Origin of the sequence: Stenotrophomonas sp. PUT21 (genome assembly GCF_052232875.1) — a bacterium.
Classification (GTDB): Bacteria; Pseudomonadota; Gammaproteobacteria; order Xanthomonadales; family Xanthomonadaceae; genus Stenotrophomonas; species Stenotrophomonas maltophilia_N.
Genome location: NZ_CP197645.1, coordinates 2,550,004 through 2,604,748 on the forward strand (window position 1 = coordinate 2,550,004; position 54,745 = coordinate 2,604,748).

The 54,745-nt window shown below is 66.8% G+C and carries 57 protein-coding genes and 3 tRNA genes (2 of these 60 running past the window's edge); 26 read left to right on the plus strand and 34 right to left on the minus strand.

Annotation, left to right across the window (positions count from 1 at the left end):
- The 3 genes from ACTT2I_RS11710 to ACTT2I_RS11720 all read right to left on the minus strand — a co-directional run.
- Positions 1–1,129: the 5' portion of an N-acetylmuramoyl-L-alanine amidase gene (locus tag ACTT2I_RS11710; RefSeq protein ID WP_421099316.1), read on the minus strand. 461 nt of this gene lie to the left of the window's left edge; the window shows 1,129 of its 1,590 coding nt (coding positions 1–1,129); the start codon lies at positions 1,127–1,129; the stop codon falls past the left edge of the window.
- Between the two features lie 88 nt (positions 1,130–1,217).
- Entirely contained in the window at positions 1,218–1,700 is a 483-nt protein-coding gene (gene tsaE / locus ACTT2I_RS11715; RefSeq protein WP_421099315.1) for a tRNA (adenosine(37)-N6)-threonylcarbamoyltransferase complex ATPase subunit type 1 TsaE, read from the minus strand.
- A gap of 2 nt (positions 1,701–1,702) precedes the next feature.
- Positions 1,703–3,181 (minus strand): NAD(P)H-hydrate dehydratase, encoded by a 1,479-nt coding sequence (locus ACTT2I_RS11720; RefSeq protein ID WP_421099314.1) that lies wholly within the window; start codon positions 3,179–3,181, stop codon positions 1,703–1,705.
- A 72-nt stretch (positions 3,182–3,253) separates the two neighbouring features.
- Here ACTT2I_RS11720 and queG point away from each other — a divergent pair, with 72 nt between their 5' ends.
- Positions 3,254–4,342 carry a tRNA epoxyqueuosine(34) reductase QueG gene (gene queG, locus ACTT2I_RS11725; RefSeq protein ID WP_421099313.1) on the plus strand — a complete coding sequence of 363 codons (1,089 nt, stop codon included), beginning with the start codon at positions 3,254–3,256 and terminating at the stop codon, positions 4,340–4,342.
- Positions 4,343–4,403: 61 nt separating this feature from the next.
- Entirely contained in the window at positions 4,404–5,744 is a 1,341-nt protein-coding gene (xseA, locus tag ACTT2I_RS11730; RefSeq protein WP_421099312.1) for an exodeoxyribonuclease VII large subunit, read from the plus strand.
- A gap of 33 nt (positions 5,745–5,777) precedes the next feature.
- Here the strand turns inward: xseA and ACTT2I_RS11735 are convergent, their stop codons facing one another.
- Positions 5,778–6,680 carry a M48 family metallopeptidase gene (locus ACTT2I_RS11735; RefSeq protein WP_421099311.1) on the minus strand — a complete coding sequence of 301 codons (903 nt, stop codon included), beginning with the start codon at positions 6,678–6,680 and terminating at the stop codon, positions 5,778–5,780.
- A 109-nt stretch (positions 6,681–6,789) separates the two neighbouring features.
- On the minus strand, positions 6,790–8,688 hold the full coding sequence (locus ACTT2I_RS11740; protein ID WP_421099310.1) for an SUMF1/EgtB/PvdO family nonheme iron enzyme: 1,899 nt from the start codon (positions 8,686–8,688) through the stop codon (positions 6,790–6,792).
- 228 nt (positions 8,689–8,916) lie between these two features.
- On the opposite strand from ACTT2I_RS11740, the gene rnd reads away from it, so the two are divergent.
- Positions 8,917–9,996, plus strand: a complete 1,080-nt coding sequence (gene rnd / locus ACTT2I_RS11745; RefSeq protein WP_421099309.1) for a ribonuclease D — start codon at positions 8,917–8,919, stop codon at positions 9,994–9,996.
- 86 nt (positions 9,997–10,082) lie between these two features.
- Here the strand turns inward: rnd and ACTT2I_RS11750 are convergent, their stop codons facing one another.
- On the minus strand, positions 10,083–12,314 hold the full coding sequence (locus ACTT2I_RS11750) for a TonB-dependent receptor (protein WP_421099417.1): 2,232 nt from the start codon (positions 12,312–12,314) through the stop codon (positions 10,083–10,085).
- Between the two features lie 655 nt (positions 12,315–12,969).
- Between ACTT2I_RS11750 and ACTT2I_RS11755 the strand changes: the two genes are divergently transcribed.
- Positions 12,970–13,045 (plus strand) — tRNA-Ala (locus ACTT2I_RS11755).
- 61 nt (positions 13,046–13,106) lie between these two features.
- Here ACTT2I_RS11755 and ACTT2I_RS11760 read toward each other — a convergent pair.
- On the minus strand, positions 13,107–13,277 hold the full coding sequence (locus ACTT2I_RS11760; RefSeq protein ID WP_019182797.1) for a hypothetical protein: 171 nt from the start codon (positions 13,275–13,277) through the stop codon (positions 13,107–13,109).
- 124 nt (positions 13,278–13,401) lie between these two features.
- Entirely contained in the window at positions 13,402–14,424 is a 1,023-nt protein-coding gene (locus ACTT2I_RS11765; RefSeq protein ID WP_443096678.1) for an NADP-dependent oxidoreductase, read from the minus strand.
- A 224-nt stretch (positions 14,425–14,648) separates the two neighbouring features.
- Between ACTT2I_RS11765 and ACTT2I_RS11770 the strand changes: the two genes are divergently transcribed.
- Positions 14,649–15,038, plus strand: a complete 390-nt coding sequence (locus tag ACTT2I_RS11770) for a hypothetical protein (RefSeq protein WP_421099307.1) — start codon at positions 14,649–14,651, stop codon at positions 15,036–15,038.
- Here the strand turns inward: ACTT2I_RS11770 and ACTT2I_RS11775 are convergent.
- Positions 15,028–15,834 carry an AraC family transcriptional regulator gene (locus ACTT2I_RS11775; RefSeq protein WP_421099306.1) on the minus strand — a complete coding sequence of 269 codons (807 nt, stop codon included), beginning with the start codon at positions 15,832–15,834 and terminating at the stop codon, positions 15,028–15,030. The two genes, ACTT2I_RS11770 and ACTT2I_RS11775, sit on opposite strands and share 11 nt — an antisense overlap.
- 94 nt (positions 15,835–15,928) lie before the next feature.
- Between ACTT2I_RS11775 and ACTT2I_RS11780 the strand changes: the two genes are divergently transcribed.
- The 9 genes from ACTT2I_RS11780 (at position 15,929) to dxs (ending at position 24,941) form a co-directional block, all read left to right on the plus strand.
- Positions 15,929–17,110, plus strand: a complete 1,182-nt coding sequence (locus ACTT2I_RS11780; protein ID WP_421099305.1) for a YbfB/YjiJ family MFS transporter — start codon at positions 15,929–15,931, stop codon at positions 17,108–17,110.
- Positions 17,111–17,313: 203 nt separating this feature from the next.
- Positions 17,314–17,389: transfer RNA gene (locus ACTT2I_RS11785), tRNA-Phe, on the plus strand.
- 173 nt (positions 17,390–17,562) lie between these two features.
- A complete protein-coding gene (locus ACTT2I_RS11790) occupies positions 17,563–18,021 on the plus strand; it encodes a hypothetical protein (protein WP_421099304.1) in 459 nt (152 codons plus the stop codon).
- Between the two features lie 132 nt (positions 18,022–18,153).
- Positions 18,154–18,870 carry a hypothetical protein gene (locus tag ACTT2I_RS11795; RefSeq protein ID WP_421099303.1) on the plus strand — a complete coding sequence of 239 codons (717 nt, stop codon included), beginning with the start codon at positions 18,154–18,156 and terminating at the stop codon, positions 18,868–18,870.
- 123 nt (positions 18,871–18,993) lie between these two features.
- Positions 18,994–19,533, plus strand: coding sequence for a lipocalin family protein (locus ACTT2I_RS11800; RefSeq protein WP_088432558.1), 540 nt, complete (start codon positions 18,994–18,996; stop codon positions 19,531–19,533).
- Positions 19,534–19,710: 177 nt separating this feature from the next.
- On the plus strand, positions 19,711–20,196 hold the full coding sequence (locus tag ACTT2I_RS11805) for an LEA type 2 family protein (protein ID WP_421099302.1): 486 nt from the start codon (positions 19,711–19,713) through the stop codon (positions 20,194–20,196).
- Between the two features lie 47 nt (positions 20,197–20,243).
- Positions 20,244–22,037: an acyl-CoA dehydrogenase C-terminal domain-containing protein gene (locus tag ACTT2I_RS11810; RefSeq protein ID WP_421099301.1), complete on the plus strand. Its 1,794-nt coding sequence runs from the start codon at positions 20,244–20,246 to the stop codon at positions 22,035–22,037.
- A gap of 217 nt (positions 22,038–22,254) precedes the next feature.
- The gene (locus tag ACTT2I_RS11815) at positions 22,255–22,914 is read left to right on the plus strand and encodes an HNH endonuclease (protein ID WP_421099300.1); all 660 of its coding nucleotides are present in this window, start codon (positions 22,255–22,257) and stop codon (positions 22,912–22,914) included.
- 116 nt (positions 22,915–23,030) lie between these two features.
- Positions 23,031–24,941 (plus strand): 1-deoxy-D-xylulose-5-phosphate synthase, encoded by a 1,911-nt coding sequence (gene dxs, locus ACTT2I_RS11820; protein WP_088432554.1) that lies wholly within the window; start codon positions 23,031–23,033, stop codon positions 24,939–24,941.
- A gap of 125 nt (positions 24,942–25,066) precedes the next feature.
- Here the strand turns inward: dxs and ACTT2I_RS11825 are convergent, their stop codons facing one another.
- From ACTT2I_RS11825 to ACTT2I_RS11835, 3 genes are all read right to left on the minus strand, one after another.
- Positions 25,067–25,567: a DUF3011 domain-containing protein gene (locus tag ACTT2I_RS11825; protein WP_172407482.1), complete on the minus strand. Its 501-nt coding sequence runs from the start codon at positions 25,565–25,567 to the stop codon at positions 25,067–25,069.
- Between the two features lie 229 nt (positions 25,568–25,796).
- Positions 25,797–26,000, minus strand: coding sequence for a hypothetical protein (locus tag ACTT2I_RS11830; RefSeq protein ID WP_421099299.1), 204 nt, complete (start codon positions 25,998–26,000; stop codon positions 25,797–25,799).
- Positions 26,001–26,118: 118 nt separating this feature from the next.
- Positions 26,119–27,177 carry a linear amide C-N hydrolase gene (locus ACTT2I_RS11835; RefSeq protein WP_421099298.1) on the minus strand — a complete coding sequence of 353 codons (1,059 nt, stop codon included), beginning with the start codon at positions 27,175–27,177 and terminating at the stop codon, positions 26,119–26,121.
- Positions 27,178–27,442: 265 nt separating this feature from the next.
- Between ACTT2I_RS11835 and ACTT2I_RS11840 the strand changes: the two genes are divergently transcribed.
- Entirely contained in the window at positions 27,443–27,709 is a 267-nt protein-coding gene (locus tag ACTT2I_RS11840; RefSeq protein WP_421099297.1) for a peptidase, read from the plus strand.
- Positions 27,710–27,721: 12 nt separating this feature from the next.
- Here ACTT2I_RS11840 and ACTT2I_RS11845 read toward each other — a convergent pair whose 3' ends face one another.
- From ACTT2I_RS11845 to ACTT2I_RS11855, 3 genes are all read right to left on the minus strand, one after another.
- Positions 27,722–27,970, minus strand: a complete 249-nt coding sequence (locus ACTT2I_RS11845) for a hypothetical protein (protein WP_421099296.1) — start codon at positions 27,968–27,970, stop codon at positions 27,722–27,724.
- Positions 27,971–28,040: 70 nt separating this feature from the next.
- Complete coding sequence (locus ACTT2I_RS11850; protein ID WP_421099295.1) at positions 28,041–29,405, minus strand: sensor histidine kinase; 1,365 nt, start codon at positions 29,403–29,405, stop codon at positions 28,041–28,043.
- Positions 29,402–30,076 carry a response regulator transcription factor gene (locus ACTT2I_RS11855; protein WP_088432548.1) on the minus strand — a complete coding sequence of 225 codons (675 nt, stop codon included), beginning with the start codon at positions 30,074–30,076 and terminating at the stop codon, positions 29,402–29,404. The genes ACTT2I_RS11850 and ACTT2I_RS11855 overlap by 4 nt, the downstream gene beginning before the upstream one ends.
- A 115-nt stretch (positions 30,077–30,191) precedes the next feature.
- Here ACTT2I_RS11855 and ACTT2I_RS11860 point away from each other — a divergent pair, with 115 nt between their 5' ends.
- The 4 genes from ACTT2I_RS11860 to ACTT2I_RS11875 all read left to right on the plus strand — a co-directional run bounded on the left by ACTT2I_RS11860 (position 30,192) and on the right by ACTT2I_RS11875 (position 32,586).
- Positions 30,192–30,980, plus strand: coding sequence for a MipA/OmpV family protein (locus ACTT2I_RS11860; protein WP_421099294.1), 789 nt, complete (start codon positions 30,192–30,194; stop codon positions 30,978–30,980).
- A 2-nt stretch (positions 30,981–30,982) separates the two neighbouring features.
- Positions 30,983–31,195, plus strand: coding sequence for a hypothetical protein (locus tag ACTT2I_RS11865; RefSeq protein ID WP_421099293.1), 213 nt, complete (start codon positions 30,983–30,985; stop codon positions 31,193–31,195).
- A gap of 39 nt (positions 31,196–31,234) precedes the next feature.
- Positions 31,235–31,651: a hypothetical protein gene (locus ACTT2I_RS11870; RefSeq protein ID WP_421099292.1), complete on the plus strand. Its 417-nt coding sequence runs from the start codon at positions 31,235–31,237 to the stop codon at positions 31,649–31,651.
- Positions 31,652–31,815: 164 nt separating this feature from the next.
- Positions 31,816–32,586: a transporter gene (locus ACTT2I_RS11875; RefSeq protein ID WP_088432545.1), complete on the plus strand. Its 771-nt coding sequence runs from the start codon at positions 31,816–31,818 to the stop codon at positions 32,584–32,586.
- A 102-nt stretch (positions 32,587–32,688) separates the two neighbouring features.
- Here the strand turns inward: ACTT2I_RS11875 and ACTT2I_RS11880 are convergent, their stop codons facing one another.
- The 5 genes from ACTT2I_RS11880 to ACTT2I_RS11900 all read right to left on the minus strand — a co-directional run bounded on the left by ACTT2I_RS11880 (position 32,689) and on the right by ACTT2I_RS11900 (position 35,333).
- Positions 32,689–32,862, minus strand: a complete 174-nt coding sequence (locus ACTT2I_RS11880; RefSeq protein WP_019182774.1) for a DUF1328 family protein — start codon at positions 32,860–32,862, stop codon at positions 32,689–32,691.
- Between the two features lie 96 nt (positions 32,863–32,958).
- Complete coding sequence (locus tag ACTT2I_RS11885; RefSeq protein WP_088432544.1) at positions 32,959–33,414, minus strand: GNAT family N-acetyltransferase; 456 nt, start codon at positions 33,412–33,414, stop codon at positions 32,959–32,961.
- 90 nt (positions 33,415–33,504) lie between these two features.
- On the minus strand, positions 33,505–33,813 hold the full coding sequence (locus ACTT2I_RS11890; protein WP_088432543.1) for a hypothetical protein: 309 nt from the start codon (positions 33,811–33,813) through the stop codon (positions 33,505–33,507).
- Between the two features lie 25 nt (positions 33,814–33,838).
- A complete protein-coding gene (panB, locus tag ACTT2I_RS11895; protein WP_421099290.1) occupies positions 33,839–34,684 on the minus strand; it encodes a 3-methyl-2-oxobutanoate hydroxymethyltransferase in 846 nt (281 codons plus the stop codon).
- Positions 34,685–34,715: 31 nt separating this feature from the next.
- A complete protein-coding gene (locus tag ACTT2I_RS11900; RefSeq protein ID WP_421099289.1) occupies positions 34,716–35,333 on the minus strand; it encodes a LysE family translocator in 618 nt (205 codons plus the stop codon).
- Between the two features lie 119 nt (positions 35,334–35,452).
- Here ACTT2I_RS11900 and ACTT2I_RS11905 point away from each other — a divergent pair, with 119 nt between their 5' ends.
- Entirely contained in the window at positions 35,453–35,914 is a 462-nt protein-coding gene (locus ACTT2I_RS11905; RefSeq protein WP_026069711.1) for an Lrp/AsnC family transcriptional regulator, read from the plus strand.
- A gap of 82 nt (positions 35,915–35,996) precedes the next feature.
- Complete coding sequence (locus tag ACTT2I_RS11910) at positions 35,997–36,959, plus strand: hypothetical protein (protein ID WP_421099416.1); 963 nt, start codon at positions 35,997–35,999, stop codon at positions 36,957–36,959.
- Positions 36,960–37,045: 86 nt separating this feature from the next.
- Here ACTT2I_RS11910 and ACTT2I_RS11915 read toward each other — a convergent pair.
- The 9 genes from ACTT2I_RS11915 to thrS all read right to left on the minus strand — a co-directional run bounded on the left by ACTT2I_RS11915 (position 37,046) and on the right by thrS (position 44,949).
- Positions 37,046–37,122, minus strand: a tRNA-Pro gene (locus tag ACTT2I_RS11915).
- A 67-nt stretch (positions 37,123–37,189) separates the two neighbouring features.
- The gene (locus tag ACTT2I_RS11920; protein WP_019182707.1) at positions 37,190–37,546 is read right to left on the minus strand and encodes a MerR family transcriptional regulator; all 357 of its coding nucleotides are present in this window, start codon (positions 37,544–37,546) and stop codon (positions 37,190–37,192) included.
- Positions 37,527–37,826: an integration host factor subunit alpha gene (locus ACTT2I_RS11925; RefSeq protein WP_005410432.1), complete on the minus strand. Its 300-nt coding sequence runs from the start codon at positions 37,824–37,826 to the stop codon at positions 37,527–37,529. Before ACTT2I_RS11925 ends, ACTT2I_RS11920 begins: the two co-directional genes overlap by 20 nt.
- Positions 37,827–37,852: 26 nt before the next feature.
- On the minus strand, positions 37,853–40,234 hold the full coding sequence (gene pheT / locus ACTT2I_RS11930) for a phenylalanine--tRNA ligase subunit beta (protein ID WP_421099288.1): 2,382 nt from the start codon (positions 40,232–40,234) through the stop codon (positions 37,853–37,855).
- 90 nt (positions 40,235–40,324) lie between these two features.
- Positions 40,325–41,320 carry a phenylalanine--tRNA ligase subunit alpha gene (locus tag ACTT2I_RS11935; RefSeq protein WP_088432537.1) on the minus strand — a complete coding sequence of 332 codons (996 nt, stop codon included), beginning with the start codon at positions 41,318–41,320 and terminating at the stop codon, positions 40,325–40,327.
- 195 nt (positions 41,321–41,515) lie between these two features.
- Positions 41,516–41,875, minus strand: a complete 360-nt coding sequence (rplT, locus tag ACTT2I_RS11940; protein WP_017355264.1) for a 50S ribosomal protein L20 — start codon at positions 41,873–41,875, stop codon at positions 41,516–41,518.
- Positions 41,876–41,885: 10 nt separating this feature from the next.
- Positions 41,886–42,083: a 50S ribosomal protein L35 gene (gene rpmI / locus ACTT2I_RS11945; RefSeq protein WP_017355265.1), complete on the minus strand. Its 198-nt coding sequence runs from the start codon at positions 42,081–42,083 to the stop codon at positions 41,886–41,888.
- A 373-nt stretch (positions 42,084–42,456) separates the two neighbouring features.
- Positions 42,457–42,996, minus strand: coding sequence for a translation initiation factor IF-3 (gene infC / locus ACTT2I_RS11950; protein WP_172407481.1), 540 nt, complete (start codon positions 42,994–42,996; stop codon positions 42,457–42,459).
- A 48-nt stretch (positions 42,997–43,044) separates the two neighbouring features.
- Complete coding sequence (gene thrS / locus ACTT2I_RS11955) at positions 43,045–44,949, minus strand: threonine--tRNA ligase (protein WP_088432536.1); 1,905 nt, start codon at positions 44,947–44,949, stop codon at positions 43,045–43,047.
- A gap of 422 nt (positions 44,950–45,371) precedes the next feature.
- Here thrS and ACTT2I_RS11960 point away from each other — a divergent pair, with 422 nt between their 5' ends.
- The 4 genes from ACTT2I_RS11960 (at position 45,372) to ACTT2I_RS11975 (ending at position 48,692) form a co-directional block, all read left to right on the plus strand.
- Entirely contained in the window at positions 45,372–45,668 is a 297-nt protein-coding gene (locus tag ACTT2I_RS11960; RefSeq protein WP_088432535.1) for a hypothetical protein, read from the plus strand.
- Entirely contained in the window at positions 45,668–45,931 is a 264-nt protein-coding gene (locus ACTT2I_RS11965; protein ID WP_088432534.1) for a hypothetical protein, read from the plus strand. Before ACTT2I_RS11960 ends, ACTT2I_RS11965 begins: the two co-directional genes overlap by 1 nt.
- A gap of 10 nt (positions 45,932–45,941) precedes the next feature.
- Positions 45,942–47,507 (plus strand): PepSY-associated TM helix domain-containing protein, encoded by a 1,566-nt coding sequence (locus tag ACTT2I_RS11970; RefSeq protein ID WP_421099287.1) that lies wholly within the window; start codon positions 45,942–45,944, stop codon positions 47,505–47,507.
- 108 nt (positions 47,508–47,615) lie between these two features.
- Complete coding sequence (locus ACTT2I_RS11975; protein WP_421099286.1) at positions 47,616–48,692, plus strand: serine hydrolase domain-containing protein; 1,077 nt, start codon at positions 47,616–47,618, stop codon at positions 48,690–48,692.
- Here ACTT2I_RS11975 and ACTT2I_RS11980 read toward each other — a convergent pair.
- Positions 48,661–50,274: a winged helix-turn-helix domain-containing protein gene (locus ACTT2I_RS11980; RefSeq protein ID WP_421099285.1), complete on the minus strand. Its 1,614-nt coding sequence runs from the start codon at positions 50,272–50,274 to the stop codon at positions 48,661–48,663. The two genes, ACTT2I_RS11975 and ACTT2I_RS11980, sit on opposite strands and share 32 nt — an antisense overlap.
- A 52-nt stretch (positions 50,275–50,326) precedes the next feature.
- Positions 50,327–51,511, minus strand: a complete 1,185-nt coding sequence (locus tag ACTT2I_RS11985; protein ID WP_421099284.1) for a glycoside hydrolase family 18 protein — start codon at positions 51,509–51,511, stop codon at positions 50,327–50,329.
- Positions 51,512–51,849: 338 nt separating this feature from the next.
- Between ACTT2I_RS11985 and ACTT2I_RS11990 the strand changes: the two genes are divergently transcribed.
- The gene (locus ACTT2I_RS11990) at positions 51,850–52,233 is read left to right on the plus strand and encodes a VOC family protein (protein ID WP_421099415.1); all 384 of its coding nucleotides are present in this window, start codon (positions 51,850–51,852) and stop codon (positions 52,231–52,233) included.
- Positions 52,234–52,446: 213 nt separating this feature from the next.
- Here ACTT2I_RS11990 and ACTT2I_RS11995 read toward each other — a convergent pair whose 3' ends face one another.
- The 3 genes in view from ACTT2I_RS11995 to ACTT2I_RS12005 are tightly spaced (at most 2 nt apart) and all read right to left on the minus strand, a layout consistent with a single transcriptional unit that may run on beyond the window.
- Positions 52,447–52,875 carry an SMI1/KNR4 family protein gene (locus tag ACTT2I_RS11995; protein ID WP_421099283.1) on the minus strand — a complete coding sequence of 143 codons (429 nt, stop codon included), beginning with the start codon at positions 52,873–52,875 and terminating at the stop codon, positions 52,447–52,449.
- A 2-nt stretch (positions 52,876–52,877) separates the two neighbouring features.
- Complete coding sequence (locus ACTT2I_RS12000; protein ID WP_421099282.1) at positions 52,878–53,471, minus strand: HNH/ENDO VII family nuclease; 594 nt, start codon at positions 53,469–53,471, stop codon at positions 52,878–52,880.
- Positions 53,468–54,745: the final stretch of an ATP-binding protein gene (locus ACTT2I_RS12005; protein WP_421099281.1), read on the minus strand. It continues 2,013 nt past the right edge of the window; 1,278 of the gene's 3,291 nt are visible here — the last part of the coding sequence; the start codon falls outside the window, past its right edge; it ends in the stop codon at positions 53,468–53,470. The genes ACTT2I_RS12000 and ACTT2I_RS12005 overlap by 4 nt, the downstream gene beginning before the upstream one ends.

Below are 54,745 nucleotides of genomic sequence, written 5' to 3' on the forward strand. Positions count from 1 at the left end.
TGGTGGACAGCACATATACCGACGAGCCGGTCGCCGCGCGGTTCTCTGCGGCGTCGGCGTGGATCGAGATGAACATGTCGGCCTTGGCCGCGCGCGCCTTCTGGGCGCGCATCGGCAACGGGATGAACACGTCGCTGTCGCGTGTCAGGTAGGCCTTCAGGCCAGGCGTTGCATTGACCTGGCGGGCCAGTTCACGCGCGACGGCCAAGGTGATGTCTTTTTCGCGCTTGCCGGTCGGGCCGACCGCACCGGGATCCTGGCCGCCATGGCCGGGATCGATCGCGATCACCAGCGGACGCATGCCGGCACGCATCTTCACCCGCGAGGCGTCGCTGGGCATCGCCGGACGCGGATTGTCCTGCACCGCCGGGGTTGGCGCGGGCGTGGGAACCGGCGCGCTCGCCACGACGGCCGTGGTCGACTGACCGGCCAGGATCGCGGCCGGCGAGGCGCTGTTGCTGGCCGCGTTGGCGGTCCCTGCGGCAGCGACATTGACGGTGGCGGCGGTGGTCGACGTCGGGCCCGGCGTCGGCGCCGAGGTGGCCACCGTGCCGCTGGCCTGCTGGCGCACCGAGGCGGTCAGCAACGCGGTGGCGCGCGCGGCATCGCTACGCGCCTGGGCGGCCTGCGCGGCGGTCTGCGCCGGGGGCGGTGCCGACACTGCAGGCGGTGCGGACGCCACTGGCGTGGGCGAAGCCACCGCGGTAGGCGGCGTGCTGGCGACAGTGGCCGCGGCCGGCGCATCGCCCGGCCACTCGATCACCAGCCGCGATTCCTCACCCTGCTTGATCATCTGCGGGCGGAACGGCGCGACCGATTCGGCCAGGTCGAACACCACGCGGAACGTGCCCGGCACCGGCTGCCCGGTACGGACCGCGGTGACCACACCCTTGGGCGCAGGCAATTTGAGGTTGCGGATGGCGCTGGAGTCCGGGAAATCGACCACCAGGCGGTTCGGACCGGCCAGGGACAGGGTCTTGTAGCCCCCGCTGCCGGCCAGCGATATCTCTGCACGGGTGCCGGTTGCACCGGTCTCCACGGCCACCTGGCGGACTTCGCCCGCCCACGACAGCGCGCTCGCCAGACAGAGTCCGACGGCAGTGCAGATGGCGGTGAGAGATTTCCCCATTGGCATGGGTCTGGATTCAATCACCGCGCTGAATGAAATGCAACTCCTTTTCCCTTAATAATCCGTAACCTGCCGGTGTTTCCTAGTGTCAGCCGGCAGAAAGGGCCTGCAAGTCGCCCCCTTGAGGCAGCCGTTCGAGCCATTCACGACCCGCAGGACTGGCCGCCGTCAGCCGTGCACGACGCCCCTGCCCCTGGATGTCCAGCGCCACGTCCAGATCGGTCGGCGGCAGCGCGCCGGCACCGCGCTCGGGCCATTCGACCAGCCACAACGAGGCACTGCCCTCGTCCAGCCCCAGGAAATCCAGCTCCTGCGCATTGCCGATCCGGTATAGATCCAGATGCCAGGCCTCGTGACCATCGGCCAGCGGGTAGCGCTCCACGAGGGTGTAGGTCGGGCTGCGGATCGCGCCCTGCACCCCCAGCGCGCGCAGCAGTGCGCGGGCCAATGTCGATTTGCCGGCGCCCAGGTCGCCCTGCAGCTGCACCACCGCCTGCGGCGGCCGGGTCGCGGCCAGCCATTGCCCGAGCAGGTCGGTGTCCTGGGTCTGCGCGAGGAAAAACTCGATCATGTTCAAACGTCCGGATTGACCAGCCCGCGCAGCGGCGCCAGCAGATCGGTGGGAAGCAGGCCCCGCTGGCCGTCACTGGCGGCGGCATCGCCGGCCAGGCTGTGCAGCAATGCGCCGGTGCTGGCCGCATCGAACGCGCCCAGGCCCTGTGCGCGCAACGCCGCGATGATGCCGGTGAGCAGGTCGCCCATGCCACCCACGGCCATGCCGGGGTTTCCAGCGGCGATCACCCGCGGCACGGAATCGGGCGCGGCGACCACGGTGCCGGCGCCCTTGAGCACCACCACCGCGTGGAAGCGGTCAGCCAGCGCCTTCGCGGCCGTGAAGCGGTCCGCCTGCACCTGTGCGGTGCTGAGCCCGAGCAGGCGCGCGGCCTCACCCGGGTGCGGGGTCAGGATCGCGTCATGCAGCGGCTGCGGCGCCTTGGCCAGCAGATTCAGGGCGTCGGCATCGATCACCAGCGGTTTGCCGCTGGCCAGCACCTGCCGCCACAGTTCGTGCGCCCAGTCGTCCTGGCCCAGGCCCGGCCCGATCGCGATCACGCCCGCGCGTGGCAGCAGGGCCTGCAGCTCCTGCGCGTCCTGCACGGCATGCACCATCGCTTCGGGCAGGCGGGCCAGCAGTGGTGCGACATGCGGTACCTGGGTCGCCACACTGACCAGCCCGGCGCCCGCGCGCAAGGCCGATTCACTGGCCAGCATCACCGCGCCGCCGCTGCCGAGATTGCCGCCCACGCACAGTACGTGGCCGGATTCACCCTTGTGGGTGTTGGCGCGGCGCGCCGGCAGTTGGGGGCGCAGGCGCGGTTGCTGCCAGCACTCGGCGCTGTGCTGCACGCCTTGGGCAGCCGCCGCAGGCAGATCCAGCGGAGCCAGGCGGCGGCCGCCGACATGCTCCAGCGCCGCGCCGGTATACAGCCCTTGGTGGCGCACGATGAACTGCAGGGTGAGCGTGGCGCGGATCGCGACGCCGGGCACGTTACCGGTTTGCGCCTCCACGCCGCTGGGTACATCCAGCGACAACACCGGCATGCCAGCGGCGTTGATCGCGTTGATCAGATCGACCGCGGCGCCGGCCGGCGCGCGGTTCAGGCCGATGCCGAACAGCGCGTCCACCAGCAGGTCCACCGGCGGCAGAGCGCCATCGAAGCGCGCCACCGCTCCGCCGGCGGCGATGAACGCCTGCTCGGCCTGCCGCGACAACGGCGTGGCCGGAGCCTCGGTGTCCAGCCGCAGCACCGACACCTGCCGGCCAGTGTCACGGGCCAGGCGGGCCAGCACATAGCCATCGCCGCCGTTGTTGCCGGCCCCCACCACCACGCCGATACGCTGCGCCTGCGGCCAGCGCTCCAGCAGGCAGTGCCAGGCGGCGCGGCCGGCCTGCTCCATCAGCGAGGCACCATCGTCGCCCAGCAGGGCGCTGGCCTGCGCATCCAGGCGGCGCGCAGCGGCGATATCGAACAGTTCAGCAAGCTCGGGCATGCCGGGATTCTATACTTGTCGCCCAGGCGTGGCCTTGCCGCGCCCTCCCCAGGCTCCGTTTCCGCCCAGGCCATGTCCGCCGTACCGCTTCCCGCCCCCATCCACCTGGCCCGCGCCGCCGAACGCATCCGTGCGATCGCGCGCGTGCACGGCTTCCAGCGCTGCGGCGTGTCCGGGATCGATCTGCGTGAAGACGAGGCGCACCTGGCCGATTGGCTGGGCAAGGGCCTGTACGGCACGATGGAGTGGATGGCGCGGCACGGCACCCTGCGCGCGCGGCCGGATGAACTGCTGCCGGGCACGGTGCGGGTGATCTCGGTCGGGATGGATTACGGCCACAAGGATGACGCCGAAGCCTGGAACACCCTGCATGATGGCGACCGCGCCTACGTGGCGCGCTACGCCTTGGGCCGCGATTACCACAAGCTGATGCGCAACCGGCTGCAGAAGTTCGCCGACAGCATCGCTGCGGAAATCGGGCCGTTCGGTTACCGCGTGTTCGTCGATTCGGCCCCGGTGCTCGAGCGCGCCCTCGCGCGCAATGCCGGGCTGGGCTGGATCGGCAAGCACACCTGCCTGATCGATAAACAGGGCGGCTCGTGGTTCTTCATCGGTGAGATCTACATCGACCTGCCGCTGCCGGTGGATACACCCGCGAGCGCGCACTGCGGCACCTGCACGCGGTGCATCGATGTCTGCCCGACCCAGGCGATCATCGCCCCGCACCGCCTGGATGCACGCCGCTGCATTTCCTATCTCACCATCGAGCATGACGGTGCGATTCCCGAAGAGATGCGCACGGCGATGGGCAACCGCATCTACGGCTGCGACGACTGCCAGCTGGTCTGCCCCTGGAACAAGTTCGCCAAGCGCACCGACGAGCCGGATTTCCGCGCGCGCAACGACCTGGATACCGCTTCGCTTGCGCAGCTGTTTGCCTGGGAGGAAGACGAGTTCCTGCGCCGCACCGAAGGCAGCCCGATCCGCCGCAGCGGGCATGAACGCTGGCTGCGCAACATCGCCGTGGCGCTCGGCAATGCGCCCACCCATGCCGAGACCCTGGCCGCGCTGCATGCACGGCGCGAGCACCCTTCGGCGATCGTGCGCGAACATGTGGCCTGGGCCCTGCAGCAGCACGCCAACCGCGCCGCCGCGGGATGAAGCATCGCCGCCGACGTGCGACCATGGCGTCCCGTTCGTACCGTTTGGCCTGATGCCCCCCATGGACCGCAGCGCGCAGATACTCACGCCGAGCCAGCTCAACATCCTGGCCCGCGACCTGCTGGAAGGCGCGTTTCCGCTGATCTGGGTGGAGGCCGAACTGGGCAGCGTCACCCGCCCGGCGTCGGGCCATATGTATTTCACGCTGAAGGACGCGCGCTCGCAGATCCGCGCCGCCCTGTTCAAGCCCAAGAGCCAGTGGCTGAAATTCGTGCCGCGCGAGGGCATGCGCGTGCTCGCACGTGGCCGGTTGACCCTGTACGAAGCCCGCGGCGAGTACCAGATGGTGCTCGACCACATGGAAGAAGCCGGCGAAGGTGCCCTGCGCCGCGCCTTCGAGCAGCTCAAGGCGCGCCTGGAGGCCGAGGGCCTGTTCGCGCCCGAGCGCAAGCGGCCGATGCCGGCCCATGTGCGCCGCCTGGCGGTGATCACCTCGCCCACCGGCGCGGCCGTGCGCGACGTGCTGAGCGTGCTGGAACGGCGCTTCCCGATGCTGGAAGTGGATCTGCTGCCCAGCCTGGTGCAGGGCGAAAGCGCCGCCGCGCAGTTGACCTCGCTGCTGCGTTCGGCCGATGCCAGCGGCCGTTACGACGTCATCCTGCTGACCCGCGGTGGCGGCTCGATGGAGGATCTGTGGGCGTTCAATGACGAGCAGCTGACCCGTGCGATCGCGGCCAGCCAGACGCCGGTGGTGTCCGCAGTGGGCCACGAAACCGACTTCAGCCTGGCCGACTTCGCCGCCGATCTTCGCGCACCGACGCCCTCGGTCGCAGCCGAACTGCTGGTGCCCGACCAGCGCGACCTGCTGCTGCGCGTCCGTCGCCTGGATGCACGCCTGGCGCAGCTGCAGCGGCACAGCCTGGGGCAGGCCATGCAGCGCGCGGACCGCGCCCTGCTCCGCCTCAATGCACAGAGCCCGCAGTCGCGCCTACAGCTGTTGCAGCGCCGCCAGCAGGACGTGGCGCGCCGCCTGCACGCGGCCTGGACCACACAGCATCAAGGCCGTCTGGCCCACCTGCGCCACGCCGCGGCCGTGCTGCGCAGCGGCCACCCGCAGCGCCGGCTGGATGCCCTGCGTGAGCGTCTGCAACGTCTGCAGCCGCGTGCAGACAGCGCCATCGGCCGCCAGCTGCAGCGCGACGGCCTGCGCCTGCGCGCCCTCGCCCGTTCGATGGAAGCGGTCAGCCCGCTGGCCACGGTCGCGCGTGGCTACGCCATCCTGACCCGCGAAGACGATGGCAGTCTGGTGCGTTCGCCGTTGCAGGTGCGTCCAGGCGATACGCTCAAGGCGCGCGTGCAGGACGGCGTGATCGAGGTGACGGTCAACGAACCGGCACGCTGATCCGGCGCTCGCGCGCCGGCGTGCCGGTCAATGTCAGCGCCCCGCGCTTTCGCAGAACTTCTGCCGGTATTCCATCGCCTTGGGCATCAACGCCTGCAGGTTCTGGATACGCGTGCCCGGATTGGGATGCGTGGACGCGAACTCCGAGGTCGACTGCCCCCCACTGGCCTGTCCCATCCGCTCCCACAGCGGAATCGCTTCCTGCGGGTCGAAGCACGCCGCCGCCGCCAGCATCAGGCCCACTTCATCGGCCTGGGTTTCATGGCTGCGCGCGTATGGCAGCAGGTAGCCGTAGCCCATCGCCGACATCATCATCTGCTGCTGTTGCGGGTCCATGCCGCTGGCGGCACCGGCCATCTGCCCGATCTGGGTCATCTTCTGCTGGGCCATGCGCTGCGCGCCATGGCGCAGCAAGGCGTGCGCGATTTCATGACCCATCACCACGGCCATGGCATCCACCGTCCGCGCCACCGGAATCAGCCCGGTATACACCGCCATCTTGCCGCCCGGGAGGCAGAACGCATTGGCCTGCTCGGAGGGGATCACGTTGACCTCCCACTCGAAGTCGCGCGCGAAATGCGCGGGCTTCAACCCGTGTTCTTCGGCAAGCGCGGTTTCCACCACGTCCACCTTGGCGATCAAGCGCTGGGCAATCGCCTGGATCTCGCGCGATTGCGGCGCACTGGGATCCAGCGGCCGCTCCTGCGCCAGGATCTCCTGGTAGGCCTGCAGGCCGAGCGCCTTCTCCTGGGTCGCATCGAGCGAGCTGTCGATCAACACCCTTTCGCCGGTGTACGGATCCACCGCGCGGTTGGAAAACCAGTAGAACGCGGCGTAGCCGGCGAAGGCCAGCAGTACCCACCAGCGGATGTTGCCGAACAGGCCCGGCCGCCGGGCGCGGCCCTGCTGCTGACCGCCGAATGGATCGTTGCGCATGCGCGTGGTTCCTGAGATGGCCGAGGCACCCTGCCCGACACTGTGCCAATCCTAGAACGCGCGCCGTGGCGCCGGGTGAAATCCGCGCACCTCAGCGTAAGGACATCCCTCAGATGCCGCGCACCAGGCGGAAGCCGATCCGGGCGCTGGTGGTATCCGAGTCCTGCGACTGTCGCCACGCCGCGCGGGTCTGCGCGGGCGCGTTGGCCCAGTTGCCGCCGCGGATCACGCGCTGCCGGCAGCCCGGGTTGAACCAGGCCACGCCATCGGACGGCGCCCGCCGGTAGCTGGCATGCCAGCAGTCGGCCACCCACTCACTCAGGTTGCCGGCGATGTCGTGCAGGCCCCAGGGATTGGGCTCGAAGCTGGCCACGGGCGCGGGGCCCCAGTACCCGTCACCGTAGCCGACGAAGGCGTTGTACCAGTGCCGGCCGGAGGGCGAGACATCCTCGGCGCCGGTAAAGTTGCCGGCGCGCGCGGGCGGCGTGCCCGCATCGCCCCACGGGTACCGGCCGCTGCTGCCGGCGCGCAGCGCGTATTCGAATTCGGCCTCGCTGGGCAGGCGGTACGAGCGACCGGTCTGTTCGGACAGCCAGGTCGCGTAATTCTCGGCATCGCGCACGCTGACGTGCATCACCGGCAGATTGGCGATCGCCTCGGCCCCGTTGTAATCGGACTGCCAGTCCACGCCGCTGCGGCGCACGAAGTTGCCGCTGCGCTCGTCGTACACGATCGAATGACCGCGCCGCGTGGCGCGTGGGCGTGCCTTGGTGGCCTGCACATAGCGACGGAAATCGGCCACCGTCACTTCGGTGATGGACATCGCAAAGCCACGCTCGAAACGCACGTAATGCGAGGGCTTCTCGGCATCGGTCGAACCCAGCTCGTTCTCGGCCGCACCCATCTGGAACCCGCCGTGCGGCACCACGATCATCTGTGGCCCACGGCCACCATCGCGCAGCGCATCGCTGAACACCTGGCGCGGCCGGAAGCTGCCGTAATGGGTGACCAGTTCGATGCGCTCGCGCAGTTGCGCCACCACCGGATCACCCGGCAGCGCGATGCGCAGTGCATCTTCCAGCTTCTGCCGGGCCGGCTTGAGTCCCTGCGGCGTCGCCAGATCGCGCAGGCCCTCGTTACGCAGCCGCACCAGGGTATCGGAACGGATCTTCTCGATCCGTTCGAAGGCATCGGCGATGGTGATCGAGGAATCACGTACCTTGGCCGCTTCGGCCAGCCAGGTGCCCGCCGTGGCGAAGTCGGTGGCCATTGCGGCCGTCTCCGCGCGCCGGATCAGCGCGCTTTCGGCCGCCGCCAGTCCCTGGCGGGCGCGCGAATTGTCGCCGTCCAGCGCCAGCGCCTCGCGGAAATTGGGGATGGCGCCATCGCCATCTTCGCCGATGCGGTCCGCGCGCAGATCGTCTTCGCCGGCGCGGTTGTAGGCCACCACGCGCTGGGCGATCTCCACCCGTGACTGCAGCTCGCGCACCTTGGCATCGTCGGGCGCCAGGGTCAGCAGCACCAGCGCCATCTCGCTGGCCTCGGCCAGGGCCTCGCGCTGTTTGAGCGGGCGCTCCAACAATGCGGACGCCTCCTGCAGCAAGCGCTGCCGCGCGCGTTTCAAACCGGCCTCGGCCACGCGGTCCTTGGGATCGTGCTGCAACAGCGCGAGCCAGATCGGGATCGCGTCCTCGGCGGTGCGGTACAGCCGGTCTTCCTCGAAGGCGCGGGCGGCGTCACGACGCGCCTGGGCGAGATCGGCATCGTCCAAGGTGACGGCAGGCGGCTGCCAGCGCTCCACGGTCTCGGCGGCGTCCTCGCCGCCGATGGTGACCTGCGCCACCGGTGCGCTGGCCTTGCGCGGTGCCGAGGCGGGCTGGGCTGCAGGCGTTGCCGAAGGCGCCGGGACCGGTGCGGGCGAACACGCGGCCAGCATCCCCAACAGAGCAGTGAACAGCAGCGGCAATGGGCCTGACGGTCGCAAATGGGGGTCCTTGGGGCGTGTCATCGTCTTGCTGTGCCTGCGCCCTGCCGCACGCCGTGGGCCCCGGGTGCGGTCGCGTTCCAGGCGGCATGCCGCAGGTGCGGACAGGGGATCATCATAATCGCCACCGTCGTGGGCGGCGACCGCCCGCCGCCCTGTCGTTCATCACAGCACGCAGGCATGCCGGCCGTGGCACGGGGTTAGGCTATCCTCCCCGACCTGAGCACCCCTTTGCAGTACATGGAATCCCACGTGGCTTACTGGATCAAAACCCCGGCGGAACTGGACGAGCGCTACCGCCAGCGCCCCACCCGCATCGGCTTGGACACCGAGTTCATCCGCGAACGCACGTACTGGCCGCAGCTGGCGCTGGTGCAGATGGCGGTCGGCGATGAAATCCTGCTGATCGACCCGCTGATCCCCGGCATGAACGAGGCCCTCGCCCCGTGGCTGACGGATACCTCGATCCTCAAGATCATGCACAGCGCCAGCGAAGACCTGGTCACCTTCAAGGTGGCCTGCGGCGTGCTGCCGCGCCCGCTGTTCGATACCCAGATCGGGGCATCGCTGGCGGGCATCGGCGGTGGGATGGGCTACCAGAAACTGGTCACGGCGGTGACCGGCGTCACCCTGGCCAAGGGCGAAACCCGCTCGGACTGGATGCGCCGCCCACTCTCCGAAGCGCAGCTGGAGTATGCCGCCGACGACGTGGAGTACCTGTTCCAGATTCACGACACCATCGATGCGCGCCTGGAAGAACTGGGCCGCCGCCAGTGGCTGCAGGACGATGCCGAGCGCCTGCTCGCCAGTGTCGAATACGATGAAGAGCGCTGGCCGCACGTGGCGATGCGCTCGGCGCAGTTCATGGATGCCCCGGCGCAGCTGCGCCTGCTGCGGCTGCTGCGCTGGCGCGACGTGCAGGCCCGCGCCAGCGACAAGCCGCGCAGCTGGGTGCTCGACAACGAACTGGCTGCGGTGCTTGCACGCACCCCGCCGGCCGATGTGGAGGCGCTGTCCAAGCTGATGGAAGGCTTCCCCAAGGCCCCGCGCAAACTGGCTGCACAGGTGTGGCAGGCACTGACCACCCCGCTCGCCGACGAAGCCGAGGCACCGCTGGCGTTGCCGGCCAACGACGCCAACAAGCAGGCCCTGAAGCGGTTGCAGGATGCCGTCAGCGCGCGCAGTGCCGAACTCGGCCTGCCCGATGGCGTGCTCGCCTCGCGCAAGCATCTGGAAAGCTATCTGGAAAGCCGCCAATGGCCGACCGCGCTCGCGGGCTGGCGCCAGGCGCAGCTGGAGCCGATCCTGTCTCCCTTGCTGCCGCCTGCCTGAAACGACAACGCCCCGCATCTGCGGGGCGTTTTCTATTGACCCGGCTCACCGGCGCCGCAGCAATGCGGCACCGGCGATCGCCTGTCTTACCAGTTCATGTTGAGCGAGACACCCACGGTGCGCGGTTCGTTGTAGACCGCGGCCATGTAGTTCTCGATCACACCCTTGAGGTTTTTCTCATTGGTGATGTTGCGTGCGAACAGCGCCACTTCCCACGCACCGTAGTTGGCGGAGTAACCCAGCTTCAGGCCGCCTTCGAAGCTGCCCTTGGAGTTGAACTCGGCCGAGTCGTACAGCACGAAGCTGGTGTAGCCCTGCTTGTTCCAGTCGGTGGAGACGAAGAACACATCACTGTCGTTGACCGGCATGTCGTAACGTGCGGCCAGGTTGATGTTGTACTTCGGTGCGTTCGGCAGCGGGTTGCCGTTGATCTGCGCGAACGTGTTGGCACCGACCTTGATGGTCGGGTCATTGACGGTGCAGACCACGGCGCCGTTCAAGGCGCAGACCTGTGCGTACACGCGGTCGTCCTGGATCTTGCTGTGCAGCAGGCTGACACCGGCGCTCAGGGCCAGGTTCGGGATCGGGCGCAGCTCCATGTCCGCTTCCAGACCGTAGGCCTTGGCCTTGTCGGCGTTGAACAGCACGCCGTTGCCGTCCGAATCGTTGCCGTTGAGCTGGATGTCGTTGACCACGTAGGTGAACGCAGCCGCGTTCACGCGCAGGCGGTTGTCCCACAGGCTGCTCTTGATGCCGGCTTCCCAGGACAGGATGGTTTCCGAGTTGGCCGTGGTGAAATCGGCATTGAACACGGCTGAACGGCCCTGGATGGTCGGGCCACGGAAGCCGCGGGCCACGCGCGCATACACGCTCAGCTGCGGGTTGAACGCATACATCGCGCTCAGGTCCCAGCTCGGCGTGGTGTCGGACATCTCCACGTAGGTGCGGCCCTTGTAGGTCACGGCACCGGCGGCGGTATCGGCGGTCTTGAGCAGACGGGTCTTCTTCTCGTCCTTGGTCTGACGCAGGCCGGCGGTCAGGGTGAACTTGTCGGTGACGTCATAGCTGACCTGGCCGAACCCGGCCCAGGAGGTGTTGACGTTGCGCAGGCGCACCCAGTTGTTCGGGTTGCGGGCATTGCCCTGCAGGAACCAGGCGCGCTGGTAGAAATCGGTGGTATCGCGGCCGTCGAAGTAGAACGCGCCGACCTGCCACTTCAGGCGGTTGTCATCGGCGTTGGCCAGGCGGAATTCCTGGGTCCACTGGTCCAGATCGCGGATCTGGCCCATCGACTGCCCGTAGCCGTTCGGCACGCCGTTGACCGGGTAGTTCACGGCCGCGCCGCCGTCGGTGTCACCGCGGCTGTAGCCGGAGGTGGTTTCGTAGGCAGTGATCGAGGTCAGCGAGACGTTGCCGAAATCGTAGATCGCCTTCACCGAGCCGCCGTAGGTCTTGTAGGCCTGCGGGTTGTTGTCGGCTTCGTCGTAGGCGACCTTGTCGCGCGGCACGTCGGTCTTGTTGGAGCCCTTGGTCAGCGCACCGCGCAGGAACAGGGTCGAGGTACCGTCGTAATCTCGCGCATGGGCCGAAGCCAGCAGCGAAAAGTTCTCGGTCGGCTGCAGCAGCAGCTGCGCGCGCACGTTGCGGTCGTCGAAGCCGCCCATGGCGTTCTTCTTCGGCGAGACCGTGCCGTCGGCGCTCGGGCCGCGGTAGGTGTTGTCGACGTAATCGTCGCGGTGCTGGTACAGCGCCGACACGCGGAACGAAGCGATGTCGTTGATCGGGCCGCCGAAGCCACCGTCGATCGCCACGCTGCCGTAGGAACCATAGCTGGCCTGCACGCGGCCGCTGTAGTCCTGGCTCGGCTTGATGGTGTCGAACTTGACGATGCCGGCGGTGGTGTTGCGGCCGAACAGCGTGCCCTGCGGGCCGCGCAGCACTTCGATCTGGTCCACGTCATAGACCGGATTGGACTTCAGCACCACGTGCTCGAGCACCACGTCGTCCTGGATGATCGAGACCGGCTGCGAGGCACCCAGGTAGAAGTCGATGTTGCCCAGGCCACGGATGTAGAAACGCGGGAAGATGCGGCCGGTGGTGGTTTCAGCGTAGAAGCTGGGCACCTTGCCCGACAGCGCCAGCAGGGTGTCGTCGCCGCCGGCGGTGTAGTCGCGGATCTTCTCGCCCTGCACCACGCCGACCGAGACCGGCACTTCCTGCAGGTTGCGCTCGCGGTGGTCGGCGGTGACGGTGATGGTGTCCAGCGAGGTGGCGCTGGCCGACTGCGCGTCCTGCGCCGAGGCGGCAGCGGACAGCATCAGCGTGGCGGACGCGCAGGCCAGCGCGAGGGCGCGGCGGCGCGGCAGCAGGGCGGCCGGCAGGGAACGGGAAAGAAGACGCGTCGACACAGGGGCGTGGCGTAGAGCGGGCATGCAGAGGTCTCGGGTAGTACAGATCGGGGCAGCCGGCGAGATGGCCGGGCACCATAGGAAATCGACATCGCTGTGGAGACAGCGATGCGGCACGGTATTGGCTGGATGTTGCAGATTGGTGTCAGGGCGTTGTGGGCGACGGCTGTCCGGCCCCCCTGGTCCACTGGCTATGCGGCCGCGTTCTCTGGCGCGGATTATGCCCGCCCCGCGCGCGCGCCGGAAGGGCACCGTTCGCGTCTGACGCCTTCCGGGCCATCGGCCACGTGTCGCACTGCCCTTGTCGCCGTTGTAGCTCCGCGCATGTCCCATGGCCGCCTGGCCTGCCTGCCGCGGTGCTTGTCCGCCACGCCCCTCTCCGCCGGGGAACCGCCCGCGCAGTGGCTGGTCACTACCGACCGGTGGGGAAACCCGGCGTACCGGCTGCTGAGCCTGCCCGACTCGCAGGACCCAGCCCCCACTTGGCAGGTGCGGCCGCTCGGCGCTAGACTAGGCCCATCGCGCGGTACGGCCGAGGCCGGTTACGCCACGCAGCAGCATCCGTGGGGCCATAGCTCAGCTGGGAGAGCGCGTCGTTCGCATCGACGAGGTCAGGAGTTCGATCCTCCTTGGCTCCACCACTATTGAAAAGAAAGCCACCTTCGGGTGGCTTTCTTTTTATCCGATGCGCTCCAGGGTCGCTCACGCGCCCTCGGGATTGTCCTTGCGCTCCGGCCGGCGCGTGCCCGCATCATGGATCGCCTGATCGGTTTGGGCCGGCCGCTGCTTGGCGGTTTCGTCCTGTTTGCGGTCCTGCTGGCTTTCTTCGATGCCTTCCTGCTTGCCTTGTTCGCTGGGCTTGGTGTCTGCCATGGTTCTACTCACTGGTGCGGGCACCGGGACGGCGCCTTCATGGGCAGACTAACCAGCCGATCGTGATGCACGAATCACGATCGACGCGGCCTCGCACACGTCGCGCTCACGCGCGACACGTCGGTCACTCCAGCTTGACCACCAGCTTGCCGAAGTTGCGCCCCTTGAGCAGGCCGAAGAACGCCTCGGGCGCGTTCTCCAGGCCCTCCACGATGTCCTCGCGGTACTGCACGCGGCCGTCCTTCAGCCACTGCCCCATGTCGCGCAGGAAGGCCGGGAAGAACGTGTGCAGGTCTGACTGGATGAAACCGCGCACGGTGAGCCGCTGGCGCAGTACCTGGCTCATGAAGCCGGGCAGCCGATCCGGCCCGGGCAGCACTGCGCCGCGCGCGTTGTAGGTGGCGATGGTGCCGCACACCGGAATGCGCGCGAAATCGTTGAGCAGCGGTGCGACCGCATCGAACACATGCCCACCGACGTTCTCGAAATAGACATCGATGCCGTCGGGCACCGCCGCACGCAACTGCGCGGCGAAATCGTCAGCGCGGTGATCCAGCGCTACGTCAAAGCCCAGTGTTTCCAGGTACGCGCGCTTCTGCTCGCCACCGGCAATGCCGACCGTGCGCGCACCCTGCAGCTTGGCGATCTGCCCTACCGTTGCGCCCACCGGGCCGCTGGCAGCGGCCACCACGAGCGTTTCGCCCGGCTGCAGCTTGCCGATTTCCTGCAGGCCTACGTATGCCGTGAATCCGGGCATGCCGTACACACCCAGTGCCGTGCTGATCGGCAGGCCATTGTCTTCCAGCTTGCGGCTGAGCTGATCGCCGTTGATGACGGCATGCGTCTGCCAGTTGCCCGGAGCCAGCACATGCTCGCCGATGGCAAAACCAGGATGATTGGAGGCGAGTACCTCGGCAACAGTGCGCCCTTCCATCACCGCATCCAGCGCAACCGGTGCGGCGTAGGACGGCCCCTCCTCCATGCGACCACGCATGTAGGGATCCAGCGACAGATAGCGATTGCGCAGCAGCACCTCGCCCGGACCCGGCGCGGGAACCGGCACCTGTTCGAAACGGAAGTTGGCCGCGACCGGGGCGCCGTTCGGGCGCGAGGCGAGCACGATGCGTTTGTTGGTAAGTGCGTTCATCAGCGGATCGCTCCGGGGGAGTCGAAAAAGGAAGCCCGACAGTACGCCGTCCGGACAGCTCCGGACGGGGGGTAAAACAGCGTTCCATCGGTGCAGATCGACGCGCCTGTGGAATCACCTTGTGCGACAGCGACCGATGATCCCGATGGCGTCACAGCATTCCATCCGTACGCTGCACTGCGCATGCGTTGCCCGCGTCACCGGCCAGGGCGCATGATCGCGTCATGAACGTTCTCTTGTCCGGCCGACGTCGGTACCTGCTGCCGGTACTGATATCGGCCACGACCGTGTTCGGCCTGGCATGTTGGGCGGTCCTGGCGACCGAGCCCGGTTGCCTGGCCGCGCAAGGCCATTGGTCGTCCGGTGCAGGCAAGTGCCATACGCGCCTGTGCCTGCTGCAGGGCGACTGCGGTGAGATGGCCTCACCGATCGCGGCGTGCAACAAGGTGCAGATCGGTGACAGCCGTGGCCGCGTGTATTTCCATCTGGGCAATCCCCTGCCCGGTGCGGGCAGCGAAGCGGAGTGGCCCGCAGGCAAAGCCGACAACGGCATGATCCGCGCACGCTTCGAGGATGACCGCCTGGTCAGCCTGGCCTGCCCGGTCACGCCGTAGGGCGTGCGCGCAGCCACTGCAGCGGGCTCATGCCCATCTCGATCCGGAACATGTAGTTGAACGCCGAGGCAGAGGCATAGCCCAGCGCGTGCGCGATCACCGTCGGCGAACGGCCCTGGGCAAGCCACTCGATGGCGCGCAGCAGACGCAGGCGCACCCGCCACTCGCGCAGATGCATGCCGGTTTCGCGTTGGAAATGACGGGCCAGGGTGCGGGCCGATGCACCGAGCACGGGCGCCCAGTCCGCCACGCTGCGCGTATCGGCAGGTTGCTCGTAGAGCGCCTGGCACCAGCGCTGCAGACGGGGATCACGCGGCCACGGCAGATGCCGGGTGTGCTGCGGCTGGCGCGGCAACTGCGCGGTGATCGCGGTGCACAGGGTGTCGTAGTAACTGCGGTCCTGCCCCGGCACGGTGCGGTCGAGTTCGATGATCAGTTCCCGCAGCAGCGGTGACACCTCCAGCACCACGCAGTGCGTGGGCATGCCCAGGTCCGGCCCATCCTCCACGTACAGATTGCGGAACGCCGAGGTGCTCAACGCGCCGGTGTGATGCAGCGTGCCGGTCGGCACCCACAGCGCCTGCTGCGGGGTGATCACGTGACGGGCCTGGCCGGCGCTGGCCTGCAGCACGCCCGTGCTGGCATGGACCAGCTGGTTCCAGCCGTGCACGTGCGGCGGGAAGCGCTCGCCGGCCTCCAGGCGCTGGCTGCGCGCCACCACCGGCCAGGGCAGCCGCCGCAGCGGCGGCACCGGAACTTCACGCCAGCCCGGGGCAGTGTGCGCGGCCTTGACCATGTGACGCCTCATCGACAGGACGGGTCATTCTATCGAAAGACGCCATCACCTCGCTCCGCCGACGATGGGACCTCCCCCGCTGCCCTCCAGACGCATGTCGCTCACGATCCCACCTCCCCGTCACGCCTGGCAGGTCATCACGGCCGGCATCTGCGCGCTCGTGCTCACGGTCGGGCTGGCGCGCTTCGCCTACACCCCCCTGCTGCCGGTGATGCGGATCGATGCCGGGCTGACGGCGGCCGGAGGCGGCTGGTTGGCCACGTTCAACTATCTGGGCTACCTCGCCGGTACCGTGCTGGTCGCCCGGGTCGGCGACATGCGGCAGAAATTCCGCTTCTACCGCATCGGCCTGGTGCTGGCGGCGGTGTCCACCGGCCTGATGGGCGCCACCGGCGACATGACCACCTGGGGCGTGCTGCGCTTCGTGGCTGGTCTCTCCAGCACCGCCGGCCTGCTGCTCGCCTCCGGGCTGGTGCTCAACTGGCTGCTCACCCACCAGCGCCGCCCGCAACTGGGCCTGCACTTCGCGGGCCTTGGAGTGGGGATCGCGGTCTCCGGCCTGGCGGCCGCGGCGATGGCCGATCATCTGGCCTCCTCGCAGCAATGGATGGCCCTGGGCTGCCTCGCGCTGGTGTTCCTGATTCCGGCCTGGGCATGGATGCCGGCGCCGGCAGCATTCTCCAGCGCTACCGATGCGGACGCTCCGGCGCCACCCGGCCGGCGCTGGCGCGGGTTGTTGATCGCCTCGTACTTCTGCGCGGGCGTCGGCTTCGTGGTCAGCGCGACCTTCATCGTCGCCATCCTGGTGCAGACGCCGGCTTTCGCCGGCCGCGGCAGCTGGGTGTGGGTCCTGGTCGGCCTCACCGCCATACCCTCGACGTTTGCCTGGGACCGGTTGTCGAACCGGCTGGGACTGATCCGCGCGTTGATGCTCGCGTACGCAGTGCAGACGGCCTCCTTCGTGCTCCCCCTGCTCGATCACGGAATGTGGGCCGGCGCGGCCAGCGCCGTGCTGTTCGGCCTGACCTTCGCCGGCATCGTCAGCCTGACCCTGACCATGGTCGGCCGCCACTACCCGCACAATCCGGCCAAGGCGATGGCGACGTTGACGCTGAGTTATGGCGTCGCCCAGATCATCGCCCCCGCGATCGCCGGCACACTGGCGCGCGAAAGCGGCAGCTACCAGGGCGCATTGGTGCTGGCGGCGATCATGATGGCGATCGGCATCGTGCTGTTGTGGTGCATGCCTCAGAACGCACGATCCACCGCGGGGTGATCGACGGCACCGGCGGTGAGCGTCCGCCTGAACCGATGTTCATGCGCCTTGGTGATGTGTCCGGGCCCGCTGGATCAAGCACTTGGATGTGCGTGGACAAGGGTTCGGAAACAAATGTGAAATTTTTTTCGCGAAACGCTTGCCGAACCCCTCATACCTCCGTATTATTCGCGTCCTCGCCAGCGGCAACGCAGCGATGAAGTGGCCGGGTAGCTCAGTTGGTAGAGCAGGGGATTGAAAATCCCCGTGTCGGCGGTTCGATTCCGTCCCCGGCCACCACAATTTCAGATGACCTGCAGAAATGCAGGTCATTTTTTTTGTCTGGTGTCCGGCCTCGCCACATCGTGCAACGTTCAAGGAAGGAATTTCGGCACATGGTTCGTGCTCTGTTCGTTGCCCTGTTCGGCAAACACCACGTTGCCTTCCACAGCACGCTCCCGCTTGAGGTGACCGTGCTGCAGCTCAAGCAGTCGATCCAGCACGGCCCTCGCCTTTCTGTCGCGGGGATGCGCGGCACGGTCTCCGCTCAACGGATCCGCCTGTGCTGGAAACGCCCGTTCGTCTCCAATTCGTTCAAGCCGTATTTCATCGGCCAGTGCATCCCCACCGAGCGCGGCGCGCGGCTGGAAGGTGCCTTCCAGATGCACCCCTTCATCCGCACCGTGATGATCGGCATGTTCGTCAGCCTGCTCATCTTTCCGCTGGTGGCGGTGGTGAGGCACTGGCAGCTCACACACGAACTCGCCGCCGCACTGTTCGCCAGTCTTGCGGTCGTGCCGGCTGCTTACTTCATGGCCGGCGCCGTGCTGGTGATCGTCAAGATCAGCCGCTGGGCCGCACGCGACGATGAAGCGATGATCGAGGCGGAGATCCATCGTGCGCTGCAGAGCGGGCAGAACGCTCAGGATTGATGGCCTGCGTGCCGCAACGGCGTGCCCTGCCTTGCCGCCCATCACCACGCGCTGGCATGCTCACTTCGCGGACAGGGTCGTCTGCGGCCGCGCTTGTTCGCACCTCATGGCCGCACACACAGGGAGAAGTGAATGTCGAACGGCATCGACGGGCTGCAGGCGCAGATCGCGCAGCTGAAACGCAATCAACGACGACTCGCGCTGGGCTATGCGGGGGTGGGTGTCCTGGCCGTGGCCGCGTTGATGACGGGCGCGACGTCGCAGCGCAGCGCGAGCTTTGACGTCATCGATGCACAGCGCATCAACATCAAGGAACCCGACGGAACGCTGCGACTGGCGATCTCCAATCGCACGCTTTTTCCCGGGGTGCTCATCCACAACAAGGAGCAACCGCATCCGCGCCCCATGGCAGGCATGCTGTTCTTCAATGATGAAGGCACGGAAAACGGCGGGCTGATCTACAACGGCTCACTCGACAAGAACGGCAAGCCCTCCAGCGGCATGAGCCTGACCTTCGATCGCTATCAGCAGGACCAGCAGATGCAGCTGCTGGGCGTGGACGACGCGGGGACACACTACGCCGGGCTGACCTTCAATGATGTTGCCGATGGCCTGGACCGTCCGTTCTTCTCCGAGCGGGACGAATCACTGCATCGCAACGGCATCCCTGCGATCACCGAGCGCGTTTTTCTGGGCAAATCGGAGGCACGCGATGCCATGCTGACGCTGCGCGATGGCCAGGGAAAGCCACGGCTGGAACTGGTGGTCACGCCCGCGGGGGATGCCAAGGTGCGCTTCCTGGACGAGCACGGCAACACGACGCGCGAACTCTCCGCTGACCGCCAGTAGCGCCGATGCCGGACGCTGCCCCGCGCGCGTCAGCGGTATGAGACGGCCGCTGCATGACGGAATATTCACAATTTCCGTCCTGCCTGTGCCTAAGCTCGCTGCGTCTTGTGTGGAGTGTCGACAATGCGCAGCCGCTATCTGATCAGTGCCCTGCTCGCCCTCGCCGCCACCGGGTCGGCCTGGGCGGCCGCGCCGGTGACCTCGGTGGAGGCGCTGGACATGGACCGCTACGCCGGCCAGTGGCATGAGATCGCGCACCTGCCCGTCTCGTTCCAGAAGAGATGCGTGGGCGACATCACCGCCACGTACAGCCTGCGTGCCGATAAGCGGATCAGCGTGCACAACGCCTGCCGCGAAGCCGATGGCGACCGCGTCGCCGCCGATGGCGTGGCGCGCCCGGTCGAGGGTCACCCGGGCAGGTTGCAGGTGCGTTTCGTGCCGGACTGGCTCTCGTGGGTTCCCCTGGTCTGGGCCGACTATTGGGTGATCGCGCTTGATCCCGGCTATCAGTGGGCGGTGGTGGGTGAACCGGACCGCAAGTACCTGTGGATCCTGTCGCGCTCGCCGAGCATGGACACCGCTCTGTTCGAGCAGCTCAAGGCGCGTGCCGAGGCCATGGGCTATGACCTCGCCCCGCTGCGGGTGATGGCGCCGCTGGACTGACCCGGCCGGGGCTTCACCCCCGCCCCTGTCTGGGCCGACCTGCCCCTTCCCACGACTAAAAGCACGTGGCTCCGTCATCCCGGTGCCCTACCCTTGCGTCACGCTGCCACAGGCAGCGCGAACACCATACGCCGTAGTATGCTCACACCCATGCACCACCCGCCTGAGGATTGCGCCATGTCCCACCGCCTCCGTCTCCGCCTCGCCCTTGCCTTCATCGTCGTCGCCTCGCTCGCCCTGACCGCCTGCAACAAGACGGTCAAACGCGTCTCCGAGCCGGCCGCCAGCGTGCAGGAGTTGACGGTGCGTGCCGATGGCAGCTGGACGGTCGCGCTGCGCCTGCAGAACTTCAGCTCCATGCCCATGACCTTCGACAACGTCTCCCTGCAGTTGAAGGTGAGCGATGAGGATGCCGGGCAGCTGCAACTGCAGCCCGCGCTGTCGATCGGCGGGGTCTCGGCCGATGTGGTCAACGTCGACCTCAAGCCGAGCTCCGGCGCACGCCTGGTGATGGCCGATGCACTGGCCGGCAACCGCACCCTGGGCTACTCGCTAAAGGGCACGGTGAGCGCCACGCCGCAGGAAAAGAAGCAACGCACTTTCGAGATTGATAGCCGCAGCACGCTCAACCAGGCCCCCGGCCTGCCGGGCGTCCTGCGTTGACCGGCGGGCTGTCCGCCACCCTTCGCCACTGATCGAGACTGTCCCCGATGAGCAGCTACACCGCCCCGCTTTCCGATATCCGTTTCGCCCTGCATGACGTGCTCAAGGTCGAGCCGCTGTTCGCGCGCCTTGGCCTGACCGATGCCACCGCTGATGTGGTGGATGCCGTGCTGGAAGAAGCCGGCCGTTTCAGCGCCAGCGTGCTGGCACCGTTGAACAGCGTGGGCGATGAGATCGGCTGCGTGCTCGACCAGGCCACCGGCGAAGTCACCACCCCGCCCGGCTTCAAGCAGGCGTACACGCAGTTCGTCGACGGCGGCTGGACCGGCCTGACCGCTGCGCCGGCGCTGGGCGGCCAGGGTCTGCCGCACACGCTGGGCGTGCCGCTCAATGAAATGATCAACGCCGCCAACCTGGCCTGGGGCAACTTCCCGCTGCTCTCGCACGGTGCGATCGAAGCGCTCAAGCAGCATGGCGAGGCCTGGCAGCAGGATGCGTTCCTCAAGCCGCTGATCGAAGGCCGTTGGACCGGCACCATGTGCCTGACCGAACCGCATTGCGGCACCGATCTGGGCCTGCTCAAGACCAAGGCCGAACCGAACGCGGACGGCAGCTACGCCATCACCGGCACCAAGATCTTCATCACCGCCGGCGAGCACGACCTCACCGACAACATCGTGCACCTGGTACTGGCCAAGTTGCCGGATGCACCCGCCGGTGCCAAAGGCATTTCGCTGTTCGTCACCCCGAAGTTCAAGGTTGACCGCGAGGGCAAGGTGGGCGAGCGCAATGCGCTGCGCTGCGGCTCGATCGAACACAAGATGGGCATCAAGGGCTCGGTCACCTGCGTGATGAATTTCAACGGTGCCGAAGGCTACCTGGTCGGCCAGCCGCACAAAGGCCTGCAGGCAATGTTCACCATGATGAACACCGCGCGCCTGGGCGTCGGTCTGCAGGGGATCGGCCTGTCCGAGCGTGCTTACCAGAACGCACTGAAGTACAGCCGCGAGCGCCTGCAGTCGCGTTCGCTGAGCGGTGCGAAGAACCCGGAAAAGCCGGCCGACCCGATCCTGGTCCACCCGGATGTGCGGCGCATGCTGCTGACCATCAAATCGCTGGTGGAAGGCAGCCGCTTGCTGGCCCTGCACGCGGCCACCCTGATCGACGTCGCCCACCACGCCGAGGATGCCGGCGAACGCGAACGCGCCGACACGCTGGTGAGTTTCCTCACCCCGATCTCCAAGGCCTGCCAGACCGAATGGGGCATCGAGAACACCTACAACGCGCTGCAGTGCTTCGGTGGCCACGGCTATATCCGAGAGCACGGCATGGAGCAGCTGGCCCGCGATGCCCGCATCACCACGCTGTATGAAGGCACCACCGGCATCCAGGCACTGGACCTGATCGGCCGCAAGACCGCCTCCAGCCAGGGCGCCGGCCTGAAACTGATGCTGGCCGAGATCGAGGCTTTCGCCAAGGCCAATGAAGGCAACGACGCGCTGGCCGAGTTCATCGCCCCGCTGCGCGCCAAGGCCGACGAATGGGCCAAGCTGACCCTGGCGACCCTGCAACGCGCGGCCACCAACCCGGACGAACTCGGCGCGGCCAGCTTCGATTACCTGTTCTACTCGGGCTATGTGGTGCTGGCCTACTGGTGGGCCCGCAGCGTCGCCGCCGCCGACGCCTCCGCGCAGAGTGAGGCGTTCAAGCAGGCCAAGCGCGAGACCGCCCGCTTCTACTTCGCCCGCGTGCTGCCGCGCACCCTCAGCCACGCCGCCGCGATCCAGTCCGGTGCCGAACCGCTGATGGCGATGGCCGACGCACACTTCGGCGAAGGTTGATCGGTCGCCGGACCACCGACGCCTGATCGTTGGTAGGTGCCGACCGTTGGTCGGCACCCCGATCCACCTTCTGGAGAAAAGCCCCCTTGATGTTCAAGGGGGCGCGCCAACGGCGCGGGGATAAGGTGGAATGCCCGGGGCCGAATCGTTACCAAATGGGTAGGCGCTTGCCGCCTATACCCATTTGGTAACGATTCGGGTATAAGCTGTTTTCCCGATGGAGACAGACACTACACGCTTGGGTCTGATCGATACCGGAGCCTCGTCCGCCCCGGTCGCCGAGGTGTCGCCGATCGTTACGCTGCATCGGCCCGGCTCGGTGCGGTTGTTGGCCCTGGACGCCCACGGGCGCGTACTCGACTGGATCAATTGGCAGGATGCCTCCTGCCTCTACGCGCGTGGCGCGGTGGCCTGGACGTTGGGCGACCCCTGCCTGCACATCCACGGCGGCATCTGCCGCACCACCGGCCTGCAGAGCGGCCTGGACTTGCACCCGATCATCGCCGCCCGCGGGCATGCGCGCTCCCGGGCGATCGACCCCACCCCGTATCTGTCGAATCCCGCGCTGTTCGCGCGTGATTCGCACCTGTGCCTTTACTGCGGGCAACAGTTCAACCGCCCGCAGCTGACCCGCGACCACGTCATGCCGCTCTCCAAAGGCGGCCTGGACGTGTGGGAGAACGTGGTCAGCGCCTGCTTCCACTGCAACTCGCGCAAGAGCAACCGGACCCCGCAGCAGGCCAGCATGCCGCTGCTCGCCGTGCCCTATCGGCCGAGCTGGATCGAGCACATGATCCTGTCCAACCGCAACATCCTGGCCGATCAGATGGCCTTCCTGAAGGCGCAGCTGCCCAAGCGCTCCAAGCTCTGCGCCTGAGCGTGCTGCGACGTTCTGTCGCAGCCACCGTCACCGTTTACTCACTGAAAAGGCGGTTTGCTTGCCCCACCCCCATTTGGGGGGGAAAATAGGCGCTCAGAAGAAGCGCGATAAACATGATCGACTCCGCCCGCTATCCCCGCCTTGCGCGCATCCAGTCACCGGATGACCTGCGCAGGTTCGAAGAATCCGAACTGCCCGCGATCGCGGATGAACTGCGTGCCTACCTGATTGAATCGGTGGGCAAGAGCGGCGGCCATTTCGGCGCCGGCCTGGGCGTGATCGAACTTACGGTCGCCCTGCACTACCTGTATCAGACGCCCGTCGATCAGCTGGTCTGGGATGTGGGTCATCAGACCTACCCGCACAAGATCCTGACCGGCCGCCGCGACGAGATCCACACGGTCAAGCAGAAGGACGGCGTCGCGCCGTTCCCCAAGCGTGAGGAAAGCGAGTACGACACCTTCGGCGTCGGCCATTCCTCCACCTCGATCTCGGCGGCGCTGGGCATGGCGATCGCACGCCAGGCCGAAGGCGATGACCGCAAGGTGGTGGCCGTGATCGGCGATGGCGCGATGACCGCCGGCATGGCCTACGAGGCGCTCAACCACGCCGGTGGCATGGAGCAGGAACCGAACCTGCTGGTGATCCTCAACGACAACAACATGTCGATCTCCGAGGCCGTCGGCGGGCTGACCAAGATGCTCGGCCGCGCCACCGGCAGCCGCACGCTCAACGCGCTGCGCGAAGGCGGCAAGAAGATTCTCGGCGACAAGAAGCACAACCCTACCGCGCGCTTCGTCAAGCGCTGGGAAGAACACTGGAAGGGCATGTTCGTGCCGTCCACGTTCTTCGAGGAAATGGGCTTCCATTACACCGGCCCGATCGACGGCCACGACGTGCCGGCGTTGGTCGCCACGCTGAAGACGCTCAAGAGCCTGAAGGGCCTGAAGCTGCTGCACGTGATGACCACCAAGGGCAAGGGTTACGAACGCGCCGAAGGTGACCAGATCGGGTACCACGCGGTGGGCCCGTTCGATCCGGACAAGGGCCTGGTGGCCAAGGGCGGGGCCAAGAAGCCGACCTATACCGACGTCTTCAGCGACTGGCTGTGCGATGCCGCCGCGGCCGAACCGAAGCTGATGGGCATTACCCCAGCGATGCGCGAGGGCTCGGGCCTGGTGCGCTTCAGCAAGGAATACCCGGAGCGCTACTTCGATGTGGCGATCGCCGAGCAACACGCGGTGACCCTGGCCGCCGGCATGGCCACCCAGGGCGCCAAGCCGGTGGTGGCGATCTACTCGACGTTCCTGCAGCGCGCGTACGACCAGCTGGTCCACGACGTGGCCGTGCAGGAGCTGGATGTGCTGTTCGCGATCGACCGCGCTGGCGTGGTCGGCCCGGATGGTGCGACCCATGCCGGCAACCTGGACTTGAGCTTCCTGCGCTGTGTGCCGCACATGGTGGTGATGGCGCCCTCCGATGAGGCCGAGTGCCGCCAGATGCTGACGACCGGCCTGCGTTACGCCGGCCCGGCAGCGGTGCGTTATCCGCGTGGCAGCGGCACCGGCGTTGCCGCCGGCACGGATCTGTCCACGCTGGAGATCGGCAAGGCCGAGCTGCGCCTGCAGGGCAGCCGCATCGCCCTGCTCGCCTTCGGCAGCACCGTCACGGCCGCCGAACAGGTCGGCCGCGAGCTCGGGCTGAGCGTGGTCAACATGCGCTTCATCAAGCCGCTGGATCGCGCCCTGCTGCTGGAACTTGCGCAGCGCCACGAAGGCTTCGTGACCATCGAAGACAACGTGGTGGCCGGCGGTGCCGGCTCCGGTGTGGCCGAACTGCTCAACGCCGAGAACGTGCTCAAGCCGTTCCTGCACCTGGGCCTGCCGGACAGCTTCCAGCACCACGCCAGCCGCGAAGACCTGCTGGCCGAAGCCGGCATCGATGCCGCCGGCATCCGCCAGGCCGTGCTCAAGCGCTGGCCGATGCTGGTCAACAGCGGCCAGCCGCTCAGCGCCACGGGCTGAAGTGCCCCCTCGCCCAGGGGTCGCATCACCCCAGTCACAACGAGGCCGCGTCGAATCGACGCGGCCTCGTTTGTTTGAGCACGCATAGAGCTCTGATGGGGCGCTCAGGCGCCGTACGCCGGTACTCAGTAGATCTGGAACTGCGCGCGGCAGCCGCCGTCCACCCAGACGCCCGTCCGGTCCCAGCCCCAGGTGCGGCCTTCGATACAGGCGTTACGCGAGGTCTGGCGGATCAGGCGCGCCTCGCGCCGGACATTGGCCACGCAGCGCTGACGGCGATGGTCATTGGAATCGCAGGTCAGGATCTGCCCCCGGCCGCTGTTGCCGCCGCCGTTGTGCCCCCAGCCGTTACCGCCGCCATTCCAGCGACCGCCACCGCGGCCACCTTCGGCGATGAACTCGGCCCGACAGCCCTGCGTCACCCACACGCCGCCGCGTGCCTGGCCCCAGGTCTGGCCTTCGACACAGGGCGAGCCGGAGATCTGCCGCACCAGCCGTGCACGGCCCGGCAAGGCGCATTGCTGCGTGCGGTTCTTGATCGACTCGCAGCGCACCGGGCCGCCGTCATAGCCGTCGTCGTAATAGCGGTCGTAGCTCTGCGCCTGGGCGGCGCCAGCCAGCGCCATCAGTGCCGGCACGACGGCCCAGCACAATCGTCTGGCCGCGGGGGAGGGGCTGTTGTTCGACATGGGAACCTCATTACGTGTTGGGGGAGGCGCACAGGATCGGTGATCGTCCGGCGGGGCGACATAGGCCAGAAGTCGCTGATTTCATCCCCTATTTAGGTACCCGACGCGAGGCTGACTGGACCGCAGGCGGGCGGTCACATCCGGCTGACAGCCGCCGATGGCCGGCTCAGCCGTAGCGCACCGCGTCCACGTAGGTCTCAAGCACCTGCACCCGGACGGCGCTGCTGTTGCCGGTCTCGGCGAAATGCTCGCGGGCCAGGGCATCAGCGAAATCGAAGGCGGTGGCCCCGCTTCGGAACGCAATCGGTGCGGATTTGGCCGGATGCACGACCTGCCAGCGGCGTTCGATATGTTGCAGTTTGATCACCATGCGGATCGTTCCTTTGCGGCATGCCTGGGCGAAAAGCTCACGACGGGAGGGATCCATCCCTCAGCAGGAACGATAGAGCAGGTTGAAGCCCTTTGTTATCGGATTAGTCTGATTTTGCTCAGCCGTCGGTACCCAGGAACCGGAACGGTTCGGCCGGCTGGAACCGAGGCAGCGCGTCCCCGGCGAACACGTTGCGCTGGTCTGGCCCCAGATCGAGTTTCAACACCGGTGCACCGCGCGAAAAATCGGCGTTGTTGAGGTCCACCCAGAAGGTATTGGGCGTCATCGCCGATTCGAAGAAATACAGCTTGCGCTTGTGATCGGCCACGGTCCGCCACCGCGTGGACGAGATGTTCGGCTCCCCCGGCGTGGTGATGCCATACGGCACGGACACGTTGCGGATCACACTGAAGACGCTGGCCAACGCCACCACCGGATCTTCGCTTTTGGGAATGGCGTTGATGTAGAACTTCGCGCGTGCGAAGCGATCGGCCGAGCGGTTGGTGCCGGGCAGCATCACGGTGCCACCGATCTCCTGCCAGTACGTGTTGAGCGCCAGTTGCTGATCGAACACCGGTGAGTTGGTCATCACCTGATAGGCGCGATCGTGATGGATCACCTGCTTGCCGTTGATGTATTCCACGATGGCACTGTCGCCGCTGGCGTCGGACAGGGACAGGTGCAGCGTCGCCAGCCGTGACTCGCCCGGCACCTTGTCGGTCACGATCGAAAACGGCTCGCGTTCAAGTGCGGCGACAGCCTCGGCAACGGTGGCGAAGTTGTCGAGCACGTACTGCGCCCATAAGGAAATCGCCAGTCCCGGCTTGCTGCCACGTTGCTGCGGGTACTCCGATTCGGCCAGCCACAACAGATTGGCCGAGAGCCCCGCTTCGTTGAGCCCATCGGTGGTGGCGATGTCGTATCCAGTGGCGACCACGCTGCCGAAGCGCGAGGTCCAGCGGATCGAGCGCGGCCCAGCCTGGCCATCGCGGGCGATGCCTTTGGGCAACACCCATAGATTGGTGGCGACATCGCTCTTCCAATCCATCGAGCGGGCCGTGATCACATCCTGGTTGTCGCCCAGGTACACCACGCGCGTGCAGGCTTCGGCCTGGGCGCAGACACCGGCGAGTGCCGCAGCGAGTGCAATGTGACGCATCGAAAACAGCAGTTTCATGGCGTGCCTCCTGGCCGTGGTGCTGACAATCCGGCGTCGAACCGGATACAGGCGATGTCCACACAATCCCGTCGCACGCATCCTGCTTCAACGCATCATCGCGTTCCGCGCGACGGCTCATGCACCACAACGCAGCATCGGCGGAATCGTCCCGCGCCATATCAGCCCACGCCCGGTGATGGAGGAGTGAACCCTGCATCCTGCACGTAGCATCGACGGACCCAGCGCGAGACTGCCCGCGACCTCAAGCGCCTATGGAGTGTGCATGTCCATTCGAGCCGCCCTGCTTCCCCTGCTCGCTGCCCTCACCGCCTGTGCCCATCCTGCACCGTCACCCTCGCCCACTGCAGGCGTACCGGGCGCAGACCGCGATGCGCGCGGGTGCATCGGATCGGCAGGCTACCGCTGGTGCGAACGCACGCAGCAGTGCGAGCGTCCTTGGGAGCTGGCCAAGGCCAAGGGGCTGGAGAACACCCCCGAGGTCATCACCGCCTACTGCGCTGAGCCGCCGGCCGGGCCGGCGACACGCTGATCCGACGCGGGATCAGCCGTCCTTGTTCTTACCGCTGAAATCGAGCGGTTTGCTGTCCCCGCCGCGATCGTCATTGAACCGGATGTTCAACTCATTGCAGCGGCTTTCACGGCGGGCGACCTGCGCCGGCAGGTCCTTCACCTGCGGCGAATCCTCGCACTGCGGGCGCGAGGCGACATCGTCATAGGTGGCACACCCGGACAGGCCGGACAGGGCCAGGCCGGACATCACGATCACAACGAACAGCGAACGTACGCGCATCGAACCGGCACCAGAAAGGGGGACCGGTCCGTTGTCCCACGAATGTCTCGGCCCGATCACCTGCCATTGGTCATGCCGGGCCCGCTGCCAGCAGCGGCCGGGGATCCACCGGCAGTACCACCAGGAACCGCGCGCCGCCGCCGGGGGCGCTGTCCACGGCGATGGTGCCGGCGTGACGCAGCACGATCTCGCGGGCCAGGTGCAGGCCCAGCCCGCTGCCGCTGCCGCTGGGCCGCAAGCGGTGGAACGGCTCGAACACGGACAGCCGTTCGGCCTCCGGCACACCCGGGCCTTCATCGCTGACCGACAGGCCGCCATCGTCGTGCAGCGCCACCGCGATCATGCCGCGGCCACCGCCGTGGGCGATGGCGTTCTGCAGGAGGCTGGCGATGACACGATGCAGTGCATGCGGGTCGCCGCGGACCCAGATCGGCTGGTCAGGGGCATCCACCGAGAAGCCGTAGCCGGCATCCACCACCAGCGGGGCCACATCCGCAGCGACGTCGCGGGTCAGCGCCGAGAGGTCGATACGCTGGGACTGGCTGCCATGCCGGTCAAGCCGTTGCAGATCCAGCAACTGCTCGGCGATGTTGCTCAGCCGGCTCAGATCCAGCTGCAGTCGCGAACGCGCGTCGCCGGGCGGCAGGTCGGCCAGGCGCGTGGCCAGGATCGCGATCGGCATGCGCAGCTCATGCGCAGCACCGGCGAGGAAGCGGTCCTGTGCGTCGTAGCTTTCGCCGATGCGGCGCACGGCCGCATTGAAGGCATCCACCAGCGGGTAGATCTCCAGCGGTACCGCACGCGTATCCAGGCCGCTGCCGCGCTCGTTGACCTGGATTGCGGCCGCCTGCGCCGCCACTCGATTGACCCCGCGCAGCGCGCGATGGATCACCCACGGCGCCACCACCAGCGTGATCACCAGCACCGGCAGTGCGATCCAGCCACCGAGATAGCGGAAGATCAACAGCAGCTGCCGCACGATGCTGCGTTCGGGAATGCCGCCCACCGCCACGTGCAATCGCCCTTCGGGCCGATCGACGACGACGACGCGCACGGCAAGCGCATCGGCGTTGATGCGGGTACGGATATCGGTCTGTTCGATGTGATCCAACCGCGCCACCAACGGACGGTACTGCACGGGCACGTCGCCGTGGACCAGGCGCCGGCCGCGCTCATCGGCGGCGGCGAACCAGAACGTCGCCGGCGGGCGCGGCACTGCCAGGGCCACCTTCGGTGGATCCGCCTCCAGTCCCTGGGTGCCAAAGGAGATGGCCGATGCGATCTGGTCACTGGTCTTCCAGTCGATGTAGGCCGAGCGGCGATCGCCGTAGGTCAGCACCATCGCACTCAGGGCCAACGCAATGGTAGCGGCCTGGATCAGGCAGACCTTCCAGACCAGATTGAAGGCCAGGGAGTCGGGTTTGAGCAGTCTCACGGCGTGTCCTTGAGCAGATAGCCGATGCCACGCATGACGTGGATCTCCACGCCGGCATCGGCTTCCAGCAGTGCCTTGCGCAGTTTGGAGACATGCGCATCCAGCGCGTTGGACTGGATGGCATCGTCGAAGCCGTACACGGCCTCCAGCAACGAGGCGCGCCCCACCGTGCGCCCCTGGCGCAGCGCGAGCGCTTCAAGCACCAGCAGCTGTCGCCGCGGCAATGCCAGCAGCACATCCGACACGCGCGCTTCGCGCGCCACGAAATCGAACTGCAGCCGGCCCAGCGACAGCATCGGCAAGGTGATCTGCGAGGGCCGCCGCGAGATCGCGCGGATGCGTGCAAGCAGCTCTTCGACCGCGAACGGCTTGGTCAGGTAGTCATCGGCCCCCACGTCCAGTCCGGTGACCCGGTCGGCCACCGAGTCGCGCGCGGTCAGCATGATCACCGGCAGGTTCGGCACGCGCTCGCGCGCGATCGGCACGAAGCTGGCGCCATCGCCATCGGGCAGCTGGCGGTCCAGCAACAGGATCTGGTGCACGCCGGCCTTCAGTGCTTCATCGGCCTGCGCCATCGTCCCGACCACGTCGATCACCATGCCGTGGCGCGCCAGGCTGACCTGGATCGCGCTGGCCATTTCCGGATCATCTTCCAGGAGGAGAAGGCGCATGGGAGCGGTGCCTGCGGGTACGAAGGAGGCGATGGTACCGCGCCACCGGACGTAACGTTCCGACAATGTAGGGCGCTCACCATGAGGCTCCGGTTGTTCCCCCTACGGCAGGTTCATGCACGTCCGTTTCCGTTTTCCGCGTCCTTCTTCCGCTCTGTCTGGCCTGGCCCTGGCCAGCGCGCTGTTCGCCACCGGCGCCCAGGCCGCCGATGCTCCCGAGCCGGGCAGGAAGGGCAGCGTCGGCATCGCCGTTGTCGCCCTCAAGGCCCCCTATGCCGGGTATGACACCGACCGTCTGGCCGCCCCGATCGTCAGCTGGGAAGGCCGCTCGTTCTTCTTCCGCGGTGGCAGCGTGGGTTATCGCCTGCACCAGACCGCGCAGTCCGAACTGGCGCTCACCGCCTCGCCGTACGTGATGCGTTTCAAACGCCGCGACAGCCATGACCCGCAGCTGCGCCAGCTCGACAACCGCAGCCTGTCCGGCATGCTGGGCGTTTCCTGGCGCCACCAGGCCGAATGGGGCGTGCTGCAGGCCAATGCGCAGGCCGAGCTCACCGGGCATGGCGGCGGTTTCTCGGCCGACGCCCGATACGCTTACCCGGTCCCCGCCGGCCGTGTGACCTTCATGCCCGCAGTGGGCCTGACCTACACCAGCGCCGATCTCAACGATTACTACTTCGGCGTGAGCCAACGCGAAGCGGCACGCAGCGGCCTGGCGCGCTACTCGGCCGGCAGCGGTGTTTCGCCCTACATGGACATCGCCGCGGTGATGCCGCTGGGGCCGCGCTGGACCGCGACCGCATCGATCCGTCGCACTTCGCTGGCCGATGCCGTGCGCGACAGCCCGATGACCCGTGGCGATCACATGGATACCGCCGCCCTCTCCCTCAGTTACGGATTCTGATCATGCGTCAGGGAATCGTACGTCGTGTCGCGGATCTGGCCTTGCAGATCGAACCGGACCGCGCCGCCGTTCTTGAATGGATTCTGCATTCCCCGCTGCCCGCGCTCGACGGGCAGACCACGTTCGAACTGGCCTGCCAAGGCCAGGGCGAACGCGTCATCGCGCTGCTGGACACCCTTCTTCGGCAGGGCGGTCCGGCGCTGCCACGCGGCTGAACCCACGTTTTTCCCCCCACCGGTGTCCTGGAGGCGCGAATGCACAACGCAACCGATACCCTGCTGCTGCGAGCAGCCAATGACGACCTGGCCGCGCATGCGATCGTGGCCAATCTCCACCGCGCCATCCAGCAGCGCATGGACCGCGATAACCAGGCCCACGGCCGGTTCTCGCGTGCCTACATCGCCGAGCTGTTCGACATCGGCCGCACCATCAGTGCGGAATGCCGCCCGCACCACGTCGACAGCGACTGGATCACCGCACGGCGTGCGTGGCTCGATGCGATCCTGCGCGACCATCCGCTGGACCGGCGCGATGCACAGCTGACCGCTGCACGGCATGCGGCCGATGGTTTCCTGCTCCGCGCCTGCGTGCTCGGTTGTGACGCAACACCGGAGGCGGCGACCGAGCGTGTGCGCGATGCCCTCATCGCCATGACCCGGCCGGCACGCTGAGCGACACCGGACACCGCCCCACCCGCCACGAACCGGGCCCTTGGGGGCCTGCGCCGGCCAGGACGACACCTGCACATGAGCACCGAAATCAGCGTGCTACATTCCGGCCAAGGGGCAGGCTGACTGCTTCTTGACGCCGGTATCGGCCGGCCTGGAGCGTGCCCATGCGGTGTTCGGCCCTGCTGCTGTCCGTGCTGTTCTCCGGTGCCGTGCATGCGCAGCAGGACGCGCCGCCGGAGCTGGCCTTCGACCGCCCCGGCATCGGCTTCGCCGCCTCGACATTGCCCCGCGGTGGCGTCGCGCTGGAAGCGGGGTTGCCCAGTTTCAGCCGTGACCGGGACGACGCGGGGGTCCTGAGCACGCAGTACAGCACTGACCTCAATCTCCGTATCGGCGTGGCCAGCCATATGGAACTGCAGGCCTTCACCTCGCCCTGGAACCACCTGCGCGTAGCGCCACGCGGTGCGCCCAGCGAACGCAGCCACGGTGCGGGCGACCTGGGCCTCGGCCTGAAGGTCGCCCTGCCCTTGTCCTCGGAAAAACACGCGCTGGCGGTGCTTGCCAGCACCACCTTCGCCACCGGCTCGCGCGACTTCAGCGAGGGTGCCACGCAGTACGCGCTGGGCGCGAGCTATGAGTACGACTTCAACGATCAGTGGACCGGTGCGCTGTACGCCAACGTGACCCGCGGTGGCAGCGAGGACAGCGTCACTTGGGCACCGAGCCTGAGCTTTGCCGCGACCGATACCCTCAGTACCTATCTGGAGGCCGGGTTCACCGATACCGACGGCGAGCCTTCGACCGAAATAGCGGGTGCAGGCATCACCTGGATGGTGACGCCGACGGTGCAGCTGGACGCCTCGTTCGACGTGGGCCTGGATGATGACAGCCCGGACGTGCAGGCCGGGCTGGGGGTCTCGGTGTATTTCCAGTGAGCTGCTTCCGCAGGTCTGCAGCAATGATGGCCGCCAATGAAAAGGCCTGCGCGTAACCGCGCAGGCCGTTGATCTGGAACCGTGGCGCAGGTGCGCGTCTGGTCAGGTCACTTTCTTGGCGATGGTCATGCCCAGCACGAACAGCACCACGGCGATGATGATGCCCGCCCAGAACAGGAACTTGGCGATGCCGATGGCGGCGCCACCGATGCCCGCAAAACCGAGGGCGCCAGCGATCAGGCCGATGACAGCAAAAATGATGGCCCACTTGATCATGATGATCCTTTCCCCGAATCGGGTTGAATGACAGGACTCCACGGTAGCCACTGGGCTGTCTCACCTTCGTGAACGCACCGGCTGAACGGCGTGAAGTCAGGGGCGGGCCATGAGCTGCATGTCCATCGGCTGATACTTCAAGCCGGAGGACTCGGCAGCCTCGCCTGCGCACGCAAAGCCATAGCGTTCATACGCCGGCACCGACGACAGCGAAGCGCTGACACGCAGCACGTCCACGCGTGCGTGATCGATCATGGCGGCCATCAGCGCCTTGCCGATGCCCTGCTGTTGAACGGCAGGGTCCACGAACAACATCGCCACGTGGCGGCCCTCCTTGAGCTCCGCCACACCGACGATACGGTCCTGCTGTTCGAACACCAGCATGAGGTTGTCGTGCGACATCCGCGTACGGAATCCTTCCACCGAGGCGATGCGGGAAAACGTCTCGATACCAAGCGGGGTCAGTGAATCGGCCACCGATCCCATGAAGGCCGCCATGCAGATGCGGCTGGCCTGTTCGAGATCCGCCGCTACCAAGGTGCGCACCGCCATCTTTTTCTCCTTCCTCGTCCATGGGGTTGAGCATCCACTCTACCCCGATGGTCCCTACCCGCCCATCCTTCGTCGCATGCGCGGGCAGGCTCAGCGCGCGACCTCGAAGAACACCGGATTGGAGTAGAACCACAGGTCCTGCCAGGGATCCTCATCCGGCACATCGGGCAGTGGCGAGCGCTCGGCGGTACTGTTGCCCGGGGCACGGACGAACCTGCCGCTTGCGGGCACCGGCAGCACCCAGGACACCGAGCGCCACGCCCCCTGCCCGGTCCAATGGCCAGCCCCGAACACCCGCGTGCGCATGCTCGGCCCCTGCGCATCGCCCTGCGCGCCCACGATCAGCTCCAGATGATCCAGCACCGGATGCCGACCGGCGGCATTGGGCGTGGTGGGCACGCGCCTCAGGCGATACGCCTGTCGATCAGAACGTGTGTTCCGGGCCGGGGAACGTGCCTGCCCCCACCTCTGCCGCGAACTCACGCGCGGCCTTCTGCAGCAGCCCGTGCATGTCCGCGTACTGCTTGACGAAGCGCGGCAGCTTGCCGGTGCGCAGGCCGGCCATGTCCTGCCAGACCAGCACCTGCGCATCGCAGTCGCTGCCCGCCCCGATGCCGACGGTCGGGATCTTCAGCGCGGCGGTGATCCGGGCGGCGACCGCGCCCGGTACCATCTCCATCAGCACCGCGAAGGCACCTGCGGCCTCCAGCGCGCGCGCTTCCTCGATCAGGCGCGCGCCATCGTCGCCCCGCCCCTGCACGCGGAAGCCACCCAGCTGATGCTCCGACTGCGGCGTGAAGCCGATATGCGCCATCACCGGAATGCCACAGCTGACCAGCTTGCGCACCTGCGGCACCATCTCGATGCCGCCTTCCAGCTTGACCGCGTGGGCGCCGCCTTCCTTCATGAAACGCACGGCGGTATGGAAGCACTGCTCCGGCGAGGCCTGGTAGGAACCGAACGGCAGATCGGCGATCACCAGCGGCCGCCGCGTACAGCGGCTCACCGCGCGCACCAGCGGCATCAGCTCATCGACCGTGACCGGCAACAGCGAGTCGTTGCCGAATACGTTGTTGGACGCCGAATCGCCGATCAGCAGCACCGGAATGCCGGCGTCTTCGAAGATCGCTGCGGTGTACATATCGTAGGCGGTGAGCATGGCCCACTTTTCGCCGCGTTCCTTCATCTGCTGCAGATGCGGAATGCGCACGCGCGGTGCCGGGACCGGGGCGCTGCCCGGGGACGCGTAGGGATGGAGCTGTTCGGTCATGCGAAGGATCCTCGGGGGGAACAACGTGGGGTCAGAGTGTGCCGGTTCCGCTGAGCAAGAGCACCGCGATCAGGATCATCGCGGCGCCCGAGACGCGGCCCACGACGCGTGATGCACGCGGGCGGGTGCGCAGCACGGCACCGGCGCCATACCCGACGGCCAGATAGACCGCCGCGCAGCTGACCAGATGGACTAGGCCCAGCGCGAGGATCTGGACGGGCATCGCCCACGCCGCGCCGGCGGAAATGAACTGGGGCAGCAGCGCCAGGAACAGCAGCAGCACCTTGGGATTGAGACCGCTCACGCAGGCGCCCTTGAGCGCCCAGTGGCGCCAGCCCGTCACAGTCTGCTCCGCTTCGGCGGCGGCGGCCGGGGGATGGCGCAGCAGCCCGATGCCCAGCCACAGCAGATACAGCGCGCCCAGGACGGTCAGTATGTGCAGCGCGACCGGCGCCCGGGCGAACATCGCGCCGACGCCCGCAGCCACCAGCCCGATCGCCAGCAGATGGCCAGACAGCAACCCGGCCACCGCTGGCACCACCGCGCGCCCGCGCAGGCCGGCAGCGATCGCGTGCGCCCAATCCGCACCGGGGGTGAGCACGAAGAGGATCGAGACCGCCCAGAAGGCGGCGATGACGCTGGGTTGCATGGGGTCCAAAGGGCGGTCTTGCCGCGATCCGTGTGCCAGACAGAAGAATATTCCCGCTCCTTTGGAATGTGCTTCCAAATACTTGCCCGGCACGGCCACTCAGGAGGAAACTCTTGCGCATGGACATCACCGATCAGCGGATTCTTGCCGAGCTGCAGAAAGACGGTCGCCTTACCGTGACCGAACTGGCCGAGCGCATCGGACTGAGCGTTTCGCCCTGCCACCGACGCGTGCGCGCCTTGGAACAGTCCGGCGCGATTCGGGGCTACCGCGCCGAGCTCGATCCCGCCGCACTGGGCCTGAAGTTCTCGGCCCTGGTGTTCATCACCCTGCGCGACGGCGACCGCCACGCCGTGGACGCTTTTGAGCAGGCTGTCGCCGAGGTGCCGCAGGTCCTGCAGGCACAGCGCCTGTTCGGCGACCCGGACTACCTGCTGCACGTCATCACCCGCGACCTGGCCGCGTTCCGGCAGCTTTACGACGAGCACCTTTCCGCCCTGCCCGGCGTGCAGCGGCTCACCTCCACCCTGGTGATGAAGGACGTGGTGATCGACCGGCCGCTGCCGTTGCACGCTCAGTGAGGCGACGGCTTTAAACCTTCTGGCCGCTGCCGGCATCCAACGATGGGACAGCCACCGAACGAGGGACGACATGAAGCCATGGATGCGGATACTCCCGGCGCTGCTCATCGCAGGTCTGCTGCCGCTGGGCTCGGCCGCGGCCGAGCAACACGGCTCGGCGCAGGTGGTCACCGCCGACATCGAGAACTTCTGGATCGCCCACGATGCGATCCGCAGCGAACAAGACCCAGCGCGCAAACAGCAACTCATCCAGTTGCTCTACATCGACAGGGGCACGCCCGGCCTGCATGCCTTGATGCAGGCCCGCGCCTATACCGCCGGGCAGTACGTGGCCGTGATCGATGCCTGGCCGCGCTACTGGGCGTCTGTGCGCCCGCTGACCCACCGGGCCTTCGCTGCGACCACCGGGCTGGAAGCTGACCTTGCCACGTTGAAGCGCCTGTATCCGGCATTGCGCCCGGCCAGCATCACCTATGCGATCGGCGTGCTGCGCACCGGCGGCACCACGTTGGACGACAAGGTATTGATCGGCGCCGAACTCGCCCTGGGCGATGACACCGTGGACGTGTCCGAACTTCCCCAGCCGCTGCAGACGCGACTGCGCACGTTCTATGCCTCCCGGCCATTCCACAACAACGGCCAGAACAACATCCACGAGTACATCCACACCCAGCAGATCGAGGCCGGCGACACCTTGGCGCAGTACGCGCTGCGTGAGGGCGTGGCGGAACTGGTGGCCGAACAGGTCACCGGAAAGAAGCCCGACCTGCCGCTGTACGTGTATGGGCCGGCGCACGAAGCCGAGCTCAAGCGGCAGTTCCAGGGGGACCGTCGCGGCAACGACTACCGCGACTGGCTGTACAACGGCAGCGCCAACCGTTTCGGGGTCAGTGATCTGGGGTATTACGTGGGGTATCGCATCGCCAGCGCCTACTACGCGGCACAACCGGACAAAGCCAAGGCGATCGCCACGTTGATCGAGCTGCGGTACGACGATGTGGCGGCGGTGGATGAGGTGATCTTGCGGTCAGGGTACATTCGCTGAGCCGTGAGCACCGCCGCGGGTAAGCCGCCCACAAAGAAAAAAGGCCTGCGCATCGCTGCACAAGCCTTTGATCGAATCACCAACATTGGTCGGGACGGCCGGATTTGAACCGACGACCCTCTGCCCCCCAGGCAGATGCGCTACCAGGCTGCGCTACGCCCCGATGATGCTGGCAATGTCCCCGCCTCTCAGCGGGCCGACGAGTATAACGGGTTTGCGTGAAAAATGGTTCAGCGGCGCAGCAATTGAAGCACTTCTTCCAGTTCCATCCGCGTCTGCTTGATGATCTGGTTGCTCAGCGCCGATTCCTCGCGCGCATCGGCACCTTCCAGGCGCAGGCGCGCACCGCCGATGGTGTAGCCCTGCTCGTAGAGCAGGCCGCGGATCTGGCGGACCATCAGCACGTCGTGGCGCTGGTAGTAGCGGCGATTGCCGCGGCGCTTGGCCGGCTCCAGGCTGGGGAACTCGGTTTCCCAGTAGCGCAGCACGTGCGGCTTGACGTCGCACAGTTCGCTGACCTCACCGATGGTGAAGTAGCGCTTGGCCGGTATCGGCGGAAGTTCTCGGTTACTGCCCGGATCCAGCATATGCCTCTACCCTTTCCTTGAGCTTCTGGCCCGGACGGAAGGTGACCACCGTACGGGCGGAAATCGGAATTTCCTCACCGGTCTTGGGGTTGCGACCCGGGCGCTGGTTCTTGCGCCGCAGGTCGAAATTCCCGAAGCCGGACAGCTTCACCTGACGTCCCTGTTCCAATGCTTCACGCAGCACATCGAAGAACGCGTCGACAAATTCCTTGGCTTCGCGCTTGTTCAGACCGACTTCGTCGAACAGCTTCTCGGCCATCTCCGCCTTGGTCAATGCCATTGCCTGCTATCCCCCATGCTTCCCGTTCAACCGCGGATCCGGGCGTGATGTTCACGCTCCATGGCAGAGACCGCCTCGGCCACCACCGCATCCACGTCGCGGTCCGTCAGAGTGCGCGACTTGTCCTGCAAAATCAAGCCCATAGCGAGACTCTTGAAGCCCGGCTCGACCCCCTGGCCGACGTACCGGTCGAACAGGGTGACCTCGCGCAGCAGCGGGCCGACGGCCCGGCGCAGGGTGGCTTCCAGGTCGGCCCAGGCGGCAGCTTCGGGCACCAGGAAGGCCAGATCGCGGCGCATCGACGGGAACCGCGACAGCTCGGTCGCGCGCGGCAGCGCGCGGGCGGCCAGCGGGGCCAGGTCCAGCTCGAAGGCAACCACGTCCACGTCGATATCCATGGCCTTGGCCAGGCGCGGGTGGATCTGGCCGATCCAGCCCAGGCTCACGCCGTCACGGTAGACCTCGGCCGAGCGTGCGGGGTGCCCATACGGACGCTGCGACGGCTTGAACTCGAGCGCGGCGCCGCTGGCAGCGGCCAACGATTCTAGGTCACCCTTGAGGTCATGGAAATCGACCTTGCGGGTCGGCAGGCCCCACTGCTGGGTGTCGGCATCGCCACAGATCGCGGCAGCCACGCGCTGGGTTTCCAGCGGCGCGGGCTGGCCCTCGCCGGCCTGCTGGTGGAACACGCGACCCAGTTCGAACAGGCGCACGCGGCCCAGCTGGCGGGCCGCGTTGCGGCCCAGGGTGGCGACCAGGCCCGGTAGCAACGACGGGCGCATCACCGCCAGTTCGGCCGACAGCGGGTTGGCCAGCGCGACCAGCCCTTCGCTCAACTGCCACTGCGCAAGCAGCGCGGCATCGACGAAGGCGTAATTGATGGTTTCCTGCAGGTCGCGGGCGACCAGCTGGCGGCGCACGCTCAGCTCGTCCAGGCGGGTCTCGGTCGGCATGGCAATGCGCGAGGCACCGCCCGGCAAGGTGGTCGGGATCTGCTCGTAGCCGTGGATGCGGGCCAGTTCTTCGATGAGGTCTTCTTCGATGGCGATATCGAAGCGGCGGCTCGGCGCGATGACCTGCCAGCCCTCCACAGTCGCGGTCACGTCCATGCCCAGCGCGCGCAGGATGCGCTCCACATCGGCGTCGGCGATCTGGATACCGAGCACGCGCGCGATACGGGCGCGGCGCAGGCCGATGGTGGCGGTAGCCGGCAGGTCCGCCTCACGCAAGGCCTCGGTGACCGGCGCCGGGGTGCCGCCGGCCAGATCCAGGATCAGGCGGGTGGCGTATTCAATCGCCGTGCGCGGCAGCACCGGGTCGACGCCGCGCTCGAAGCGGTGGCCGGCATCGGTATGCAGACCCAGCTTGCGGCCACGGCCCATGATCGCGGCGGGCGCAAAGTGCGCGGCCTCCAGGAACACGTTCGTGGTGGCGTCGGTGACGCGCGTATCGAAGCCGCCCATCAGGCCGGCCAGCGCGATCGGGCGGTCGGCGTCGGTGACCAGCAGGAAGCTGTCGTCCAGCGCGGCGTCGCGGCCGTCGAGCAGCTTCAGGGTCTCACCCGCGCGCGAACGGCGCACGCCGATGCTGCCCTGCAGGGTGCCCAGATCGAAGGCATGCATCGGCTGGCCGAGCTCGAGCATCACGTACTGGGTGACGTCCACCAGCAGCGAGACCGGGCGCACGCCGCTGCGGCGCAGGCGCTCGGCCATCCACAGCGGGGTCGCGGCGCGGGCGTTGACGCCCTCGATCACGCGGCCGACATAGCGCGGCGCTTCGGCGCCAGCGTCCAGCTGGATGGACAGTTCACGCGTGCCCACGGCGGCGACCGGCGCGGCATCGAACGGCACCACTTCACTGGCGCACGCAGCGGCCACGTCGAAGGCGATGCCGCGGATGCTGAAACAGTCGGCGCGGTTCGGGGTCAGCTTGATCTCGATGCTGGCGTCGGGCAGGCCGAGGTACTCGACCAGCGTCTGGCCGACGGGCGCATCGTCGGGCAGTTCGAACAGGCCGGACGCATCGGTGTCCAGGCCCAGCTCCTTGGCCGAGCACAGCATGCCGTTGGATTCCACGCCACGCAGCTTGGCCGGCTTGATCTTCAGCTCGCCGATCTGCGCGCCGACCATCGCCAGCGGCGCGACCAGGCCCGGGCGCGCGTTCGGCGCACCGCACACGATCTGCAGGTGCTCGCCCTGCCCCGCATCGACCTGGCAGATCTGCAGGCGGTCGGCTTCGGGATGGCGTTCGGCCGAAATGATCTTCGCCACGACGACATGCTGCAGGCCATCGCCCAGCGCATCCACGTCTTCCACTTCCAGACCGATCGCGGTCAGCACCGCGCTGAGCTCATCGCGCGAGACGGTGGTCGGGACGTGGCTGCGCAGCCAGTTTTCAGAGAATTTCATGGTGTCACCCTGGTGGACCCGGCGCAGGCGCCTGGGCCGTGATGAATGGTGGTGCGACGTAGCGCCGGGGGCTGCCCGGCGGTTCCGCTGTTACGCGAACTGCTTCAGGAACCGCACGTCGTTTTCGAAGAACGCGCGCAGGTCGTTGACGCCGTAACGCAGCATCGCAAAGCGCTCCACGCCCAGGCCGAAGGCGAAGCCGGTGTAGCGCTCCGGATCGATGCCGACGCTGCGCAGCACGTTCGGGTGGACCATGCCGCAGCCGAGCACTTCCAGCCAGCGGGTGCTGCCGTCAGGCTGCTGCCAGGCGATGTCCACTTCCGCGCCCGGTTCCACGAAGGGGAAGTAGCTGGGACGGAAACGCATCTCGAAATCGCGCTCGAAGAACGCGCGCACGAACTCGGACAGCGTGCCCTTCAGATCGGCGAACGTGGAGTGCTCGTCGACCAGCAGGCCTTCGACCTGGTGGAACATCGGCGAATGGGTCTGGTCGCTGTCGCTGCGGTACACCTTGCCGGCCGCGATCATGCGCAGCGGCGGTGCGTGCTCGCCCATGTAGCGCACCTGCACCCCGGAGGTATGCGTGCGCAGCAGGCGGCCATCGCCGAAATAGAAGGTGTCGTGCATCGCGCGCGCCGGGTGGTGCGGCGGGAAGTTCAGCGCTTCGAAGTTGTGCCAGTCATCTTCGATTTCCGGCCCTTCGGAGAGCTCGTAACCGAGGCGGCCGAAGATCTCGGTGATGCGCTCGAGGGTACGGGTCACCGGGTGCAGGCCACCGCGCTCTTCGCGACGGCCTGGCAGGGTGATGTCGATCGCTTCGGCGGCCAGGCGCGCGTCCAGCGCAGCGTCTTCCAGCACGGTCTTGCGATCACCCAGCGCGCTGCTCAGCGCGTCACGGGCACGGTTGATGGCTTCGCCGGCGGCTTTGCGCTCATCGGCCGGCAGGCCACCGAGCTGCTTGAGCTGGGCGGTGATGCTGCCGTTCTTGCCCAGCAGGGCCACGCGCAGGGCTTCCAGCGCGTCGGGGCTCTGGGCAGCGGCCACGTCGGCCAGTGCCTGCGTGGTCAGGGATTGGATGTCACTCATGGATAGCCGGAGCCTCGCGTCGGTATGCCATCGCGATGCGCGTCGGGCCGACCCCCGTCGCCACCGCTGTCGATCAATGGCACCGGGAGGGCCACCGCCAACACAAAAAAGAATGGGGAAGGACTTGCGCCCTTCCCCATGCATTTGCCTTACCCACAGCCGTTGCGCGTGAACGGCAACGGCAGGGGAATGGACTTATGCCGCCAGTGCGCCCTTGGCCTTTTCGGCCAGTGCAGCAAAACCAGCTGCGTCGTGCACGGCGATGTCAGCCAGAACCTTACGGTCCAGGGTGATGCCGGACTTGAGCAGGCCGTTCATGAAACGGCTGTAGCTCAGGCCGTTGATGCGGGCAGCCGCGTTGATGCGGGTGATCCACAGCGAACGGAAATTGCGCTTCTTCTGCTTACGACCGATGTAGGCGTACTGCTGTGCCTTGATCACGGCCTGCTTGGCAACGCGGAAGACCTTGCGGCGAGCGTTGTAGTAACCCTTCGCCAGGGTCAGAATTTTCTTGTGGCGGCGACGCGCCTGTACGCCACGCTTTACTCGTGCCATGTGTCAGTCCTCAGAGGTAGGGAAGCATACGATTCAAACGGCCTGCGTCTTCTGCACGAACATGGTTCGTCTGACGCAGATTGCGCTTCCGCTTGGTCGACTTCTTCGTGAGGATGTGGCTACGGTTGGCGTGGCCAGCCTTGAACTTACCGGATGCGGTCTTGCGGAAGCGCTTGGCCGCCGCCCGGTTGGTCTTGATCTTGGGCATTGCTATGTCCTTGATGATGTTTTGTCACTGACCAGGGCGGTGGCATTGCCACACTTTCCGTCCGTGCCCTTGCCTGCTTGTAAGCCCGGGATCCCCAATGGGAACCAGGCCGGTCCTGTTTGCCGTTGAAACAGCGTGCCCTTGCGGGGCGGGAAACCGTTCAAAACAGCACCCCCGCAAAACGGGGCCGCCCATTATGCCCGTGAATCCAGGCAGTTGCAAACGCTTGATTGGGCGGGTGTTTACCGGTGCGGGCAGGCGTGGAACGCCCACCGGACGGGCCGCAGGAGGCTGCAGCCACGGCAAACGGCAACAGGCGCCTGAAAAGGCGCCCCTGCCTGTTACGCGAATCGAAACCGCCGGCCGGGGCCGGTTATTTCTTCTTCGGCGCGATCATCATCACCATCTGCCGGCCTTCAAGGCGCGGACGGGACTCGATCACGATGTCTTCGCCCAGATCACCTTCGATCCGGTTGGCCATCTCGCGACCCAGTTCCTGATGGCTCATTTCACGGCCACGGAAGCGGATGTTGACCTTGATCTTGTCGCCCTCTTCCAGGAACCCGCGCATCTTGCGCAGCTTGATCTGGTAATCACCTTCATCGGTGACCGGGCGGAACTTCACTTCCTTGATCTCGACCTGCTTGGTCTTCTTCTTGGCCTCGTTGGCCTTCTTCTGCGCTTCGAACTTGAACTTGCCGAAGTCCATGATCTTGCACACCGGCGGATCAGCCTGCGGCTGAATCTCGACCAGGTCCAGACCTTCGTCTTCGGCCATCGACAGCGCTTCGTCACGCGTCAACACACCAATCATTTCTCCGTCGCTGCCGATCACGCGGACGCGCGGCACCCGGATTTCCTGATTCTTGCGGTTCTGTTTGTTGTCAGGGGTACTGATATTGCAATCTCCCAGAGGAATCAAACCGGCCCATCGCGGAGCATCCGCAGGGCCGGGACTTTCTTACACGGACTGTTCTGCCTGCAACCGCTCGATGAAGGCCTGGACGGACATGCTGCCCAGATCTTCGCCAGAGCGCGTACGCACGGCCACGGCGCCATTTTCCTTCTCACGGTCGCCAACCACCAGCAGGTACGGGACCCGCTGCAGCGTATGCTCGCGAATCTTATATCCGATCTTCTCGTTGCGCAAATCGGCGTTCACGCGGAAGCCTTGATCTGCAAGGGTTTTCCTGACTTCGCTGACGTATTCAGCCTGGGCGTCGGTGATATTGGCCACCACCACCTGGGTCGGGGCCAGCCAGGACGGGAAGGACCCGGCGTGGTGCTCGATCAGGATGCCGATGAAGCGCTCCATCGAGCCGACGATCGCCCGGTGCAGCATGACCGGGTGCTTCTTCTGGCTGTTCTCGTCCACGTACTCGGCGCCAAGGCGGCCGGGCATCATGAAATCGACCTGCATGGTGCCCAGCTGCCAGGTACGGCCGATGGCGTCCTTGAGGTGGTACTCGATCTTCGGGCCGTAGAAGGCGCCCTCGCCGGGCAGCTCCTGCCACTCCACACCGCAGTTGCCCAGCGCCGAGCGCAGCGCGGCTTCGGCCTTGTCCCAGGTGGCATCGTCGCCCAAGCGCTTTTCCGGGCGCAGCGCGATCTTGATCTGGATCTCGTCGAAACCGAAGGTCGTGTAGACCGCCAGCGCCTGCTGGTGGAAGGCCGTCACTTCGGCTTCGATCTGCGATTCGGTGCAGAACACGTGGCCGTCGTCCTGGGTGAAACCACGCACGCGCAGGATGCCGTGCAGCGCGCCGGACGGCTCGTTGCGGTGGCACGAGCCGAACTCACCGTAGCGGATCGGCAGGTCGCGGTAGCTGTGCAGGCCCTGGTTGAACACCTGGATGTGGCCCGGGCAGTTCATCGGCTTGACCGCGTAGGTGCGCTTCTCCGATTCGGTGAAGAACATGTTTTCCTGGTAGTTGTCCCAGTGGCCGGACTTCTGCCACAGCGACACGTCCAGGATCTGCGGGCAGCGCACTTCGCCGTAGCCGCTGTCGCGGTACACACGGCGCATGTGCTGCTCGACCACCTGCCACAGCGCCCAGCCCTTGGGGTGCCAGAACACCAGGCCCGGGGCCTCTTCCTGCAGGTGGAACAGCTCCTGCTGCTTGCCGATGCGGCGGTGATCGCGCATTTCGGCTTCTTCGATGCGCTTGATGTAGGCCTCGAGCTGCTTCTTGTCGGCCCAGGCGGTGCCGTAGATGCGCTGCAGCTGCTCGTTCTTGGCATCGCCGCGCCAGTAGGCCCCGGAAATGCGGGTCAGCTTGAAGGCTTTCAGGAAGCGCGTGTTGGGCACGTGCGGGCCGCGGCACATGTCCACGTATTCCTGGTGGTAGTACATGCCCATCGCCTGGATCTCCGGCGACATGTCCTCGATCAGGCGCAGCTTGTAGTCCTCGCCACGCGCCTTGAAGATCTCGATGACCTCCGCACGCGGGGTGACCTTCTTGATGACGTCGTAGTCCTGCGCGATCAGCTCGCCCATGCGCTTTTCGATGGCGGCCATGTCCTCGGGCGTGAACGGACGCTCGGAGTAGATGTCGTAGTAGAAGCCTTCGGCGATGACCGGGCCGATCACCATCTTGACGTCCGGGTACAGCTGCTTGACCGCATGGCCGACCAGATGGGCGGCGGAGTGGCGGATGATCTCCACCCCCTCCTCGTCCTTGGCGGTGATGATGCGCAGGCTGGCATCGTGGTCGATGACGTCACTGGCATCGACCAGCACGCCATCCACCGAGCCGGCGATGGTGGCCTTGGCCAGGCCGGCGCCGATCGACTGGGCGACGTCCATGACACTGACGGGGTTTTCGAATTCACGGCGGCTGCCGTCGGGGAGCGTGATCGCGATCATGAGAGTGCTTTGGTCTGGTGGCCCGCAGGGGAGCCTGGAGAATCCGGGGGACGAGGCAATAAAAAAGCGCCACGAAGGCGCCTGCGTCAGGGGCCGTCGGGGGCGTTCAGCGGTGGGCGGTGGTAGTGCTCATGTCACACGCTAGACCGGCGCAGGGCGCGGGCCACCTTGTTGCCTCGATAGAGATGCCCTGATCTTAAACCAATCCGCCGATGAATGCGCCGCCGCGCGCCGGCGTGCCCCGCCCAGGCGCCTGAATGTGGACGTGTGGCGCCCATAAACGGCAATGATTACCATGCGCGGGTTACTGTCCTGCCCAGGACAGGGTTGCCGATTGGATCCCCCATGCCCTGCCCCGCTTCCTGCCCGGCCCGCATCGCCCTGCCGCCCGTTCCGGCGCCGGCGCCGCTGGCGGCCACCCGATGATCACGGTCGCCCTGACCTCGCTTGGTTTCTGCAGCCTGGCGCTGGCCGGCTCCGCCTTTTCGGCGCTGGCGCTGTATGCCGCCTCGCCGCACTGCCGCTGGCCGCGCCTGCGCCGTGCCGGCCGGCTCGGCCGGCAGATCAGCCTGGTGGCTGCCGTGGCAGCGCTGTGGCTGTGGATCGCCAATCTGGGCATCGCCACCGGGGTGGTGGTGATGCTGTGCAGCTGGATGCTGGTGGCGATCGCGCTGCCGCTGCTGGCCGCCTGGCACCGTCCGGCACAGGTGATGCGCTGATGTGGGCGCGCGCGGGCGCGGGCCTCCTGGCCGGCTTCTTTGTCGCCGCCGCCGCCACCGGGCTGATCGCCTGGCTGCCGCCGGGGCCGTGGCAGAACGCGCTGGTACCGAGCCTGATCGCCTTCATTCCGCTGTGGATGCTGGCCGCGATCTGGGCCTTCAGTTTCCGCACCGGGCTGCGTGCCTGGGCCGTGATGAGCGCGACCGCCCTGGCCGGGTTCGGCCTGCTGTGGCTGCTGCGCCTGACCGGCGCGGTGCAATGAGAGCGATGCGATGAAGTTCAGTTCCCAGACCCTGCGCACCTTCACCACCCTGCATACGTGGGTCGGCCTGGTCGCCGGATTCGCGCTGTTCGTCGCGTTCTACGCCGGCGCGCTGACCCTGTTCCATCATGATCTGCCGCTGTGGCAGACCCCGCACGCGGTGGATACGCCGGCCGCGAGCCTGGACGATGCGCAGCGCCTGCTCGATGGCGTGCTCGAGCGCCACCCGGCCGCGCGCACCCATGTGGGCATGACCTTCCCCGGCGGCGACCACCCGCAGCCGATCGCGTATTGGCAGGATGCCCAGGGCACCTGGCTGTATGCGTGGCTGGACCACTACGACGGCAGCGTGACGCCGCCGCAGACCGGGCTGGCAGAGCTGGTCAACGAACTGCATTACAGCCTCGGCCTGCCGGTCGCCGGCACCTACCTGATGGGCATCGTCAGCCTGCTGTATGGCGTGGCCCTGCTCAGCGGGCTGGTCATCCACCTGCCCAAGCTGCTGGGCGATCTGTTCGCGCTGCGCCCGGGCCGCAACCTCAAGCAGATGTGGCAGGACGCGCACAACGTGATCGGCGTGCTCAGTCTGCCGTTCCATCTGATGTTCGCGGTGACCGGGGCGCTGCTGTGCCTGATCTTCCTGCAGATGGCGGCGCTGAATCCCCTGATCTTCGACGGCAAGCTGCTGCAGGCGGTGCCGGCGGCGATGGACACCGCACCGGTGCGCGAACCCAGCGGCCAGCCCGGTGATGACACCCATCTGCGGATGCTGCATGCACGCGCCATCGAGGTGGCCCGCGCGCAGGGCGTGGCCGATTTCGAGCCGGCCTTCCTCAAGCTCGCCCATGCCGGCGACGCCAACGCCACGATCGAGATCACCGGCGAATCCGGCGGCACCCTGGGGCCGCTTGGCGCGGTCGGCCTGGATGCGGCCACCGGCCGCCTGCTGAGCAGCCAGTTGCCCGGCCAGCGCGATGCCAACCACGCCACTCTCAGCGCTGCCTATGCGCTGCACTTTGGTGAGTTCGGCAATGGGGTGGTGGTATGGCTGTACTTCCTGCTCGGCCTGGGCGGCGCCTTCCTGTTCTATTCCGGCAACCTGCTGTGGATCGAATCGCGGCGCAAGCGGCGCCAGGTGGAACAGGGCCGCGCGCAGATCAACATGGCCCGCGCCACGGTGGGCGTTTGCATCGGGTTGTGCGTGGCGGTCTCGGCCAGCTTCGTCGGCGCGCAGATCCTGGAGCAGGTCGCGCCGCAGGCGGTGGACCACGGCATCCGCTGGATCTGCTTCGTCACCTGGGCCATCTGTGCCCTGTGGGCGGCGCTGCGCCGCCCCGACCAGGCGGCCCGCGAACTGCTGTGGGCGGCGGCACTCAGCACCGCGCTGGTGGCGGTGATGCACGGCGCGCTCACCGGCTTCTGGCCGTGGGCGAGCGCGGCACGCGGCTACTGGCCGCTGTTCTGGGTGGATGCGGTGGCGCTCGCACTGGCATTCGGATTTGCCACGCTGGCACGGGCAAGCCTGCGCCGCGCACGCCATGGCGACCCGAACAGCGTCTGGAGTGCACCGCGCTGATCGCCCGCGAGGCCTGCTGCGGCGGGCCTTCAGAATTCTTCAGGCGCATTTCCAGCACTTCAGACCGCGCCATGGCGTAGTCGCCCCTCATCTCGAGGAGCCCTGCCCATGCCCCACCATCGACCCCGACTTGCCGCCTTGGTCTTCGCCCTGGCGACCGCCGTTCCACTGACCTCTCCCGCCGCACCCGCAGCGCTGGACAGCGCCCGGATCACCGCGCTGGAGTCGGCGATCGCCACCCAGGACATCAAACAGATCACCAGCGTCCTGCTGCTGGTGGACGGCCAGGTGGCCTACGAGGGCTACTTCAACGGTGGCACGGCGGACACCCTCAACGACGTGCGCTCGGCCAGCAAGAGTGTCACCGCGATGCTGGTCGGCGTCGCCATCGGTGACGGCTCCCTGCCCGGCGTGCAGGCCCGCGTGTACGACTACTTCCCCGGGTTCACCGCCCACCACCCGGTCGACCCGCGGCTGCGCACCACCACCGTGGAAGACCTGCTGACCATGAGCACGCTGTGGGAGTGCGATGACGAGAACGCGTTCTCGGCCGGCCACGAGGAGCGCATGTACGTGACCGAGCACTGGCTGGACTTCGTGCTGGCGCTCCCCGTCAAAGGGTTCGCACCTTGGATGACGCGGCCGGAAGACAGCCCGCATGGCCGCGCGCATGCCTACTGCACGGCAAACTCCTTCGTGCTCGGCGCGGTGCTGGAACAGGCCACGAAACAGCCGTTGGCCGACTACGCCGCGCAGGTGCTGGAGCGCCCGCTGGGCATCACCGCAAGCAAGTGGAACCGCTCACCGGAGGGCATCGGCATGGGCGGCGGTGGGACGCGTTACCGCAGCCGGGATCTCGCGCGGCTGGGCGAACTGGTGCTGGCCGAGGGACGCTGGCAGGGCAAGCAGCTGATTCCCGCCGGCTATGTGCGGGCGATGGTGAGCGCCCAGGCCACCGCCGGTGATGGCAGCGACTACGGCTATCAATGGTGGGGGCTGAAGCTTCCGGTCGATGGGCAGCAAACCACTATCTGGACGATGTCCGGCAACGGTGGCAACTACGTGTTCGTGATGCCGGAGAAAAAGCTGGTGGCGGTGATCACCAGCCAGGCCTACAACCGCAGCTACGCCCACCCGCAGTCGCGCCGCATCCTCACCGAGTTCCTGCTCCCGGCGCTGCGCTGAGGCCAGCGAGGTCTGTTGGCCGCCACGGGGCGGCCAACACCTGGGCACGCTGCGCAGATACGTCCGCCTCGATCGTGTCGAGCAGGCCCTGCCAGCCTGCCGCATCATGCAGCGGGGCAAACAAGGGGGTGGCGCGCAACCACGCGGCATCGCGGAAGCCGGCGCTCACCGCCTGATGCAGGGCGGTCAGCGCAGCGGCCTCCTCGCCCCGGGCCTGCAGCAGCATCGCACGCTCCAGTGAGGTGTCGGACCAGCCATCGTCGCCCTGCCCTGTCAGCATCTGCAGGCGCTCGGCAATCCATGCGGGCGTAGGCGCTGGATCGCCATACAGGCCGGCCAGGGTCTGTCCCATCGACTGCTGCGGGCGCAATGCCCGGCTCTGCTCGAAGGCTTCAGCAGCGCCCGTCCGATTCCCGCTCAACAGCAGCAACTCGCCCTGCAGGCGCAGCAACTGCGGGTGTGGCGTTCCGCGCGCGAGCGCCTGATCAAGCGCCTGCCGTGCCTTGCCGGACTCCCCCATCGCCAGCAGGCTGTGCGGCCAGGCAATGTTGGCGAACACATTGTCCGGATAGAGCTGGAAGTTGTGCGCGTGCCGGCGAGCGGCGGCAGCGCTGAAACCCAGCAGCTCCAGTTCGCGTGCGACCTGCACGTCGCGGAAGCGGACACGTTCGGGTGCCCGCAGCGACAGGTTGTCCTGCAGCGCCTGCGCAAGATGCCCGCGCTCCTGATGCAGATACGCCAGCGAAGCGCGGGTGCGCTCGTCAGCCGGGTCGCGCTGCAGGGCCTGCTGGTAGTCGGCCATGGCCTGCGGCATCGCACCGAGGCAATCGTGGGCGTAGCCGCGCGCCGCCCAGCCTGCGGCATCCTCCGGTGCCGCGCGTACCACCTGGCTGGCCAGCGCCAGCGCTTCCTGCGCGCGTTCGCGGCCGCCGTTGAACAGGCAGGCATCCGCCGCCAGCGCACGGGCGAGTCCACGTTGCGCGATCAACGACTCGGGGTCGATCTGCAGCGCCTGGCGGTACAAGGCCATCGCCCGTTCGTTGTTGCTGGCCTGGCCGATGCCTGCGTAATACGCGGCGCGCTGCAGCACCGGATCGGCAGGCGACGCGGGTGCGGCAGCGGGACGGACCAGGGCAAAGACGACAGCCGCAGCGGCGATCGCCACGCCCGAGATCAGCCAGATCCAGCGTGCGCGCCCGTGTCGGCGTGGTGCGACCAGGGCGCCATCAGCACTGGCGTTGGCGTTGGCGTTGGCGGCGTTGTCGCACATCACCACCTGTGGCGAGGTGCACAACTGGTAGCCGCGGCTCCGGACCGAGCGGATGTAGCGCGGCCGCCGGCCGTCATCGCCCAGCGCCTGCCGGAGCAGCTTCACCCGCTGGCTGATCGCATCCTCGCCGACCACCGCTGGTGCCCATACCTGATCGGCGAGCGTGTCGAATTCGACGACAGCGTTGCCGTGGGCCAGCAGGCAATCCAGCAGCCGCCAACTCAGCCCGCCAACCGGCAAGATCTCATGCCCTCGCCGCACCTGCTGGGCGGTGCGGTCGATGTGCAGATCCAGCAGGCGGACGGTCTCCATGCGGGCAAGCATAGGGCACGAGCCTGCGTCGCGGTGACACTTCCCGGCGGGCTTACTTCGCGGGGGGCTGGAACGGCGCCACCATTGCCTTGAGCAGGCTGCCCTGCGCATCGTCACCGGTCAGCTCCCACATGAAAACGCCGCGCAGACCGCTGTCCTTGGCGAAGTTGGCGCGCAGGCCGATCGAGGTGGGATCCTCGTAGCTGACGAAGACCTTCTCGGTGGCGTTGTACAGCCACGGAGTCTGCGCGACCGGGTGCCACTGCCGCTCCCAGCCGGGCTGGCCGAGCATGCTGGCCTGGATCTGGCGCCAGTCGCCGGCCGGATGCGGCGCGCTGTAGCGCTGATACAGACCCTGGTTGGCATCACTTTCCAGCTTGAAGCCGCGGCCGTAGAACGGAACACCCAGCACCAGTTTGTCTTTGGGCACGCCGTGCTGCTCGTAGTAGGCCACCGCACCGGCCACGCTGTTCCAGCGCTTCAGCTCGGGCGCCAGCGGATCTTCAGGCACCGCGTGCAGCGGCGCGTTGAAGGTGGACACCGCCGAGAAACCGGTGCCCATGTCGTAGCTCATCAGGTTGATGAAATCGAGCGTGCGGGCCAGCTCCTTGAGCTCATAGCTCCGTGCCGGATCATACGGGCCATCGGTCTGCACGCGGCCGGCCGGCAGCGCAGCGGTGACCAGCCGATGCTGGCCGTCGGCCTTGTCCAGCGCATCCAGCTGGCGGCGGAACTCGCGCACCAGCAAGGTCATGTTGCGACGGTCTTCCGGGCGGTCGGTGATCTCGGTCGGGCCGCCATACACGGGGAATTCCCAATCAATATCCACTCCATCGAAACTGCCGCGATGACGTTCGAAGAACATCGCCACACAGGACGACACGAAGCGCTGGCGGCTTTCGGCGGTCAGCGCCGCATCTGAGAATCCCCCGGCGTTCCAGCCGCCGATCGAGATCAGCGTGTGCAGCGTGGGATGCGCGCGCTTGAGCGTGGCCAGCGCCTTGAAGTGCGCATCCGCGTCCGGCGCGACCACGCACTGCCCCTGGTCGATGGTGGCGAACGCGTAGAACAGATGGGTCAGCGTGCCGGCGGGAATGTTCTGCACCGGATAGCGGTCCGCGGAGCCCCCCGGATAGTACGCGCCGATCACCTTGGGCAACGGCTCGGCGGCGGAAGCGGCCTGCGGCATGACGCTGGCGATCAGGACGGCAAGGACAGCGACGGTAGAACGGAACATGGGATCTCCCCGGTCGAAGGCGAGGCCACGTTAGCAGCGCGATGCGGTGTGCGGGCGCTTTACGCGGTGATGTCCTGCGAATCCGTCCGGCGGACACGCCCGGCTGACCCGCGCGGGCCTGGCGGGTGTCCGCAGGCCGCGCAGCGCGAGCGGGCACGCGCCAAGGCCGTGCCACCCAAGGTCGCCGGCTGCGGCGAATGAGCACGGCGCCTGTCCTGCAGGCCCGCTGCGCAGCCCGCATGCAGTGCTGATGGACACGGGCATTCACCCCCGCCTTGCGTCCCCGGTTTTACAGTTCAGCGGTACTGACTGCCAGCTGCGTGACACCGATGACCGACCTGCATATCGACCGATTGGACCACCTGGTCCTGACCGTGGCGGATGTCGCCGCGACCTGTGCGTTCTATCAGCGTGTTCTAGGCATGGAGGTGGAAACCTTCGGCGAAGGCCGCAAGGCGCTGCGCTTCGGGCTGCAGAAGATCAACCTGCATGCGCAGGGGCGCGAGTTCGACCCCAAGGCCGCACGGCCGACGCCGGGCTCGGCGGACGTGTGTCTGATCACCTACGCGACCATGGACGAGATCCTGGCGCATCTGCAGGCGCACGGCGTGACCGTGGAAGAAGGACCGGTACAGCGGACCGGTGCGACTGGACCGATCCTGTCTGTCTACTTCCGCGATCTGGACCGGAATCTGATCGAAGTGTCGCGCTACCTGGCTTAGTGCAGGCACGCCCACGGCAGCCCTGCAGGGCATGGCGCTATACGGCGGACCGGTTCCCTTGGCGAAAAACTTGGGTACAACAAGGTTCTTCCCCCATCCCGGGGGAGAAGGCGCACGGCCGACCAGCTAGATTTGCAGTTGTCGAGAAAACAAGATGAAGCGGACTCCTTCCTGAATATCCGGACGGCCTCCCCCGGAGTTGGTTGAAGAACCTCACATACCCTGCTCCTGAACAAGACGCTTCAGTAGGAATCCACCGAGGCTTTCGGGAACACGTCGCACAATGCCGCCGTTGGGCATCGCCCAAAGCACGATGTCCTTGGCAATGGTGTCGTAAAGATAGTAGTGGCCATCCCCTTCATCAACCAGGGGCAACGCGCCCAGCGGGTAGCTCGCATCCTGGGCGAGATCCGCGTAGGCCGCCAGGATATTCAAGTAGTAGCCGTCAGGCACACCCAGGCCATAAACCTCGGTGCTGCCGTGAACAATCACGCCAAAGCGGCGCAGGTATTCACGGTAGGCCGCGCCAAAGTCCAGCCCCAACTGCTGCTCGGCCTGGATAATCGCTTCGGCCGGCACAGGACGGGTGGTGGCCTGGCCTGCGTTGAGCGCGGCTTCAAGCTGGTCGAAAGTCTCGGTCATGCTCATTCTCCTGCCTTGAAGTCAGCGGCGCGCGCCTTCCAGTGCTCAGCGCGTTCCTTAGCGAAACCATCGCGATTAATCGTAGACTCCTGCCGTTTGTTGTGGAGCACGTTATCGTTTCCACTTCCACAGTGCTCAGCTTTGGTGAGTTCCGCCAGGGAGGAGTCCTGCCTCTGACCAATATGATGCAGCTCGATGGGCCTGCCGTTCTGGTCAAGCGGTGGCAATCCGGCCGTCATTCGCTCCAGGTTGGTTGCGCCAAAAATATCCTGCTTTTCCAGATCTATGTCCGTGCGCACAAGTGCCGGCTTGCCATTGACTTCCTTTGCCTCAAGCCCCGCACCCTTGTAAATGTTGGCTTCTGCCTCACTCCCAAGGTCATCTACCAGCGATTCCGGCCACCCGTTGTCCTTCAGCTCATTGCGGGTGTCCTCAGAAACGGGAGGAAGCTCCCCACGGGTTTCCTGGGTGACATGCACCGTAACGTCCAACCGACGAATGTCGATCTGCACCTCGGTGCGCTCCATCGGGCCCTTGCCCCAGGGAATTTCGTTCCTGCCGGCTCCGTCGCGACCCACCACGCTCTGATCCATCATGCTGTCTCTTCCTTCATACAACGGTGCCATTCGGCATAAAGTGATTTGCTTGACGCGTCCGTGGAATAAATCTCCCGCACCATGCACTGTTCCACCGCCACTTGTATCTGCGGCAGGGTATCTGGCGCCAGCCGGGTGATAACACGTCGCAGGTGGTCGCGCGCAGCCTGCAACTCCACCACACTACGCCCTGCAGCCGCCACCTCCCGGCGGCAGCCCCACGCGTCCACCAACAGCGCTGCCAACTGGTCAAAGCCCTCTGCTGCGTCGCCCGGCATTGGAGCGCCTTCCATGCGTGCCTGCAGCATTTTCTCCAACGCCAACCGTACCCGGCTGGGCATTGGCATGTCAGCCAACCCCTGCCGCAGGAGGCGAATGTCTACTCTCGGTGCCCGAGGCACTCGCCGGCCCAACAAGAGATTAGCAATCTGGGCGCGCCACTGCGCCGCATCCACCGCAGTGTGAGAAGACACTGCCGGCACGAACGGCATTGCCTCTGTTACCAAGTAGTCCATCTGGCACAAAACCGGTTCCAGCCAGTCATTTTGGTGGATCACCGCGGCCCCACAGGGCAGGCGTGCGATCTCTGCAACCTGGCCCTCGCTCAGGCCCATGGATCCGCCAACCAGGCGACGATCAGCTTCTTCCGGCAGGCGCAGCACTACCTTGATGTTGGTATTACGGATGGCGGCCATGTCCACGGCATGCGGGGACTGGTCGGCAATGATGAAACCCTCGCCATAGGTGCGCATTTCGGCAATGGCGGCGGCCAGCATTTCTACCGACTTCCCCGCCATGCTTCCCCCTTCCGGCCCGCTGGCAACGCTGCGAGGCAGCAGGTTGTGGGCCTCTTCGAGCACCGTGAGATGACGCAGCGACTGATTCATACCGCCTGTGGCCATTCGGTACTCACTGAGGCGCATGACCAGCATACCCATGACGAGCGCCCGGGTTTCGCTGGAGCCCACCCTGCTCAGGTCCACTACCACCGACGAATCAAACAGCGCGCTGTCATCCAGTTCATCCGTGCCGAACAGGCGCGCGTTGAGCCCGTTGCACAACGACTGCACTCGGGTACCGAGCGCGCCCTTGTAGTTGGACTTGGCTTCCTCGGCATAGTCCGATGAAGTGATCACCCGCTGCAACGATTCCAGAAGATCGCCAAAGCCAGGAAAGACACGTGGCGCACGCGTGTTGCACGATGCCTCCAAGTCCCAGCCGCAGTGCGTGTAGGCTTGCAGGATGGCCTCCTTCAGAACTGCGGGCATGGCCGC

Excerpts from the sequence above, each read along its gene's own strand:
- tsaE (WP_421099315.1), bottom strand. The coding sequence starts at position 1,700 with ATGATCGAGTTTTTCCTCGCGCAGACCCAGGACACCGACCTGCTCGGG.
- ACTT2I_RS11720 (WP_421099314.1), bottom strand. The coding sequence starts at position 3,181 with ATGCCCGAGCTTGCTGAACTGTTCGATATCGCCGCTGCGCGCCGCCTG.
- queG (WP_421099313.1), top strand. The coding sequence starts at position 3,254 with ATGTCCGCCGTACCGCTTCCCGCCCCCATCCACCTGGCCCGCGCCGCC.
- xseA (WP_421099312.1), top strand. The coding sequence starts at position 4,404 with ATGGACCGCAGCGCGCAGATACTCACGCCGAGCCAGCTCAACATCCTG.
- ACTT2I_RS11735 (WP_421099311.1), bottom strand. The coding sequence starts at position 6,680 with ATGCGCAACGATCCATTCGGCGGTCAGCAGCAGGGCCGCGCCCGGCGG.
- ACTT2I_RS11740 (WP_421099310.1), bottom strand. The coding sequence starts at position 8,688 with ATGACACGCCCCAAGGACCCCCATTTGCGACCGTCAGGCCCATTGCCG.
- ACTT2I_RS11750 (WP_421099417.1), bottom strand. The coding sequence starts at position 12,314 with ATGCTGTCCGCTGCCGCCTCGGCGCAGGACGCGCAGTCGGCCAGCGCC.
- ACTT2I_RS11760 (WP_019182797.1), bottom strand. The coding sequence starts at position 13,277 with ATGGCAGACACCAAGCCCAGCGAACAAGGCAAGCAGGAAGGCATCGAA.
- ACTT2I_RS11765 (WP_443096678.1), bottom strand. The coding sequence starts at position 14,424 with ATGAACGCACTTACCAACAAACGCATCGTGCTCGCCTCGCGCCCGAAC.
- ACTT2I_RS11770 (WP_421099307.1), top strand. The coding sequence starts at position 14,649 with ATGAACGTTCTCTTGTCCGGCCGACGTCGGTACCTGCTGCCGGTACTG.
- ACTT2I_RS11775 (WP_421099306.1), bottom strand. The coding sequence starts at position 15,834 with ATGGTCAAGGCCGCGCACACTGCCCCGGGCTGGCGTGAAGTTCCGGTG.
- ACTT2I_RS11780 (WP_421099305.1), top strand. The coding sequence starts at position 15,929 with ATGTCGCTCACGATCCCACCTCCCCGTCACGCCTGGCAGGTCATCACG.
- ACTT2I_RS11795 (WP_421099303.1), top strand. The coding sequence starts at position 18,154 with ATGTCGAACGGCATCGACGGGCTGCAGGCGCAGATCGCGCAGCTGAAA.
- ACTT2I_RS11800 (WP_088432558.1), top strand. The coding sequence starts at position 18,994 with ATGCGCAGCCGCTATCTGATCAGTGCCCTGCTCGCCCTCGCCGCCACC.
- ACTT2I_RS11805 (WP_421099302.1), top strand. The coding sequence starts at position 19,711 with ATGTCCCACCGCCTCCGTCTCCGCCTCGCCCTTGCCTTCATCGTCGTC.
- ACTT2I_RS11810 (WP_421099301.1), top strand. The coding sequence starts at position 20,244 with ATGAGCAGCTACACCGCCCCGCTTTCCGATATCCGTTTCGCCCTGCAT.
- ACTT2I_RS11815 (WP_421099300.1), top strand. The coding sequence starts at position 22,255 with ATGGAGACAGACACTACACGCTTGGGTCTGATCGATACCGGAGCCTCG.
- dxs (WP_088432554.1), top strand. The coding sequence starts at position 23,031 with ATGATCGACTCCGCCCGCTATCCCCGCCTTGCGCGCATCCAGTCACCG.
- ACTT2I_RS11825 (WP_172407482.1), bottom strand. The coding sequence starts at position 25,567 with ATGGCGCTGGCTGGCGCCGCCCAGGCGCAGAGCTACGACCGCTATTAC.
- ACTT2I_RS11830 (WP_421099299.1), bottom strand. The coding sequence starts at position 26,000 with ATGGTGATCAAACTGCAACATATCGAACGCCGCTGGCAGGTCGTGCAT.
- ACTT2I_RS11835 (WP_421099298.1), bottom strand. The coding sequence starts at position 27,177 with ATGAAACTGCTGTTTTCGATGCGTCACATTGCACTCGCTGCGGCACTC.
- ACTT2I_RS11840 (WP_421099297.1), top strand. The coding sequence starts at position 27,443 with ATGTCCATTCGAGCCGCCCTGCTTCCCCTGCTCGCTGCCCTCACCGCC.
- ACTT2I_RS11845 (WP_421099296.1), bottom strand. The coding sequence starts at position 27,970 with ATGCGCGTACGTTCGCTGTTCGTTGTGATCGTGATGTCCGGCCTGGCC.
- ACTT2I_RS11855 (WP_088432548.1), bottom strand. The coding sequence starts at position 30,076 with ATGCGCCTTCTCCTCCTGGAAGATGATCCGGAAATGGCCAGCGCGATC.
- ACTT2I_RS11860 (WP_421099294.1), top strand. The coding sequence starts at position 30,192 with ATGCACGTCCGTTTCCGTTTTCCGCGTCCTTCTTCCGCTCTGTCTGGC.
- ACTT2I_RS11865 (WP_421099293.1), top strand. The coding sequence starts at position 30,983 with ATGCGTCAGGGAATCGTACGTCGTGTCGCGGATCTGGCCTTGCAGATC.
- ACTT2I_RS11870 (WP_421099292.1), top strand. The coding sequence starts at position 31,235 with ATGCACAACGCAACCGATACCCTGCTGCTGCGAGCAGCCAATGACGAC.
- ACTT2I_RS11875 (WP_088432545.1), top strand. The coding sequence starts at position 31,816 with ATGCGGTGTTCGGCCCTGCTGCTGTCCGTGCTGTTCTCCGGTGCCGTG.
- ACTT2I_RS11880 (WP_019182774.1), bottom strand. The coding sequence starts at position 32,862 with ATGATCAAGTGGGCCATCATTTTTGCTGTCATCGGCCTGATCGCTGGC.
- ACTT2I_RS11885 (WP_088432544.1), bottom strand. The coding sequence starts at position 33,414 with ATGGCGGTGCGCACCTTGGTAGCGGCGGATCTCGAACAGGCCAGCCGC.
- panB (WP_421099290.1), bottom strand. The coding sequence starts at position 34,684 with ATGACCGAACAGCTCCATCCCTACGCGTCCCCGGGCAGCGCCCCGGTC.
- ACTT2I_RS11900 (WP_421099289.1), bottom strand. The coding sequence starts at position 35,333 with ATGCAACCCAGCGTCATCGCCGCCTTCTGGGCGGTCTCGATCCTCTTC.
- ACTT2I_RS11905 (WP_026069711.1), top strand. The coding sequence starts at position 35,453 with ATGGACATCACCGATCAGCGGATTCTTGCCGAGCTGCAGAAAGACGGT.
- ACTT2I_RS11910 (WP_421099416.1), top strand. The coding sequence starts at position 35,997 with ATGCGGATACTCCCGGCGCTGCTCATCGCAGGTCTGCTGCCGCTGGGC.
- ACTT2I_RS11920 (WP_019182707.1), bottom strand. The coding sequence starts at position 37,546 with ATGCTGGATCCGGGCAGTAACCGAGAACTTCCGCCGATACCGGCCAAG.
- ACTT2I_RS11925 (WP_005410432.1), bottom strand. The coding sequence starts at position 37,826 with ATGGCATTGACCAAGGCGGAGATGGCCGAGAAGCTGTTCGACGAAGTC.
- pheT (WP_421099288.1), bottom strand. The coding sequence starts at position 40,234 with ATGAAATTCTCTGAAAACTGGCTGCGCAGCCACGTCCCGACCACCGTC.
- ACTT2I_RS11935 (WP_088432537.1), bottom strand. The coding sequence starts at position 41,320 with ATGAGTGACATCCAATCCCTGACCACGCAGGCACTGGCCGACGTGGCC.
- rplT (WP_017355264.1), bottom strand. The coding sequence starts at position 41,875 with ATGGCACGAGTAAAGCGTGGCGTACAGGCGCGTCGCCGCCACAAGAAA.
- rpmI (WP_017355265.1), bottom strand. The coding sequence starts at position 42,083 with ATGCCCAAGATCAAGACCAACCGGGCGGCGGCCAAGCGCTTCCGCAAG.
- thrS (WP_088432536.1), bottom strand. The coding sequence starts at position 44,949 with ATGATCGCGATCACGCTCCCCGACGGCAGCCGCCGTGAATTCGAAAAC.
- ACTT2I_RS11960 (WP_088432535.1), top strand. The coding sequence starts at position 45,372 with ATGATCACGGTCGCCCTGACCTCGCTTGGTTTCTGCAGCCTGGCGCTG.
- ACTT2I_RS11965 (WP_088432534.1), top strand. The coding sequence starts at position 45,668 with ATGTGGGCGCGCGCGGGCGCGGGCCTCCTGGCCGGCTTCTTTGTCGCC.
- ACTT2I_RS11970 (WP_421099287.1), top strand. The coding sequence starts at position 45,942 with ATGAAGTTCAGTTCCCAGACCCTGCGCACCTTCACCACCCTGCATACG.
- ACTT2I_RS11975 (WP_421099286.1), top strand. The coding sequence starts at position 47,616 with ATGCCCCACCATCGACCCCGACTTGCCGCCTTGGTCTTCGCCCTGGCG.
- ACTT2I_RS11980 (WP_421099285.1), bottom strand. The coding sequence starts at position 50,274 with ATGGAGACCGTCCGCCTGCTGGATCTGCACATCGACCGCACCGCCCAG.
- ACTT2I_RS11985 (WP_421099284.1), bottom strand. The coding sequence starts at position 51,511 with ATGTTCCGTTCTACCGTCGCTGTCCTTGCCGTCCTGATCGCCAGCGTC.
- ACTT2I_RS11995 (WP_421099283.1), bottom strand. The coding sequence starts at position 52,875 with ATGACCGAGACTTTCGACCAGCTTGAAGCCGCGCTCAACGCAGGCCAG.
- ACTT2I_RS12000 (WP_421099282.1), bottom strand. The coding sequence starts at position 53,471 with ATGATGGATCAGAGCGTGGTGGGTCGCGACGGAGCCGGCAGGAACGAA.